The sequence below is a fragment of the Escherichia sp. MOD1-EC4550 genome, from assembly GCF_963876935.1.
Lineage (GTDB): Bacteria > Pseudomonadota > Gammaproteobacteria > Enterobacterales > Enterobacteriaceae > Escherichia > Escherichia coli_F.
Genome location: NZ_CAWNSE010000052.1, coordinates 56,501 through 114,171, shown reverse-complemented (window position 1 = coordinate 114,171; position 57,671 = coordinate 56,501). Strand labels below are relative to the sequence as shown.

General features: G+C 51.4%; 55 protein-coding genes (1 of these 55 cut by a window edge). 26 read left to right on the top strand and 29 right to left on the bottom strand.

Translation table 11 applies throughout. The annotated features are described in order from the left end of the window. Positions 1-305: 305 nt before the first annotated feature. Positions 306-1,214, bottom strand: coding sequence for a LysR family transcriptional regulator (locus AACU19_RS21735; protein ID WP_000885452.1), 909 nt, complete (start codon positions 1,212-1,214; stop codon positions 306-308). Positions 1,215-1,389: 175 nt separating this feature from the next. Here AACU19_RS21735 and abgA point away from each other — a divergent pair, with 175 nt between their 5' ends. The 6 genes from abgA (at position 1,390) to uspE (ending at position 8,283) form a co-directional block, all read left to right on the top strand. Further along, the gene (gene abgA, locus AACU19_RS21730; RefSeq protein WP_105278524.1) at positions 1,390-2,700 is read left to right on the top strand and encodes a p-aminobenzoyl-glutamate hydrolase subunit AbgA; all 1,311 of its coding nucleotides are present in this window, start codon (positions 1,390-1,392) and stop codon (positions 2,698-2,700) included. Continuing rightward, entirely contained in the window at positions 2,700-4,145 is a 1,446-nt protein-coding gene (gene abgB / locus AACU19_RS21725; protein ID WP_001156423.1) for a p-aminobenzoyl-glutamate hydrolase subunit AbgB, read from the top strand. Before abgA ends, abgB begins: the two co-directional genes overlap by 1 nt. A gap of 36 nt (positions 4,146-4,181) precedes the next feature. Beyond that, entirely contained in the window at positions 4,182-5,708 is a 1,527-nt protein-coding gene (gene abgT / locus AACU19_RS21720) for a p-aminobenzoyl-glutamate transporter (protein ID WP_000062976.1), read from the top strand. 10 nt (positions 5,709-5,718) lie between these two features. Further along, entirely contained in the window at positions 5,719-6,234 is a 516-nt protein-coding gene (ogt, locus tag AACU19_RS21715; RefSeq protein WP_000944997.1) for a methylated-DNA--[protein]-cysteine S-methyltransferase, read from the top strand. A 194-nt stretch (positions 6,235-6,428) separates the two neighbouring features. After that, a complete protein-coding gene (fnr, locus tag AACU19_RS21710) occupies positions 6,429-7,181 on the top strand; it encodes a fumarate/nitrate reduction transcriptional regulator Fnr (RefSeq protein WP_000611911.1) in 753 nt (250 codons plus the stop codon). Positions 7,182-7,332: 151 nt separating this feature from the next. Beyond that, positions 7,333-8,283, top strand: coding sequence for a universal stress protein UspE (gene uspE / locus AACU19_RS21705; RefSeq protein WP_001262123.1), 951 nt, complete (start codon positions 7,333-7,335; stop codon positions 8,281-8,283). Positions 8,284-8,333: 50 nt separating this feature from the next. Here uspE and AACU19_RS21700 read toward each other — a convergent pair whose 3' ends face one another. Then, complete coding sequence (locus tag AACU19_RS21700; protein WP_000605090.1) at positions 8,334-8,591, bottom strand: DUF2534 family protein; 258 nt, start codon at positions 8,589-8,591, stop codon at positions 8,334-8,336. Between the two features lie 243 nt (positions 8,592-8,834). Here AACU19_RS21700 and ynaI point away from each other — a divergent pair, with 243 nt between their 5' ends. Beyond that, the gene (gene ynaI, locus AACU19_RS21695) at positions 8,835-9,866 is read left to right on the top strand and encodes a low conductance mechanosensitive channel YnaI (protein ID WP_105278523.1); all 1,032 of its coding nucleotides are present in this window, start codon (positions 8,835-8,837) and stop codon (positions 9,864-9,866) included. Positions 9,867-9,911: 45 nt separating this feature from the next. On the opposite strand, the gene mppA is transcribed toward ynaI, so the two are convergent. Then, the gene (gene mppA, locus AACU19_RS21690; protein ID WP_105278522.1) at positions 9,912-11,525 is read right to left on the bottom strand and encodes a murein tripeptide ABC transporter substrate-binding protein MppA; all 1,614 of its coding nucleotides are present in this window, start codon (positions 11,523-11,525) and stop codon (positions 9,912-9,914) included. 182 nt (positions 11,526-11,707) lie between these two features. Here mppA and mpaA point away from each other — a divergent pair, with 182 nt between their 5' ends. Further along, the gene (mpaA, locus tag AACU19_RS21685) at positions 11,708-12,436 is read left to right on the top strand and encodes a murein tripeptide amidase MpaA (RefSeq protein WP_032184042.1); all 729 of its coding nucleotides are present in this window, start codon (positions 11,708-11,710) and stop codon (positions 12,434-12,436) included. On the opposite strand, the gene ycjG is transcribed toward mpaA, so the two are convergent. Further along, positions 12,411-13,376: an L-Ala-D/L-Glu epimerase gene (gene ycjG, locus AACU19_RS21680; RefSeq protein ID WP_032184041.1), complete on the bottom strand. Its 966-nt coding sequence runs from the start codon at positions 13,374-13,376 to the stop codon at positions 12,411-12,413. The genes mpaA and ycjG overlap by 26 nt on opposite strands. Positions 13,377-13,494: 118 nt before the next feature. Here ycjG and tpx point away from each other — a divergent pair, with 118 nt between their 5' ends. Together tpx and AACU19_RS21670 are read left to right on the top strand one after the other, a co-directional pair. Further along, the gene (tpx, locus tag AACU19_RS21675; protein ID WP_032184040.1) at positions 13,495-13,998 is read left to right on the top strand and encodes a thiol peroxidase; all 504 of its coding nucleotides are present in this window, start codon (positions 13,495-13,497) and stop codon (positions 13,996-13,998) included. A gap of 153 nt (positions 13,999-14,151) precedes the next feature. Next, positions 14,152-16,194 (top strand): hypothetical protein, encoded by a 2,043-nt coding sequence (locus tag AACU19_RS21670; protein WP_105278521.1) that lies wholly within the window; start codon positions 14,152-14,154, stop codon positions 16,192-16,194. A 37-nt stretch (positions 16,195-16,231) separates the two neighbouring features. On the opposite strand, the gene tyrR is transcribed toward AACU19_RS21670, so the two are convergent. The 3 genes from tyrR to AACU19_RS21655 all read right to left on the bottom strand — a co-directional run bounded on the left by tyrR (position 16,232) and on the right by AACU19_RS21655 (position 20,376). Further along, entirely contained in the window at positions 16,232-17,773 is a 1,542-nt protein-coding gene (gene tyrR / locus AACU19_RS21665) for a transcriptional regulator TyrR (protein WP_032302953.1), read from the bottom strand. A 147-nt stretch (positions 17,774-17,920) separates the two neighbouring features. After that, entirely contained in the window at positions 17,921-18,982 is a 1,062-nt protein-coding gene (locus tag AACU19_RS21660; RefSeq protein ID WP_000138728.1) for a YcjF family protein, read from the bottom strand. Next, positions 18,979-20,376, bottom strand: a complete 1,398-nt coding sequence (locus tag AACU19_RS21655) for a YcjX family protein (RefSeq protein ID WP_105278520.1) — start codon at positions 20,374-20,376, stop codon at positions 18,979-18,981. Before AACU19_RS21655 ends, AACU19_RS21660 begins: the two co-directional genes overlap by 4 nt. Positions 20,377-20,530: 154 nt before the next feature. On the opposite strand from AACU19_RS21655, the gene AACU19_RS21650 reads away from it, so the two are divergent. Beyond that, a complete protein-coding gene (locus AACU19_RS21650) occupies positions 20,531-21,529 on the top strand; it encodes a LacI family DNA-binding transcriptional regulator (RefSeq protein WP_105278519.1) in 999 nt (332 codons plus the stop codon). Between the two features lie 110 nt (positions 21,530-21,639). Here the strand turns inward: AACU19_RS21650 and ompG are convergent, their stop codons facing one another. The 16 genes from ompG to pspA all read right to left on the bottom strand — a co-directional run bounded on the left by ompG (position 21,640) and on the right by pspA (position 36,413). Then, positions 21,640-22,545, bottom strand: a complete 906-nt coding sequence (ompG, locus tag AACU19_RS21645; RefSeq protein WP_000735245.1) for a monomeric porin OmpG — start codon at positions 22,543-22,545, stop codon at positions 21,640-21,642. Positions 22,546-22,589: 44 nt separating this feature from the next. Beyond that, the gene (locus AACU19_RS21640; RefSeq protein WP_000057969.1) at positions 22,590-23,672 is read right to left on the bottom strand and encodes an ABC transporter ATP-binding protein; all 1,083 of its coding nucleotides are present in this window, start codon (positions 23,670-23,672) and stop codon (positions 22,590-22,592) included. 13 nt (positions 23,673-23,685) lie between these two features. Next, on the bottom strand, positions 23,686-24,345 hold the full coding sequence (pgmB, locus tag AACU19_RS21635; protein WP_105278518.1) for a beta-phosphoglucomutase: 660 nt from the start codon (positions 24,343-24,345) through the stop codon (positions 23,686-23,688). Further along, positions 24,342-26,609 (bottom strand): glycoside hydrolase family 65 protein, encoded by a 2,268-nt coding sequence (locus AACU19_RS21630; RefSeq protein WP_105278517.1) that lies wholly within the window; start codon positions 26,607-26,609, stop codon positions 24,342-24,344. Before AACU19_RS21630 ends, pgmB begins: the two co-directional genes overlap by 4 nt. After that, the gene (locus AACU19_RS21625) at positions 26,606-27,661 is read right to left on the bottom strand and encodes a Gfo/Idh/MocA family protein (protein WP_105278516.1); all 1,056 of its coding nucleotides are present in this window, start codon (positions 27,659-27,661) and stop codon (positions 26,606-26,608) included. The genes AACU19_RS21630 and AACU19_RS21625 overlap by 4 nt, the downstream gene beginning before the upstream one ends. Positions 27,662-27,670: 9 nt before the next feature. Further along, positions 27,671-28,459 (bottom strand): sugar phosphate isomerase/epimerase family protein, encoded by a 789-nt coding sequence (locus tag AACU19_RS21620; RefSeq protein WP_104917318.1) that lies wholly within the window; start codon positions 28,457-28,459, stop codon positions 27,671-27,673. Between the two features lie 16 nt (positions 28,460-28,475). Beyond that, positions 28,476-29,528, bottom strand: coding sequence for a zinc-dependent alcohol dehydrogenase (locus AACU19_RS21615; RefSeq protein ID WP_105278515.1), 1,053 nt, complete (start codon positions 29,526-29,528; stop codon positions 28,476-28,478). A gap of 30 nt (positions 29,529-29,558) precedes the next feature. Then, positions 29,559-30,401: a carbohydrate ABC transporter permease gene (locus tag AACU19_RS21610; protein ID WP_032302944.1), complete on the bottom strand. Its 843-nt coding sequence runs from the start codon at positions 30,399-30,401 to the stop codon at positions 29,559-29,561. Next, on the bottom strand, positions 30,388-31,269 hold the full coding sequence (locus AACU19_RS21605; protein ID WP_001080790.1) for a carbohydrate ABC transporter permease: 882 nt from the start codon (positions 31,267-31,269) through the stop codon (positions 30,388-30,390). Before AACU19_RS21605 ends, AACU19_RS21610 begins: the two co-directional genes overlap by 14 nt. Positions 31,270-31,289: 20 nt before the next feature. Then, positions 31,290-32,582, bottom strand: coding sequence for an ABC transporter substrate-binding protein (locus AACU19_RS21600; protein ID WP_105278514.1), 1,293 nt, complete (start codon positions 32,580-32,582; stop codon positions 31,290-31,292). 13 nt (positions 32,583-32,595) lie between these two features. Next, positions 32,596-34,275: a glucosylglycerate phosphorylase gene (gene ycjM / locus AACU19_RS21595; RefSeq protein ID WP_105278513.1), complete on the bottom strand. Its 1,680-nt coding sequence runs from the start codon at positions 34,273-34,275 to the stop codon at positions 32,596-32,598. A gap of 213 nt (positions 34,276-34,488) precedes the next feature. Then, complete coding sequence (gene pspE / locus AACU19_RS21590; RefSeq protein WP_000473128.1) at positions 34,489-34,803, bottom strand: thiosulfate sulfurtransferase PspE; 315 nt, start codon at positions 34,801-34,803, stop codon at positions 34,489-34,491. A 74-nt stretch (positions 34,804-34,877) separates the two neighbouring features. Further along, entirely contained in the window at positions 34,878-35,099 is a 222-nt protein-coding gene (gene pspD / locus AACU19_RS21585; RefSeq protein ID WP_001295585.1) for a phage shock protein PspD, read from the bottom strand. A gap of 8 nt (positions 35,100-35,107) precedes the next feature. Beyond that, positions 35,108-35,467: an envelope stress response membrane protein PspC gene (pspC, locus tag AACU19_RS21580; protein ID WP_039020818.1), complete on the bottom strand. Its 360-nt coding sequence runs from the start codon at positions 35,465-35,467 to the stop codon at positions 35,108-35,110. Further along, positions 35,467-35,691, bottom strand: a complete 225-nt coding sequence (gene pspB / locus AACU19_RS21575) for an envelope stress response membrane protein PspB (protein ID WP_001274958.1) — start codon at positions 35,689-35,691, stop codon at positions 35,467-35,469. Before pspB ends, pspC begins: the two co-directional genes overlap by 1 nt. 53 nt (positions 35,692-35,744) lie before the next feature. Next, positions 35,745-36,413: a phage shock protein PspA gene (pspA, locus tag AACU19_RS21570; protein ID WP_000511033.1), complete on the bottom strand. Its 669-nt coding sequence runs from the start codon at positions 36,411-36,413 to the stop codon at positions 35,745-35,747. Positions 36,414-36,579: 166 nt separating this feature from the next. Between pspA and pspF the strand changes: the two genes are divergently transcribed. After that, a complete protein-coding gene (pspF, locus tag AACU19_RS21565) occupies positions 36,580-37,557 on the top strand; it encodes a phage shock protein operon transcriptional activator (RefSeq protein ID WP_001361677.1) in 978 nt (325 codons plus the stop codon). 119 nt (positions 37,558-37,676) lie between these two features. Here pspF and puuE read toward each other — a convergent pair whose 3' ends face one another. The 5 genes from puuE to puuD all read right to left on the bottom strand — a co-directional run bounded on the left by puuE (position 37,677) and on the right by puuD (position 43,247). After that, a complete protein-coding gene (gene puuE / locus AACU19_RS21560) occupies positions 37,677-38,942 on the bottom strand; it encodes a 4-aminobutyrate transaminase (protein ID WP_105278512.1) in 1,266 nt (421 codons plus the stop codon). A 37-nt stretch (positions 38,943-38,979) separates the two neighbouring features. Beyond that, entirely contained in the window at positions 38,980-40,260 is a 1,281-nt protein-coding gene (gene puuB / locus AACU19_RS21555; RefSeq protein WP_000134848.1) for a gamma-glutamylputrescine oxidase, read from the bottom strand. Position 40,261: 1 nt separating this feature from the next. After that, entirely contained in the window at positions 40,262-41,749 is a 1,488-nt protein-coding gene (puuC, locus tag AACU19_RS21550) for an aldehyde dehydrogenase PuuC (protein ID WP_105278511.1), read from the bottom strand. Between the two features lie 149 nt (positions 41,750-41,898). After that, entirely contained in the window at positions 41,899-42,456 is a 558-nt protein-coding gene (puuR, locus tag AACU19_RS21545) for an HTH-type transcriptional regulator PuuR (RefSeq protein WP_001278727.1), read from the bottom strand. 26 nt (positions 42,457-42,482) lie between these two features. Further along, a complete protein-coding gene (gene puuD, locus AACU19_RS21540; RefSeq protein WP_001307158.1) occupies positions 42,483-43,247 on the bottom strand; it encodes a gamma-glutamyl-gamma-aminobutyrate hydrolase in 765 nt (254 codons plus the stop codon). Positions 43,248-43,458: 211 nt separating this feature from the next. On the opposite strand from puuD, the gene puuA reads away from it, so the two are divergent. The 13 genes from puuA (at position 43,459) to rnb (ending at position 57,296) form a co-directional block, all read left to right on the top strand. Beyond that, complete coding sequence (puuA, locus tag AACU19_RS21535; RefSeq protein WP_105278510.1) at positions 43,459-44,877, top strand: glutamate-putrescine ligase; 1,419 nt, start codon at positions 43,459-43,461, stop codon at positions 44,875-44,877. A gap of 148 nt (positions 44,878-45,025) precedes the next feature. Continuing rightward, complete coding sequence (locus AACU19_RS21530) at positions 45,026-45,190, top strand: YmjE family protein (RefSeq protein ID WP_123057641.1); 165 nt, start codon at positions 45,026-45,028, stop codon at positions 45,188-45,190. After that, positions 45,180-46,565 carry a putrescine/proton symporter PuuP gene (gene puuP / locus AACU19_RS21525; protein WP_000996856.1) on the top strand — a complete coding sequence of 462 codons (1,386 nt, stop codon included), beginning with the start codon at positions 45,180-45,182 and terminating at the stop codon, positions 46,563-46,565. The genes AACU19_RS21530 and puuP overlap by 11 nt, the downstream gene beginning before the upstream one ends. A gap of 133 nt (positions 46,566-46,698) precedes the next feature. Next, positions 46,699-46,944 (top strand): YmjA family protein, encoded by a 246-nt coding sequence (locus tag AACU19_RS21520; protein WP_001015099.1) that lies wholly within the window; start codon positions 46,699-46,701, stop codon positions 46,942-46,944. 312 nt (positions 46,945-47,256) lie between these two features. Continuing rightward, positions 47,257-48,900, top strand: a complete 1,644-nt coding sequence (gene sapA / locus AACU19_RS21515) for an ABC transporter substrate-binding protein SapA (protein WP_032184026.1) — start codon at positions 47,257-47,259, stop codon at positions 48,898-48,900. Continuing rightward, entirely contained in the window at positions 48,897-49,862 is a 966-nt protein-coding gene (gene sapB, locus AACU19_RS21510; protein ID WP_000583281.1) for a putrescine export ABC transporter permease SapB, read from the top strand. Before sapA ends, sapB begins: the two co-directional genes overlap by 4 nt. Continuing rightward, a complete protein-coding gene (gene sapC / locus AACU19_RS21505; protein WP_001146166.1) occupies positions 49,849-50,739 on the top strand; it encodes a peptide ABC transporter permease SapC in 891 nt (296 codons plus the stop codon). Before sapB ends, sapC begins: the two co-directional genes overlap by 14 nt. Further along, positions 50,739-51,731, top strand: a complete 993-nt coding sequence (sapD, locus tag AACU19_RS21500; RefSeq protein WP_039020816.1) for a peptide ABC transporter ATP-binding protein SapD — start codon at positions 50,739-50,741, stop codon at positions 51,729-51,731. Before sapC ends, sapD begins: the two co-directional genes overlap by 1 nt. A 1-nt stretch (position 51,732) precedes the next feature. Beyond that, positions 51,733-52,539, top strand: coding sequence for a peptide ABC transporter ATP-binding protein SapF (gene sapF / locus AACU19_RS21495; protein WP_000573406.1), 807 nt, complete (start codon positions 51,733-51,735; stop codon positions 52,537-52,539). A 70-nt stretch (positions 52,540-52,609) separates the two neighbouring features. After that, positions 52,610-52,972, top strand: coding sequence for a DUF559 domain-containing protein (locus AACU19_RS21490; RefSeq protein WP_000357889.1), 363 nt, complete (start codon positions 52,610-52,612; stop codon positions 52,970-52,972). 262 nt (positions 52,973-53,234) lie between these two features. Then, positions 53,235-54,023, top strand: a complete 789-nt coding sequence (gene fabI, locus AACU19_RS21485; RefSeq protein ID WP_000506490.1) for an enoyl-ACP reductase FabI — start codon at positions 53,235-53,237, stop codon at positions 54,021-54,023. A gap of 143 nt (positions 54,024-54,166) precedes the next feature. Further along, positions 54,167-55,294 carry a carboxymuconolactone decarboxylase family protein gene (locus AACU19_RS21480; protein WP_024212193.1) on the top strand — a complete coding sequence of 376 codons (1,128 nt, stop codon included), beginning with the start codon at positions 54,167-54,169 and terminating at the stop codon, positions 55,292-55,294. A gap of 67 nt (positions 55,295-55,361) precedes the next feature. Then, positions 55,362-57,296, top strand: a complete 1,935-nt coding sequence (gene rnb, locus AACU19_RS21475; RefSeq protein WP_039020815.1) for an exoribonuclease II — start codon at positions 55,362-55,364, stop codon at positions 57,294-57,296. A 76-nt stretch (positions 57,297-57,372) separates the two neighbouring features. Here rnb and AACU19_RS21470 read toward each other — a convergent pair whose 3' ends face one another. After that, positions 57,373-57,477 (bottom strand): hypothetical protein, encoded by a 105-nt coding sequence (locus AACU19_RS21470; protein WP_000221855.1) that lies wholly within the window; start codon positions 57,475-57,477, stop codon positions 57,373-57,375. A gap of 53 nt (positions 57,478-57,530) precedes the next feature. On the opposite strand from AACU19_RS21470, the gene pdeR reads away from it, so the two are divergent. Continuing rightward, positions 57,531-57,671, top strand: partial view of a cyclic di-GMP phosphodiesterase gene (gene pdeR, locus AACU19_RS21465; protein ID WP_000859969.1) — the 5' portion only. 1,845 nt of this gene lie beyond the right edge of the window; the window shows 141 of its 1,986 coding nt (coding positions 1-141); it begins with the start codon at positions 57,531-57,533; its stop codon lies beyond the right edge, outside the window.

Below are 57,671 nucleotides of genomic sequence, written 5' to 3'. Positions count from 1 at the left end.
CGCGATATGATAACCAGACCGGGTCGGTCCAACAACGTATTACCCAAAATTCCAGTAATAAGTTCCAAATATTGCCGATATTTTAAGCAAAATGCTTATGCATGATTATTCATTCACGATATTAATAATGTAACTTATATTTTCGTGAAATCTGTCACTGAAGAAAATTGGCAACTAAAGGTTAAAACCGTTATAACACAGTCACCGGCGCAGAGGAGACCATGCCGGATTTAAGACGCGGATGCACTGCTGTGTGTACTGTAGAGTCTGGCGGATGTCGACAGACTCTATTTTTTTATGCAGTTTTAACTTTGCAGATAGCCGCATTCTCGCCGAAATTGCGTGATTAATGACGCGGTCAGTGGTGTCTGGCGACTATCACGCCGCTGAATCAAATAATAGGCCGCTTTCGGTAAAATTTCGATAACCGGCAACATCACCAGCCCCTGTCCGTGCAAGGGATCGCAGCCCATTTCTTCAGGTAGTATGCTGAGAAAATCGCTTTTTGCCACCAGACTGATACAGGCTGAAAACGTCTCGCAGACTACGCCGACCTGTGGCGTTTGCGCCTGATCGTCAAGCAATTCACTCAACTGTTTGTAGTAGCTGCCGTGTGGCGTCGGCATTGTCCAGCTGTAGTCCAGTAACTGTTTGATCGAACGGGCACCAATGGCGGGATGTCCCGGGCGGCAAAAGATCGCGAATTGCTTTTCCAGTAATTTCTCAAAAGTAAATTCGTGGTCGTAGGGTCCCTGATAATAGGTATTGATGGTGAAATCCAGTTCTCCCTGTCGCAATTCATTAATCATCGACACCAGTTGCCCTTCCATAATGCGTACTTTTACCTGCGGATGCTGCTGATGAAAACGAGATATGACAGCTGGCATCAGACTGCGGGAAATACTGGCCCCCATGCCGATATTAATTTGCCCTGCCAGTTGCCCTTGTCGTTGGCGAATATCCTCTTGCGCTGCGCGCAGCTCTTCAAGAATAAGACTGGCGTGCTGATAAAAACTTTCGCCGGCATCAGTTAACGTCACGCCTTTACTACGGCGAAAAAAGAGTTGCGCCGCTAACCCTTCTTCCAGCTCCTGAATAGATTTACTCAGTGCCGGTTGCGACATATTCAACATGCGGCTCGCTCCGCGAATGCTCCCCTGACGAGCCACTTCAACAAAAGCCCGAATTTGATGAATTTTTACCTGAAAAGCCATGACGCCACCGATAACCGTTATTTATCAGACCAAAGAAACTGGCATCTACTTTAATGCAGATGATTGTGTCAGGGTAATTTATGAACGGTTAAAACTGTGAAAAATCAGTTAGTGATAAGTAAAAACTATCGCTACGTGAACCGGGTCACACTTTTTACTGATGACGGGAAAGGTTATGGAGTCTTTGAATCAATTTATTAATTCGCTTGCCCCAAAATTATCGCACTGGCGACGTGATTTTCATCGCTATGCAGAGTCTGGCTGGGTGGAATTCCGCACAGCCACCCTTGTTGCAGAAGAATTGCACCAGCTCGGCTATTCACTGGCGCTGGGCCGCGAAGTCGTTAATGAAAGTAGTCGGATGGGACTACCTGATGAACTCACTCTACAGCGCGAATTCGAGCGCGCTCTTCAACAAGGTGCGTTAGCACAATGGATCGCGGCTTTTGAAGGTGGTTTCACTGGCATCGTCGCCACCCTGGATACCGGTCGCCCCGGTCCGGTGATGGCTTTCCGTGTCGATATGGACGCGCTGGATCTCAGTGAAGAACGGGATGTCAGCCATCGCCCCTACCGCGACGGTTTTGCGTCATGTAACGCCGGAATGATGCATGCCTGTGGTCATGATGGACATACCGCTATTGGGCTTGGGCTGGCGCACACCCTTAAACAGTTCGAGTCCGGACTTCACGGCGTCATCAAACTGATTTTTCAGCCTGCAGAGGAAGGTACGCGTGGCGCGCGGGCGATGGTCGATGCAGGTGTAGTGGATGATGTTGATTATTTTACTGCCGTGCACATTGGCACTGGCGTACCTGCGGGCACCGTGGTGTGCGGCAGTGATAATTTTATGGCAACAACCAAATTTGACGCGCACTTCACTGGTACCGCCGCTCACGCAGGCGCAAAACCACAAGACGGTCACAATGCCTTACTGGCGGCAGCACAAGCAACTCTTGCGCTGCATGGAATCGCCCCGCACAGCGAAGGGGCTTCCAGAGTAAACGTGGGCGTTATGCAGGCAGGAAGCGGTCGTAATGTGGTTCCTGCCTCGGCGTTGCTGAAAGTTGAAACTCGAGGGGTCAGCGACGTCATCAATCAATATGTTTTTGACCGTGCACAACAAGCGATTCAGGGCGCAGCAGCCATGTATGGTGTCGGCGTTGAAACTCGGCTGATGGGTGCAGCTACCGCCAGTTCTCCTTCGCCGAAATGGGTCGCATGGTTACAAAGCCAGGCGGCTCAGGTCGCGGGGGTCAATCAGGCCATTGAACGTGTTGAAGCGCCTGCGGGTTCCGAAGATGCCACATTAATGATGGCCCGCGTGCAGCGACATCAAGGGCAAGCCTCCTACATGGTATTTGGCACACAGCTGGCGGCAGGTCATCACAACGAAAAATTCGATTTTGACGAGCAGGTTCTCGCTATTACCGTCGAAACGCTGGCGCGCACCGCGCTTAATTTTCCCTGGACGCGAGGTATCTGATGCAGGAAATCTATCGTTTTATCGACGATGCGATTGAAGCCGATCGCCAACGTTATACCGATATTGCTGATCAAATCTGGGATCATCCAGAAACACGTTTTGAAGAGTTCTGGTCAGCGGAACATCTGGCTTCGGCGCTGGAATCTGCAGGCTTCACCGTTACCCGCAACGTAGGCAATATCCCAAATGCCTTTATTGCTTCGTTTGGTCAAGGCAAACCGGTTATCGCCCTGCTGGGGGAATATGACGCCCTGGCAGGTTTAAGTCAGCAAGCAGGGTGCGCGCAACCTACATCCGCGACGCCCGGTGAAAATGGTCACGGTTGCGGACACAATTTGCTCGGAACCGCCGCCTTTGCCGCAGCAATAGCCGTCAAGAAATGGCTGGAACAATATGGGCAAGGCGGCACGGTGCGCTTTTATGGTTGTCCTGGCGAAGAAGGCGGCTCGGGTAAAACGTTCATGGTCCGCGAGGGGGTATTTGATGATGTGGATGCGGCACTCACCTGGCACCCGGAAGCCTTTGCCGGTATGTTCAATACCCGCACGCTGGCAAACATTCAGGCATCATGGCGCTTTAAAGGGATCGCAGCACATGCTGCAAATTCCCCTCATTTGGGACGCAGCGCCCTTGATGCCGTAACGTTGATGACCACTGGCACCAACTTCCTCAACGAACATATTATTGAAAAAGCGCGCGTACACTATGCCATCACAGAGAGCGGCGGGATCTCGCCCAACGTGGTCCAGGCGCAGGCAGAAGTGCTTTATCTTATCCGCGCCCCCGAAATGACCGACGTGCAGCATATTTATGATCGGGTAGCCAAAATCGCCGAAGGTGCGGCATTGATGACCGAAACCACGGTTGAATGCCGCTTCGACAAAGCCTGTTCCAGTTATCTCCCTAATCGCACCTTAGAAAAGGCCATGTACCAGGCTCTGTCCCATTTTGGAACCCCTGAATGGAAATCCGAAGAACTGGCTTTTGCGAAACAAATTCAGGCTACGCTCACCCCCAACGATCGGCAAAACAGTCTGAATAATATCGCCGCAACCGGTGGAGAAAACGGCAAGGCTTTTGCACTACGTCATCGTGAAACGGTACTGGCGAATGAAGTCGCTCCATATGCCGCCACCGATAACGTGCTTGCGGCATCAACTGATGTCGGCGACGTCAGTTGGAAACTGCCTGTTGCCCAGTGTTTCAGCCCCTGTTTCGCCGTCGGTACACCGCTACATACGTGGCAACTGGTTAGCCAGGGGCGAACGTCTATTGCTCATAAAGGAATGCTGCTGGCGGCGAAAACTATAGCAGCAACCACACTTAATCTCTTCATTGATTCAGGGCTATTGCAAGAATGCCAACAAGAGCATCAGCAAGTTACGGACACGCAACCGTATCACTGCCCTATCCCGAAAAACGTGACACCGTCACCTTTAAAATAACAACAACAACGCAAACACAACAAACGAGGAATGCCCATGAGTATGTCATCCATACCGTCGTCCTCCCAATCCGGGAAGCTCTATGGCTGGGTCGAAAGAATTGGTAACAAGGTTCCCCATCCTTTTTTGCTCTTTATCTATTTGATTATCGTACTCATGGTGACGACGGCAATTTTGTCGGCCTTTGGCGTCAGTGCGAAAAACCCGACCGATGGTACGCCAGTGGTCGTGAAAAACCTGCTCAGTGTGGAAGGATTACACTGGTTTTTACCCAATGTGATTAAAAACTTTAGCGGTTTTGCCCCACTAGGCGCGATCCTGGCGCTGGTTTTAGGTGCCGGTCTGGCGGAGCGCGTCGGCTTACTGCCAGCGTTGATGGTTAAAATGGCATCGCATGTGAATGCTCGCTACGCCAGTTATATGGTGCTGTTTATTGCTTTTTTCAGCCACATTTCTTCCGATGCGGCGTTAGTGATCATGCCACCGATGGGGGCGCTGATTTTTCTGGCGGTGGGCAGGCATCCAGTTGCAGGTTTACTGGCCGCCATTGCAGGCGTCGGTTGCGGCTTTACGGCTAATTTACTGATTGTCACAACCGACGTGTTGCTGTCGGGGATCAGCACGGAGGCTGCGGCTGCGTTCAATCCGCAAATGCACGTCAGTGTAATTGATAACTGGTATTTTATGGCCAGCTCCGTAGTCGTACTGACGGTTGTTGGCGGCCTGATAACCGACAAAATCATTGAGCCACGGTTAGGTCAATGGCAGGGAAACAGCGATGAGAAACTGCAGACATTGACCGAAAGTCAGCGTTTTGGTTTACGCATAGCAGGTGTCGTATCGCTACTTTTTATTGCTGCGATTGCGCTGATGGTGATCCCGGTAAACGGTATATTGCGCGATCCGATCAACCACACCGTGATGCCATCCCCCTTTATTAAAGGTATCGTGCCACTGATCATTCTCTTTTTCTTTGTGGTTTCGCTGGCTTATGGCATCGCTACCCGCACAATTCGACGTCAGGCGGATTTACCGCATTTAATGATTGAACCGATGAAAGAGATGGCGGGATTTATCGTGATGGTTTTTCCCCTCGCCCAGTTTGTCGCCATGTTTAACTGGAGCAACATGGGGAAATTCATCGCTGTGGGGTTGACCGATATACTCGAAAGTTCAGGGCTTAGCGGCATCCCGGCGTTTGTCGGTCTGGCGTTGCTTTCCTCTTTCTTATGCATGTTTATCGCCAGCGGTTCCGCAATCTGGTCGATTCTGGCCCCCATTTTCGTACCGATGTTTATGCTACTTGGCTTTCACCCGGCATTTGCGCAAATCCTCTTTCGTATTGCCGACTCATCCGTATTGCCTTTAGCGCCGGTATCTCCTTTTGTTCCACTGTTTCTTGGATTCCTGCAACGCTACAAACCAGACGCGAAACTGGGTACTTACTATTCGTTAGTTTTGCCCTATCCACTTATCTTTTTGGTGGTATGGCTGCTGATGTTGCTGGCGTGGTATCTTGTCGGTCTGCCGATAGGTCCGGGGATTTACCCTCGTTTGTCTTAAGAGAGAACGGATGCTGAGATTACTTGAAGAAAAAATTGCCACGCCACTAGGTCCACTGTGGGTGATTTGCGATGAGCAATTTCACTTGCGGGCGGTTGAATGGGAAGAGTACAGCGAACGCATGGTGCAGCTGCTGGACATCCATTACCGCAAAGAAGGCTATGAACGCATTTCTGCCACCAACCCAGGTGGTTTAAGCGACAAGCTTCGTGAATATTTTGCCGGTAATCTTAGCATTATTGATACGCTTCCCACTGCCACGGGGGGGACGCCATTTCAGCGCGAAGTCTGGAAAACATTACGCACAATCCCCTGCGGGCAGGTAATGCATTACGGCCAACTGGCTAAACAATTGGGCCGCCCCGGCGCGGCGCGTGCCGTAGGTGCGGCAAATGGATCGAATCCCATCAGCATTGTTGTGCCTTGTCATCGGGTCATTGGCAGAAACGGTACCATGACCGGATATGCAGGCGGAGTTCAGCGAAAAGAGTGGTTATTACGCCACGAAGGTTATCTTTTGCTGTAAACCTTATACAATTTGTGCCAGCTTGTTCACACTTTTATGTAAAGTTACCCTTAACAACTTAAGGGTTTTCAAATAGATAGACATATATTTACATCTAATATCGGAATTCTCTGCTGTTAAGGTTTGCTTAGACTTACTTGCTCCCTAAAAAGATGTTAAAATTGACAAATATCAATTACGGCTTGAGCAGACCTATGATCCCGGAAAAGCGAATTATACGGCGCATTCAGTCTGGCGGTTGTGCTATCCATTGCCAGGATTGCAGCATCAGCCAGCTTTGCATCCCGTTCACACTCAACGAACATGAGCTTGATCAGCTTGATAATATCATTGAGCGAAAGAAGCCTATTCAGAAAGGCCAGACGCTGTTTAAGGCTGGTGATGAACTTAAATCGCTTTATGCCATCCGCTCCGGTACGATTAAAAGTTATACCATTACTGAGCAAGGCGACGAGCAAATCACTGGTTTCCATTTAGCTGGTGACCTGGTGGGATTTGATGCCATCGGCAGCGGTCATCACCCGAGCTTCGCGCAGGCGCTGGAAACCTCGATGGTATGTGAAATTCCGTTCGAAACGCTGGACGATTTGTCCGGTAAAATGCCGAATCTGCGTCAGCAGATGATGCGTCTGATGAGCGGTGAAATCAAAGGCGATCAGGACATGATCCTGCTGTTGTCGAAGAAAAATGCCGAGGAACGTCTGGCTGCATTCATCTACAACCTGTCCCGTCGTTTTGCCCAACGCGGCTTCTCCCCTCGTGAATTCCGCCTGACGATGACTCGTGGCGATATCGGTAACTATCTGGGCCTGACGGTAGAAACCATCAGCCGTCTGCTGGGTCGCTTCCAGAAAAGCGGCATGCTGGCAGTCAAAGGTAAATACATCACCATCGAAAATAACGATGCGCTGGCCCAGCTTGCTGGTCACACGCGTAACGTTGCCTGATTTTTCCGCATCACTCACTATCCTTCTGTCATATCATTAAATTTTTCTGATTTATTGATCTGGCAGAAGGTTCATCACTGTTTCATTCACCAGATATGGGTTAATCTTTTAATTACAAACTGCGTTGACAGTTGTTGTAAGGAGACCCTGTATGGCTATGTATCAGAACATGCTCGTTGTTATCGATCCTAACCAGGACGACCAACCAGCATTGCGGCGAGCTGTTTATTTACATCAACGGATTGGTGGCAAAATTAAAGCCTTTTTGCCGATCTATGACTTCTCATACGAAATGACCACCCTGCTCTCCCCGGACGAACGTACCGCTATGCGTCAGGGCGTCATCAGTCAGCGAACAGCCTGGATCCACGAGCAGGCAAAATATTATCTCAATGCTGGCGTTCCCATTGAAATTAAAGTGGTCTGGCATAACCGTCCATTCGAAGCCATCATTCAGGAAGTGATCAGCGGCGGACACGATTTGGTGCTAAAAATGGCGCACCAACATGACCGTCTGGAAGCGGTGATTTTTACGCCAACGGACTGGCATCTGTTACGCAAATGCCCAAGCCCGGTGTGGATGGTGAAAGACCAGCCGTGGCCGGAAGGGGGTAAGGCGCTGGTGGCGGTGAATCTCGCCAGTGAAGAGCCGTACCATAATGCGCTCAATGAAAAACTGGTTAAAGAGACGATCGAACTGGCGGAACAAGTCAACCATACCGAAGTTCATCTGGTTGGCGCTTATCCGGTAACGCCAATTAATATCGCAATTGAACTGCCGGAATTTGACCCGAGCGTTTATAACGATGCCATTCGTGGGCAACATTTGCTGGCAATGAAAGCCCTACGGCAGAAATTCGGCATTAATGAAAACATGACGCACGTAGAAAAAGGCCTACCAGAAGAGGTGATTCCTGATTTGGCGGAGCACTTACAGGCGGGGATTGTGGTTCTGGGTACGGTCGGACGCACCGGTATTTCAGCAGCATTCCTCGGCAACACGGCGGAACAGGTGATTGATCATCTTCGCTGCGACCTGCTGGTCATTAAACCTGACCAGTATCAAACACCCGTTGAACTGGATGACGAAGAAGACGATTAATGACTCTTCAATAACTGACAAGGCCCGATTTATCGGGCCTATTTTTTTAATTACTGCTCCTCGCCGCCAAGGAAATAAATGCCCAACGGGATTGCCAGCAATACAGTAAAGACCAGGCTATAAACAAAAATCATCGATGACTGAATCACATACATTGATGTCGTCCACTCAGACAGCGGAATATTGTACTGTTCTATAACGCCGCCGATGGTCGCGCGAGTCACAACCGACGCCGCAATAATGAAAACCGCCAACAAACCAAAGAGAAATTTCTTCCCTTTCGCTGACTTCAGTTTCGCCATGATCATGATGTAATCCTTGTGCAGACAAATTTTTTGTTACCTAACCGTAACAATACCATGACATTTCACCGTTGTCTGCTCTGAAAACCTCACCTCTTAGCTGGATTTACAATCAACGCATTGATTAGTTAGCTAATGTTGCTACTTCCTTCCCTGACTATTGATGATCTGAATGAATTGTCGCGGTAAAATAGCCCCGCCAGGGGTTTCCGGCATGACGACAATTATCTGGAGGAGCCTGATAAAACAATGATCGCTGAACTGTTTACAAATAATGCGCTTAATCTGGTCATTATTTTCGGTAGCTGCGCAGCATTGATTCTGATGAGCTTTTGGTTTCGCCGCGGAAATCGTAAAAGAAAAGGATTTTTATTCCATGCGGTGCAATTTTTAATCTACACCATAATTATCAGTGCTGTTGGTAGCATCATTAATTATGTTATAGAAAACTACAAACTCCAATTTATCACCCCAGGCGTTATCGATTTTATCTGTACGTCCCTGATTGCGGTTATTCTGACGATTAAACTATTTCTGCTGATAAATCAGTTTGAAAAACAGCAGATTAAAAAAGGTCGCGATATCACCAGTGCGCGGATTATGTCGCGTATTATCAAAATCACCATTATTGTGGTACTTGTTTTGCTTTATGGCGAACATTTCGGTATGAGCCTTTCTGGCTTGTTGACCTTTGGTGGTATTGGTGGTCTGGCTGTCGGTATGGCCGGTAAAGATATTTTGAGTAACTTCTTTTCCGGGATTATGCTCTATTTCGACCGTCCTTTTAGTATTGGCGACTGGATCCGTTCACCGGACAGAAATATCGAAGGTACAGTAGCGGAAATTGGCTGGCGAATTACCAAAATTACGACCTTTGATAATCGTCCGTTATACGTCCCGAACTCGCTGTTTTCGTCTATCAGCGTAGAAAACCCGGGGCGAATGACCAACCGACGTATTACCACGACAATCGGTTTACGTTATGAGGATGCGGCAAAAGTGGGAGCCATTGTCGAAGCCGTACGTGAGATGCTGAAAAATCACCCGGCCATCGACCAGCGACAAACCTTACTGGTTTATTTCAACCAGTTTGCTGACTCGTCATTGAATATTATGGTTTATTGCTTTACCAAAACCACGGTATGGGCTGAATGGCTTGCCGCCCAGCAGGATGTTTATTTGAAGATTATCGATATTGTACAGTCACACGGCGCGGATTTTGCCTTTCCCAGCCAGACGCTGTATATGGATAACATTACACCACCAGACCTGGGTCGTTAATTCAGACATCACTGGCGTTACCCACAAGGGTAACGCCAGTTCACATCAATGTTTCACAATATACATAGTCCGGCTATACGCCACATCTTCTGGGTTATTAATGGGATAACCTTTCAGCCACGGCTTGATTAATCGTCCATTGGTATATTGATAAATTGGTGCAATCGGTGCTTGCTCCATGAGGATTTTTTCTGCCGCGTTGTAATCGGCATTACGCGCTTTAACGGTATTTTCCGTCGATGCCTGGGCCAAAACTTTGTCGTAGGCCGGGTTGTTAAAACGTGAAATGTTCCCTGAATGCGTTGACGTTAATAATGTCAGGAAGGTGGAGGGTTCATTATAATCCCCCACCCACGAGGCGCGGATAACATCAAAATTACCTGTATTACGACTATCGATATAGGTTTTCCATTCCTGATTTTGCAGTTTGACATCTACACCAAGGTTCTTTTTCCACATCGATGCCACAGCAATCGCAATTTTTTGATGGTTTTCTGAAGTATTATACAAAAGCGTCAGCTTCAGCGGTTTTTGCGGACCATAACCGGCTGCGCTCAACAAAGTTTTTGCCTGCGCATTCAGTTCTTCCTGACTCATTTGTTCAAACGGCGAAGGCTCCGGCGTGAATCCGGCAGTAACATCTGGCGTAAAATGCCACGCTGGTTTTTCGCCCGTCCCCAACACTTTTTCGGTCATCAGGCGGCGATCTATCGTCATACTTAATGCCAGACGAACGCGCTGATCTGCCGTCGGCCCTTTTTGCGTGTTAAACGCATAATAATAGGTCCCGAGCTGCGGCGGTGTATAAACCTGCCCCGGAATATCCTTCAACAGCTTCTGATACATATTTTTCGGGAAGGATTCGGTGATATCAATATCCCCCGCAAGATAACGCTTAGTGGCTGCGGATTCCTGATTAATTGGCAGGAAGGTCACTTTTTGCAACACCGTTTTGGCGTTATCCCAATAATGAGTATTTGGCACCACGACCAGTTTTTCATTGACTACACGCTCTTTAAGAACATAAGCGCCATTGCCGACCAGATTTCCGGGTTTCGTCCACTCTTTCCCGCTTTCTACGTTAGCTTTTTGCACCGGGAAGAAGGCAAAATTGGCTGTTAAATTCACAAACCATGGCAACGGTTTATCAAGCTGGATTTTCAAAGTACGGGCATCAACCGCGGTGACGCCTAGCTGATCAGGCGTAGCTTTACCATCAATAATCGCCTGTGCGTTGTTGATTCCCGCCAGCGCGGCAAACCAGGCAAACGGCGACAACGTTTTTGGGTCAACCAGACGTTGCCAGCTGTAGACAAAATCCTGTGCCGTTACCGGTGTGCCATCCGCCCATTTTGCGTTATCACGCAGGGTGAAAGTCCAGATACGGTTGTCATTACTTTTCCACTGAGTCGCAACGCCGGGGACAATCTCCCCTTTCTCGTTCTGATTCACCAGTCCTTCAAAAAGATCGCGAATGACCTGAATCTCTGGCAGGCCCACGGCTTTAGCGGGATCCAGCGACGCAGGCTCATCTTTAATGTGGCGCACCAGCTCCTGCTTCTCTGCCAGTACTGTGCCGCTCGGAACTTCTGCAGCATACGAAAGAGAAATGCTGCTGACCAACAGCGCACAACACGTGACTGAAATAGAGTGCTTCATAAGTTTCCCTCTAACCGACATTAAAATTGATGCGTAATTATTTGTTTCGCCTTAAAGAAATGCAAACAACTTCCGGCAAAAAAGTGATACGAGATCGATAACATAGCGTTGAAGAAAAGGATTTGATAATCCGCAAAATTTGCACAACACTGCCTGTAATACTTCCTGAACCAGAGACGATCATGACCGTAACTCGCCCACGCGCCGAACGCGGCGCATTTCCGCCCGGTACAGAACATTACGGACGTTCATTATTGGGCGCGCCTTTGATCTGGTTTCCGGCCCCAGCCGCCAGTCACGAAAGTGGTTTGATTCTGGCTGGCACCCACGGTGATGAAAACTCTTCGGTCGTGACCCTCTCCTGTGCTCTGCGGACATTGACACCTTCTTTGCGCCGCCATCATGTGGTGCTGTGTGTGAATCCTGACGGCTGCCAGTTAGGGTTACGGGCCAATGCTAATGGCGTGGATTTAAATAGAAACTTTCCGGCAGCAAACTGGAAGGAAGGTGAAACGGTTTATCGCTGGAACAGCGCCGCTGAAGAACGTGATGTCGTTTTACTGACAGGTGACAAACCTGGCTCCGAACCTGAAACTCAGGCGCTGTGCCAGCTTATACATCGCATTCAACCTGCCTGGGTGGTCTCATTCCACGATCCACTGGCCTGTATTGAAGACCCCAGACACAGCGAATTAGGTGAATGGCTGGCCCAGGCGTTTGAATTGCCACTGGTCACCAGCGTCGGTTATGAAACGCCTGGCTCTTTCGGCAGTTGGTGTGCGGATCTCAACCTGCATTGCATCACCGCAGAGTTTCCGCCCATCTCCTCCGACGAAGCCAGCGAAAAATATCTCTTTGCGATGGCTAACTTGCTGCGCTGGCATCCTAAAGATGCAATTCGCCCGTTGTGAACTGAAGCGCCGGTTCCACATCTACCGCCAGCCAGGTCGGTCCGTCAAGATCGGCGAAACTGACCTGCGGCACCAGCGGTAAAGCGGCGCTAATGGCACGAGAAGTACACAACATGCAGCCCAGCATCAGACTAAAACCTTGTGCACGTGCTTCGGTCGCCAGCGCCAGCGCTTCCGTCAGGCCACCCGTTTTATCGAGCTTAATGTTAACCATCTCATAGCGCCCTTTCAGCGCCTTCAGATTGCTACGAGTATGACAACTTTCATCTGCACAAATCGGTAACGGATGAATAAAATTCTCCAGTGCCGCATCGTCCTGCGCAGGAAGCGGTTGTTCAAGCATCGCAACGCCTAAATCCGCCAATAGCTGGCAACGCGCCGCCAACCCTTCTGCACGCCAGGATTCATTTGCATCAACGATTAGCGTCGCATCGGGTACAGCCGTGCGAATTGCTACCATCCGCTCACTGATAAGATGGTTATCCAGCTTCACTTTCAGTAATTTCGCGCCTGCCTGCCAGAGTGTTGATGCACTATTGGCCATCTGATCAGGCGTACCGATGACTACCGTCTGGGCAGTGGTGACTGTCTCGGGAAGCGTTATGCCGATCAAATCAGCCAGCGATTGCTGCTGTTTTCGCGCCGCCAGATCCCACAATGCACAATCCAGCGCATTACGTGCTGCGCCGGCAGGGAGAATTTTTTGCAACTCCTCCCGTGTCAGCCCTTTCTCTAATTGCGGCACGACGCTCATAATTTGCGCCATTACCGAGGCATCACTTTCTCCATAACGCGGATACGGCGTGCATTCACCGGTGCCTTTAATACCTTCTTCTTCCAGTTCAACCACCACCACGCGCGCTTCACTACGACTTCCCCGAGCAATCACAAACGGGGTATGTAAGGGCCAGGCTTCCTCAAATACCTTAACGGTTCTCATCTTTACTCCTTGTTGTCGCGGTGGTCTGCGGATTAAGCGCAAATAGCGTTTGCTGTGTTATTGACAGTTAGCATAAACTAGGTGTGACGTTAACTATATGTAAACAGGAAAGATAATCATGTCACAAACCGTTCATTTCCAGGGCAACCCGGTTACAGTCGCCAATTCCATCCCGCTGGCGGGTAGCAAAGCGCAGACTTTTACTCTCGTGGCAAAAGATCTGTCTGACGTCACCCTCGGTCAGTTTGCGGGTAAACGCAAAGTGCTGAACATTTTCCCGAGTATTGATACCGGTGTTTGCGCCGCATCAGTACGTAAGTTTAACCAACTGGCAACCGAGATCGACAACACCGTTGTGCTGTGTATCTCTGCCGATCTGCCGTTCGCCCAGTCTCGTTTCTGCGGCGCAGAAGGTCTGAACAACGTTATCACCCTCTCCACTTTCCGTAACGCTGAATTCCTGCAAGCCTACGGTGTGGCAATTGCTGATGGCCCACTGAAAGGTCTGGCAGCGCGTGCCGTTGTGGTTATCGATGAAAATGACAATGTGATTTTCAGCCAGCTGGTGGATGAAATCACCACCGAGCCGGATTACGAAGCAGCTCTGGCTGTACTGCGCTAAACAACTGTGCCGTTCACTGAATCACCACCGGTGAACGGCAGTTTTTGATCTACCAGTCCCACTATTTTCCAGAGTTCCTGCCACTATTCCCCCTAACTGTTGTGCATTAAGATTGCTCTTTGCCATTATTAGCCCAGCGGAGTGATGACTATTATGGATGATAAACAAATTACGGTCTGGCTTAAACACAATTGCTGTTCAACGGACATTCCTGCCATTGCCGAGGCACTAACGAACCATGCAGAATGGCTTTTAGAGCTAGCGCCAGATCCTATTGAACAAGGTAGTTCATGTTTACCGCCGGCAGCTGCAGCTGGTATTTTTCTTGGCGCAGCGGCGATGGTTCACTGCGGCGAGGCTAGTGGTGCAGAAACCTGGCTCGAAGCAGCCATTACTGATTACCATTTCTTTAATCCAAACGGATATAGTTCATGGAAAGGCAGTACGCCTGTTTTTACAGCATTATCGCGTTACCCGGCATTAAGAATGGTGTTATTTAACGCCGCTTGCGCAATGGAAGACTGGAATAAAGCATCCGCTGTTCTTGAATCGCTTTTCCATGCCAGCGATGTCCCGGAAGATAACCCTGTCGCCCCAAATTTTACCCCTTATGCGCTGAAAGCGTTTATCGCGGATTACCACCCGTTAGGGCCTGCTTATTATGATGAAACCTGGTTGCTGGCAAAACAAGCGTGGTTAATTAATGCGGGCGTTCTGGATGAGCGAACCTGCAATACCTGGAAGCAATATACCCGCCACTTGCGCCATTTGATCCACAATGCACAGTTTTCCGATGCGATCTCTTTTGTACGCAGTAAAAAAGAACCATTAAATCATATCCATACCTACTCAGACTTTTATCTCTATGCGATTGGTTTATTTTCTTCTACTGATCAGCTAAGTGAAGCGCTAACCTGGGTAAAACAATTAATCCGCAACAATGATGGTCATTTCCATGATCTTTTCGTTTCAACTGGCGCAAAGCGCCGCATAAAGCCTGAACTTAGTACCTTGCTGAATAATCTCTTGCACAGCGCAGAGTTTCAGGCGTTGCAGGATAAATATCTCACCGTCGGACATGATGTTGTGCATTCTGGTCCCTTCATGTCAGTTTATGAAAAGGTTCTTGGCGGAAAGTCCCGAAAGCGCTGCGCGATTAGTCGAAAATTAATCTCGCCCGGCGAAGCGGTTTATGAATATCGTCAGCTGGATAGTGTGGAATATATTGCAGCGAAAGCGGCCTTTCAGACATCTGAGCTAAATAATATCGCCCACCGGCATCATAATGATAGTTATCAGTGGCATGAATTTGCCGCCCAATGGCCTCGTCGGGGTTCACTTTCTCACCCAGATATTGCCCGTTATTTGTTTGAGCGCCAGGAAGGAAAATGCTTTGATGCCGCAGAGTTTATACAACTGATTGCGGAACCGTTTGTCTTTCCGATGCGTTTCATATGGGTTGCCGGGTTGTCCTTTGAATTACATCAGTATCCGGATGCCTATTTCGTAAATGACAATATGGCGGGTGAATTTGTTAATCTCTGCTGGATGGCTATGAAATGCGGACATGCTGGCGACATTTTCAAACAACTGGCCCACGAGCCGCATGACGTTGCTGACCCTATTTACGCCATGCTCGCCACGTTTGACCGCGCTGATTGCCGTAGCGCCGCCGCCGCGCACTTTGGACAACCGGAACTACCGGAAATAATGGCACTGGCTTTCAGTTCGAGGTTATCGCTCGACAGCGTCCTTACCATCGCTGAGTTTGGTAAAAATCAGCCGCGATTTTCACATGCGCTAGCAACGGCCCTCCTGCGTTACAACCTGCACATCTACTCAAACTATATGCCTCAGGTTAACTGGTTCCTTCAGGGGCTGGAACACTATGCTTTGGCAAAAGGCGGTCAACTTTTAAATTTCTTTGTGCATATTCCAGAACAAATTCCCGTTCTGGCGACCATGCTGGAACATGGCGTATTAGTGCGTGGGATCGGTGAAGGTGCCTATGATGGTTATGATAATTCAGCAAATTCATTTCATCATGCCGCCGTGATGCACTGCCTCACGCACGCGCCGGAAAAAGTCCGCTACTGGATGGAAACACCCTGGATTCAGAACTATTTAGTGAATGCGCCGCTGCGTCAAACGGCGCGCCATGTGGAAGCCTGGCATAAAAAGTTTGGCATCAAATGAACGTTGCCGCTGCGCCTGAACGGCGCAGCCAGCACAATCACTCTTCGCTTTTCTTCTGGTTTAAGCCATATTCCCGCAACTTATTGGCAATCGCGGTATGCGAAACGCCGAGACGTTTTGCCAGTTTGCGCGTGCTGGGATAATTGCGATAAAGCTGAGTTAATACCGAGCGTTCAAAACGGCTGGTAATTTCGTCCAGCGAACCTTCCATCGCATCTTCGCCCACGGCTACCGTTGCGGCGTCATAATCCGGCAACAAAATATCCTGAGGACGCAGCTCATAGCCGTCCAGTTGTGTCAGTGCGCGATAGATAGCGTTCTTTAACTGCCGCACATTTCCCGGCCACGCATAACGCGTAAGTACAGTATTCAGGTCAGCGGCCAGTTTCGGACGCGGCACGCCCTGCTCGTCGGCAAAGCGGGCGACGAACAGCTCGGTTAACGGCATGATGTCCTGCGGACAGTCACGTAGCGGCGGCAGATTGAGCGTCAACACGTTCAGACGATAATAGAGATCTTCACGGAACACGCCTTTTTGCACCAGTTCGACCAAATTCTTCTGCGTAGCGCAAATAACCCTTACATCGACATGCACTTCATGATCTTCACCAACTCGACGGAAAGTACCATCATTAAGGAAACGCAGTAATTTCGCCTGCATCCTTGGCGACATCTCGCCTATCTCATCTAACAGCACCGAACCACCGTTCGCCTGCTCAAAGAACCCTTTTTTACCTTCCGGAGCATGACCAAACAGTTCACTCTCGACCGCATCTTCCGGTATAGACGCGCAGTTCAGCGCCAGGTAAGGTTTGCTCGCTCTGGGGCTTGCCTGATGGCAGGCGTAGGCAAAGAGATCTTTACCTGTACCGGTGTCACCCGTAATCAGCAACGGCGCGCTTAGCATCGCCAGTTTCTGCGCCTGTTCGACAACATGCTTCATTTTCGGGCTGACGGCGACAATTTGACTGAAGGCACTGACGTCCTGTGCAGCGACATTCTGCAACTGACGGCCCATACGAATCGTCGAGCGCAACATCACCACCGCACCGGTCAGAACGTGTTGATCATTTTCATCCTGAAGATAAACAGGCGTAATCTCCATCAGGAAATTCTGCCCATTAATAACGACATGCTCGTTATGCGAGTCTTGCGGTTCGCTTTCCAGCCAGCGTAAAAAATTAAAACCGTTAATTAATTGCGCGGCGGTATGGTTGCGCAGGCGATCCAATTTTTGCCCAAAAAGCTGACAGCTCGCCGGGTTCGCCATATCCACTTTGCTTTTCATATCAACAGAAAGCACAGGCTCAGGCAACGCCTCCAGTAACGCGCTCAACGCCAGATGCTCACGTTCGGAAGGCATCCACGGAACAGTGCGCACATCGGTAACACCTGCAATACGGCGTATTTCGGCCATCAGACTGCTGAAACTTTCAAATTCCAGTTCGGCAAAATTGAGGTAGATTCGCCCAATGGGGTCAATCTCAATACCGCGTAAATCAATGCCTCTCAGCACCAGTAGATCGAGTAATTCGCGGGTCAGACCAAGTCGGTCTTCACAAAAGACTTCCAGACGCATGGGAACCTTCACCTGAAAAAAGAACAATTAATATGATGATATGACACTATTTGGATAGCAGGAAGGTTTCTGTCAACAATCATTGACACAAAGACGGAAAAACGGGCACTTCGGCGTAAAGATATCCGGTCAGCACCCGATATTGCATTATTTTTCGCTGGGCGTTTTGCCTTTTTGCAGCGTCTCTTTCACCTGACCAATAAGCTGGCGACGGAAATCCCCGAGGCGAGGTTTGTCATCGTCAATCCACGGCAGCGGGCGGCAAAGCTCCATAGCTTTAATCCCCAGTCGTGCCGTCAGAAGTCCAGCACCAATCCCCTGAGCTGCCCGGGTAGACAAACGCGCAGCGAGATCTTGCGACATCCAGTCCATCCCCACTTCGCGCACCAGTTCGCTGGCTCCGGCGAAAGCGATATTCAGCAATACCAGCTTAAACAGGCGCAAACGGCTGTAATATCCCAGTTCAATGCCATACAGCGTGGCGATGCGATTGATCAAACGCAGATTGCGCCAGGCGATAAATGCCATATCCACCAGCGCCAGCGGGCTAACGGCGATCATTAACGTTGATTCCGCCGCTGAGCGACTGATTTCGCGCCGCGCCTGGGCATCTAAAACCGGCTGGACCAGATGAGCATACAGGCTGACCACTTCACGATCGTTCTGCGTTTCATGGATTGAGGCATACCAGCGTTGCAGTGCCGGATGCGACTGGTCGATGCCCGCCTGCTGCGCCAGTTTTTCGCAGAATGCACGGCCTTTACCCGTGCCGTGACTGTGCAACAAATCGCGCGCTTCATCGCGTTCATGAGCACGCTGGCGCAAGCGCCATAAGCGTCGCCACTCTGTCACCACAGACCCTACGCCAGCACCGATAATCAATGCCCCAGCGGCACATCCACCCAGCGCTACCCAATCCTGAGTTTGCCAGGCATTCATCGTCCACTGCACGCCCTGCCCGACAACGCTTGCACCAAACAGAGCCAACCCGCCCATCACCATTTTGCGCCACAGGCTGCGTTTCGGACGTAACGCTGCGTCCATCACCGCTTCAACTTGCCCCTCTTCCTCCTGCGCTTCGTCGAGCGTGGCCGGGGCAAAATTTTGCGCCTGATTTTCGTCAAAGGTCTGCTGCGCCCTGAATTTTGGATTCTGATCGACCTCCAGTGGACCGTCGAAATCAATACGTGGTTTTAACGGTTCGGTCATCGCAATTTATCTCCTATTAAAAATTCCAGCGCAGCATCAAGACGAATATGCGGCAGCGGTTTGTCGACATCCATCACCTGCGGACGAAACGCCTCAAACTGGAAGCCTTGCTTATCCCAGAACGCCTGACCAGGCAAACGTGCGGGAACTTCGCCAGGATAAACAGTGAGCGGTGCGCCATCGCTGAGTCGATTACCGCGCAGCGCCGGGATTTTCTCACCGTTAACATCAATAATGCCGCTGGTGGTCGCCTGAACTGACGCCAGCCCCAGGCAGTCCATGCTGATCCCTTCGAACGCCGCATTTTGCCAGGCATCCTGAATTAGTTGTTGCAGTAATGAAACCATATTGGCGTGCTGATCGATGGTCACATGGTCTGCTTTAGTGGCAGCAAACAATAGCTTATCGATAACCGGCGAAAACAAGCGCCGGAACAAGGTACGCTGCCCGTAGTGGAAGCTTTGCATCAGCTGCGTCAGCGCCAGACGCATATCATTGAATGCTTGTGGTCCACTGTTGAGAGGTTGCAGGCAATCCACCAGCACAATCTGCCGATCAAAGCGCAGAAAATGATTTTTATAGAACCCCTTCACCACTTTCTCGCAGTAATAATTAAACCGTTCGCGCAGCATTCCGGCATTGGTGTGCTTGTCGGCCTGTGCAAGTTTTGATTCGCCCCAGGCATCGACATCTGGCCACGGGAAGAATTGCAGCGCGGGCGCACCTGCCATATCGCCCGGCAAGACAAAACGTCCAGGCTGAATAAAGTGCAGCCCCTGCTGTTTGCAGTGGTGGAGATAATCGGTCCATGCGGCAGCAATGACTGCAAGACGGTTTTCGTCGGCAGGTGCTAACGGATCCAGCCCTTCACACATCATTCGCCATTTTGCCGACCATTCGCCGCGCTGACCATTGAGTAAGCCCGTCATCTGGCGCGACCAGCTTAAATAGTCCTGCGCCAACATCGGCAAGTCGAGTAACCATTCGCCGGGATAATCCACTATCTCCAGATACAACGTGGAAGTGTCTTTGAAGTGACGCAACAGCGAATCGTTCGATTTATAGCGTAGCGCCAGGCGAATCTCACTGACGCCGCGTGTTGGGGTCGGCCAGGCGGGAGGATCGCCATATAACTGCGCCAGCCCTTCATCGTAGGTGAAGCGCGGAATGCCAAAGTCACGCTGGGGAATGCGTTTTACGCCCAGCAGGCGCTCTTCACGCACCGCACTTAATAGCGGCAAGCGTGCTCCGGCATGAATATTGAGCAACTGATTGACCATCGCAGTGATAAACGCGGTTTTGCCGCTGCGGCTAAGTCCGGTTACAGCGAGGCGCAGATGTCTGTCGACACCCCGATTCACCAGCGCATTAAGTTCATTTTTAAGTCGCTTCATTGCTGTCCTGTGCTGCTCTGAAGACCAGAAAAAAATCATTCGTAAGGATATGAATGTGGGGGCCATGCCATTGATTATCAACTGCCCGTGTTGTCATCTTGAGGCGAACTCCATAAGATGTGCAGCATTCACGTTCGGACGGAGTTCCTGACCTATGTCCCCTACTATTTATGATATTGCCAGGGTTGCCGGCGTATCAAAATCCACCGTATCACGCGTGCTGAATAAGCAAACCAATATCTCCCCGGAAGCGCGCGAAAAAGTGTTACGGGCCATTGAAGAATTACAGTATCAGCCAAATAAACTGGCCCGCGCGCTGACCTCTTCGGGCTTTGATGCCATTATGGTGATTTCTACCCGCTCGACCAAAACTACGGCGGGTAACCCGTTTTTCTCCGAAGTTTTGCATGCCATTACCGCCAAAGCGGAAGATGAGGGTTTCGACGTGATATTGCAGACGTCGCACAACCCGGCTGAAGACTTACAAAAATGTGAAAGCAAAATTAAGCAGAAAATGATTAAAGGCATTATTATGCTAAGTTCGCCAGCAGATGAGTCTTTTTTTGCCCAACTCGATAAATACGATATTCCGGTGGTAGTAATTGGCAAAGTTGAAGGTGAATATGCCCATGTTTATTCTGTCGATACCGATAATTTTGGCGACAGTATTGCGCTGACCGATGCATTAATTGAAAGTGGACATAAAAATATTGCCTGCCTGCATGCTCCGCTTGATGTCCATGTTTCGGTTGACCGCGTTAATGGTTATAAGCAAAGTCTGTCTGAGCATAATATTGCAGTGCGCGATGAATGGATTGTTGATGGCGGTTACACCCATGAAACAGCATTAAAAGCAGCACGGCAATTATTAAGTCAGTCACCGTTGCCTGAGGCGGTGTTTGCCACAGACAGCCTGAAATTAATGAGCATTTATCGTGCGGCGGCAGAGAAAAATCTTGCCATTCCGCAGCAGTTAGCGGTAGTGGGTTATAGCAATGAAACGCTGTCATTTATTTTAACGCCTGCACCGGGTGGTATCGATATCCCGACGCAGGAGTTAGGTCAACAAAGCTGTGAGTTATTATTCCGCTTAATTGCCGGAAAACCGTCACCGCAAAATATTACCGTTGCCACGCATATGTCGTTGAAATAAATGCCAGCTACGTTGCCTGAATGCCGGATGCGATGCTGGCGCATCTTATCCGGCCTACATTTATAAACCGGATAAAGTACTCGCGCTGCATCCGGCAATTTAGCACATTATCAGAACGCGTAATTCACACCGACACCTGCATAATGGAATTTATCGCTGTCGCCTTCATCGTGATCCTGCCACTCAAACGCGTATTCCAGCGAAACGGAAAGACCATTCTGGAAATCATAACCGTAAAACAAACCAAGACGGTTAAAATCATGGCCTTCACGTTCGATATCATCCTGCCAGTCCCAGTTACTCCAGCGATCCAACCCAATGCGCGTATACGGTGTCACCGAGTGATTGCCGAGCGTCAGCGGTAAATAGGCGCGAATTTCTTGCGTGGAGAATTCACCGTTATTGCGGCTGTCGTCCATATTAAAGCCGCGCTCGAGATAATAGTTCACCCGCAAGGCAACCGTTTCGTTGAAGGTATATTGCAGACCCGTTTCCGTTTCGACACGGGTATCAGCATAACCGGTTGTATTCAGATCGTTGGCAAATTTATACATCGACAGCCAACCGTTGAAACGTAAATCGTCAGTCAGTTTCACGTCCCAGTCTGGCGCGATTTTCCAGCGCTGCATATTTGCCGTGTCTTTACCCGGTTCATCAACGTAGTGATAACCATAGTTACGGAAACCACCGGTCAGGCCGAAACTGAAATCATCGCTTTCGAGAAACTGATAATGCACTTCCAGTTCCGGGCGATCAAACCAGGTTCCACGTTTACCCGCGCTATAATCTACTGGCCCTTCCTGATAATAAGCCAGCGATATTCTCCACGGCCCGTTGGCAGCATTAAAATAGACGGAAGGCTCCGCCAGCCCGTCCATATCTTCGCCATAACCCTCGACGTTTTCTATTTCGTACATCGCGCCGATATTAAAGTGCCAGTCGTTTTTTTCCTCAGCCTGTGCGCAGGCCATTCCCGCACACATCACCAGTGCGGTACAGGGTAATAACTTTTTCATTATTGTTCCTTGTATTATCCTCGGGGAATGCCTTCCCCCTGTATTTAGCGAATTGCTATTTCCGTTTCTGCATCAAAGAAATGACATTTGGTCATATCGAAATGAATAGTGACGTTTTCTCCTGCATGATAATCATTTAACGCACCGGCACGGACCACCAGCTCGTGCCCCCCAACCGTGGTGTAGAGCATAAATTCCGCACCGGTTAATTCCGCCACGCTAATTTTGGCGGAAATGTTATTTTCCTCTTGCGCATCCGGATGAATATCCTCCGGGCGTATTCCCATCACAATGGGTTTATGCAAACTTTCCTGCGTTTTCAGAACCGCTAATTTATCTTCGGGAATGGTTAATTTAAGCGTTTCCGTAACGAATTTATCGCCATCGATCGTGCCGCGAATAAAATTCATTGCAGGTGACCCAATAAATCCGGCAACAAACATATTCGCCGGTTGGTTATAGACCGTTTTCGGCGCACCGACCTGCTGAACAATCCCATCCTTCATAATGACAATCCGCGTCGCCATGGTCATCGCTTCGGTCTGATCGTGGGTCACGTAGATCATGGTGGTGTTCAGTTTCTGGTGCAGCTTGCTGATTTCCGCGCGCATTTGTACGCGCAGCTTGGCATCCAGGTTAGAGAGCGGTTCATCCATCAAAAACACGCCCGCTTCGCGCACAATCGCCCGTCCGAGCGCCACACGCTGGCGTTGCCCGCCGGAAAGCGCGCCCGGCTTGCGTTTCAGGTACTCACGCAGGCCAAGGATTTGCGCCGCCCAATTAACCCGCTCATCTATCACCTCTTTGGCGATTTTTTGCATCTTCAGGCCAAACGCCATGTTGTCGTAGACCGTCATATGCGGATACAGCGCGTAGTTCTGGAACACCATCGCGATATTGCGTGCTTTGGCCGGAACATCATTCATTCGTTTACCGTCGATCAACAGATCGCCGCCGCTAATCTCCTCAAGCCCGGCAATCATACGCAGCGTCGTCGATTTACCACAGCCCGACGGGCCGACAAATACAATGAACTCTTTATCGGCAATTTCCAGGTTGAAGTCCTTCACCACATGCACCTGGTTATCGTAGATCTTTTGAATATGTTGTAACGAAAGCTGTGCCATGTTGATTCCTTTGCTATACGTTTTGCCAGAAGGCCGATAACCGCGGCCAGGTCAGGGACTCCGTTGAGGGCAACAGTAATTGCGCCCCAGTTAAGCCCGCGCCGATCCCCACCGAGCGCATACCGCTGGCGTTAATGGCGTCAATGCCCGCCTGCGCATCTTCAATGCCGATACATGCCTGCGGCGGCACGTCCAGCCCGGCACAGGCGGCGAGAAAGATTTCCGGATCCGGTTTCGAGTGTTTAAGTTGGGAAGCGTCCGCGCAGAAGGTGAAAAACTCACGCAGCTCCAGTGCATCTAAAATCGTTGGCGCATTCAGAGAGACGGAGGCCAGCCCTACCGGGATGCCTTGCGCCCAGAGATCTGCCAGCAAAGGCCGAATTCCCGGCAGAACAGCGTTAACCGTCAGTTCGCGCAGTGAGTGGACGTAGAGCAGATTTTTGCGATACGCCAGTTGCGCCCGCTCTTGCACGTTAAAGTCGCCCTCTTTGCCCCCGTGTTGCAGAATGCGTCGCAGGGACTCATCGCGGCTGATCCCTTTTAACGTCTCGTTAAATTGCGCATCGATGCTGATGCCGATTTCGGCGGCAATCTGCTGCCAGGCCTGGAAGTGCAGATGTGCGGTGTCGGTGATCACGCCATCCAGATCGAAAATTACCCCTTGTAGTTTCATTCATCCTCCTGATGCGTGGTAGCGGTCCCATTGAAGGGCAAAATAAAATCACCCAAACAGAAAACAGACTCTTCAGTCACGGAAATAAGCTGACCGTTCAACCGCATTGAAACGGGCGCAGAAGTTCGAATCGCAATACGCTGCGCGTCGAGAGTGACCTGTAATTCGCAGCCCTGCCAGAACAGAGGGAAAGACAACTGTTGCCACTGCTCAGGTAACGCTGGGTTCAGATGTAATTCGCCGTCGCGCACGCTGACTCCGGCAAAACCCTGAATCGCCCCCAGCCAGATAGCGCCAGTTGCGGCGGCATGGATACCGTCATCGCAGCTATGCGGATCAGCACCAAGATCGATTTCACTCCCCTCGCGCCAGAACGGGTAACTCTGCGCAAGCAAGCCACAACGCGCGGCAACAATGCCGTGGATCGCTTTACTCAATGACGAGTCATGAATGGTTCGCGGTTCATAAAATTGCAGATTGGCGAGACAAGAGGCCGCTGAAAATTGCTCCGGTAGCATGTAATTGAGCATCACCACATCGGCCTGCTTGAGGATCTGCATCTCGTTCACTTCTGCGCGTGAATAATCCAGCAGAATGGTTTGTTTGCCTGCCGCCGCTTTGTATTTCGCCAGATCTATCGCCGGTTTCGCCATAAACGAATCATCCTGCGGCAAAACGCCGTCGGGCTGAATTTCTGGCACCCACAGCTCTTTGAGGAACATGTCGGCACGATGAATAAACGCGTCGTCGCTACAGCCAAACTGGCGAGCAATATTCAGCGCCTGTTGGACGTTGTAGCAGGCCATATAACTGGTGTATGCGTTATTATTAACGTGTTCGGTATATTCGTCTGGCCCAATAACATCATGAATTTCCAGACGATCGTTAACCCTTACCGCGCGGCTAATCCAGAACTTTGCGGTCTCCAGCAGTAGCGCCATGCCTTCGTGAGCAATGAAGATTTCATCCCCCGTTACCTGCCAGTATTGAATAACCGCCCAGGCGATATCGGCAACCAGATGATGTTCTGCCTGCGCTGAGGCCACTTTTTGCCGCAGCCCAGTACGAATGTTAATGGCGGCAAATTCCGGCGTTTCTTCTTCGCCGCTACGTGCGCTCTCCCACGGAAACAGCGCGCCCTGCCAGCCATTGCGTCGCGCTTTCTCCTGCGCGCCAGGCAAGTTGTGCCAGCGATAGCGCAGTAAACTTCGGGCAATCGTCGGTTCGCTAAACAGATGGAACGGCAGCAGGAACACTTCCGTATCCCAGAAAACGTGGCCTTTGTAGCCTTCGCCGGTTAAGGCTTTCGCCGCAATGCTGCTACGCTCGTCATGGGCGGGCGTCATAATACGCAAATGATAAAGCGCATAGTCTAACGCCCGCTGATCGTGCGCATCGCTACTGTTTACCGTGATACGACGTTTCTGCCACCATTGCTGCCAGTTTTCTGTGGATGCTGCAAGAAGTTGGTCATAACTCTGTTGCGTGCACCTTTCGAGCTGGCGAAGCGACGCACTGCCCCACTCGTCTAAAGCGGCTTGTCGGTCGTCCCGCCAGTCAATCCACACCCGCTTTTGCAGGGTCAGTGTTTCACCTGTGCGAAGTTGCGCGCTGGTATGTTGCAGCAAACGGCGCTCTTTTGCGGTATAGCACTGCTGAACGTCACCACTCGCCTGACAGTGACAGCTGATGGCCACATCACTGCGCCCATCCTGGGTGGTGTAGATCCCCTGCATCAGGTGCTGGCCAAACACGCGCACCTGGGTTTCATCAAGATGCTGGCGACCATGGTTAGTTTGCGTGGCGTCAATGCCTGTTGAGATCAGCACTGATGCCTCGACGTCCAGCGGGGTAATACTGATTTCCAGCGCGATCAGCGGCAGTTGATCTGTCGAAACAAAACGACGGCTTTCAATGGTGAACCCTGCGCCGTCGCTCGTGCGCCAGATAACACTGCGGCGTAATTCTCCACTGGCAAAGTCAAGCTCACGCTGCCACGCTTCGCGGGATAATGAAAAAATCTCGCCGTTTAGGGTAATTTCCATTCCCACCACGTCTGGCAGATTCACCAGTTCGTTGATTTCACCTTTCCCGGCTCGATGATAAAGCCCTGCCAGATACATGCCGCGCGTCTGCCGCGTGTAATCTTCTTCATGGCTGGCACGAAGCCCAAGATAGCCGTTCCCCTGCGCCATTAATGAGGCATATTTATTCAGGGTATGCTGGCTGAATTGGGGTTCCGTTAATGTTACTGGCCTGGTCATAATTCCACACGCGTCCCTGTTTCTGCGGATTGATACAGCGCCGCCACCAGTTGCTGGATGATGTACCCTTGCTCGGCGTCGGCAATCATCACTGGCATGCCCTGTACGTGATTGATAAAGGCTTCCATGCTGCGCAAATGACGGTTGTCGTCGGCCAGTTCCCGTTGCATCAGCGTCATTAATTCACCGTTGTTATCGGTATAGATATGCGCCGGAAACAGCGTGGCTCCGGCTTTATCACCGCAAAAGCTGACGTTCATAATCGACTGTTCGCGGATGTTGAGTGCAAATGATGTCTCGAGCCAAAGAATGCCGCCGTTATGAAATTCAATGGTGCCAAACAGCGAATCTTCGACGCTGTAGGCTGCCGGGTCCCACTCGCCAAATTGACCACAGCTCTTTTGCGGGCCGATCTTTTGAAAGCTATGCGCATTCACGCTTTTCACCGCCGGAAAGCCCAGCACATACATCGCGGCATCCAGCATATGAATGCCAATGTCGATCAGCGGGCCGCCGCCCTGCAGTTCTTTATTGGTAAAGACACCCCAACCGGGAACGCCGCAGCGACGCAGGGCGCGAGCGGTCGTCACGTAAATCTCACCCAAAACGCCGTTGGTCACCTGCTCACGCAGTTGTTGCGTATCAAGGGCAAAACGATGGTGAAAGTCGTAGGCCAGCACCTTGCCCTGTTTGCGCGCGGTATCGCACATTTCCCGCGCCTGTTCTGGCGTCATGGCGGGCGGTTTCTCGCACATCACATGGCAGCCTGCCTCCAGCGCCATCAGGGTATGCTCGTAATAAAAACGGTTAGGTGAACAGACGCTTACCACGTCAGGTTTTACCGCCAGCAGCATGGCCTGCGGATCGTCCCACACGGATGCGTTCCCGTATTTCTCTGCCAACGCCTGCGCCTGGGAAAGGCGGCTGTCACAGACAGCCACCAGTTCCAGATCGTTGCGGGTGCAGTAGTACGAAGCATGAACCTTATCCGCCACCTGGCCCGCGCCTATTATCGCGACCCGCAGCGGAGAGCTTGTCATTGCACTTTTCACAAAGACCTCTTAGCAGGTGCGCAACCAGGCCAAAGAATCACGGTACGCCTGAGCAGGATCTTCTGCCCGAATGCGCCCTTCATACACCACATAGCCCTGATAGTTATCGGCGCGCAACTGTTCAAACAGCGCGTGGAAATCGAGGGTGCCGCTGCCCGGCTGATAGCGATGGTTATCGGCAATATGCACATGACCAAGCAGGTCACGGTTGTCATGCAGCGCCTGCGCCAGGTTATCCTCTTCGATGTTCATGTGATAGAAATCGCCGATAATCTGCACATGTTTAAGGTTGTTTTCGACGATGTAACGACGAGCATCGGCGAGCGTGTTGATCATGTGGTCCTGATAGCGGTTTAGCGGTTCGAGATACACCACCGTTCCGGTACGCGCGGCTACCTTTTCCAGGAAACGCAGGGAATCGCTCACCATTTGACGATCGCCGTCCAGGCTGCGCGGCGAGGTCATCGGCGGTAAGCGAAAGGTAAACATGCCCCACGCAGCCGGAACGACAATCCCTTTACCGCCCACTTCTGCCAGCGCCTCAAGAATGCGCTCGATCTGCTTTAAACCATTAAGACGACGCTCTTCAATAAAGTCGCCAATCCAGCCGTCATAGCCGCCGCAGGCGGTGGTCACCGGTAAACCGGTTTCTTTGATCGCTGCTTTGACTTCTTCGATATTGTTAACCAGCAGTTTGCCGTCAATCTCAAAGCCATCAAAACCCATCTCTTTGATATAACGAAATTTCTCCAGAATATTTTCCGGAAAGAAGGCCTGATTCTGTGTACCGATTTTCATTTTTCCGTCCTTAGAATTAAAAAGTTACGCCCATTTTGATGCTCTGTTCCGGATGCTGGTCGACATACTGCATGTAGCTTTCCGGGCTTTTAGCAAAGGTCACCACTGGGTCGATTAAATCTTCACAATTGAGATAACCGTTCATCAGCAGTTCCCAGCAGGTTTCTTCAATACGCTTGCGGCTCCAGCGCGGATAATCCGGGTTCGGTTCACTGCACGCACGAGAGAAGACAATTTTGGCGTTGTTGAAATGCGCTTCACGTCCGAGGTTGAAACCTTCGGCAAATGGTTTGGCAAATGCGACATACGAGATGGTGCCGCCATAAGCCAGGCCGCGCAGTGCCGATTGCAGCGCGTCGGCGTAGCCGCTGGTTTCGATAATCACATCGGCACCCTGCTTGCCGGTCAGCGTTTTAATCTCTTTGCCTACATCCGTGCCAATGGGGTTAAGGCAGAAATCCGCACCGTGGCGACGGGCAATATCACAGCGATGAGCGATAGGATCGACACCAATCACCACCGACGCGCCAGCGCGTTTTGCCAGTTGAATGGCAATTTGACCAATCGCACCAAGCCCGACTACCACCACAAAATCGCCCACGCGCACGTTGGCATCGCGCACGCCGCTCATGGCAAACTGCGCCGGGTCGTAACAGACGGCGTTTTTCCACGAGCTACCTTGCGGCATTTTGCGCAGTTTGTAGTTATTCACCGCGTTAATGATGACCGTTTCGGAAAGCGGGCCGTAGCCGCATACGCTGTCGCCCACCGCGTAGTCGGTAACCTCGCTGCCGCACTCGATAATGTCGCCAACCACCATGTTGCCAAGCTGGAACTTGCCAAACTCAATGCCGCGCGGCGCATCTGCCGGACGGGGGGTGAACATCTGCCATTCGCCATTAAAGTCTTCATTAATAAACGGGCTGGCGGCGCGGAAATCGACCACTTCCGTCCCGTGTTTCGGCGCGCCGAACCGCACGCGGATCTTCACTTCATTGGCTGAAATCGCCCTGTCTTCATACTCCACCAACGCGGCAACGCGCGGTGCTGTGGCTACTAACTTTTTCATGTAAAACTCCTTGTCAAGAAACTGGCCGCTTTAGCCCTTCACTCCACCGGCGGTCAAACCACTCTTAATAAAACGTTCCGAAAGTGCATACATAATCACCACCGGCAATGCGGTCACCAGCGAGGCCGCCATCATTCGGCCCCAGATGTAATCAGGGGTACTGAACAGCGCGTTCAGGCCTACCGGTAAAGTGAAATTGCTGGCGCTGGAGAGGAAAATCGAGGCAAACAGATAGTCGTTCCACGCCACCATAAAGCAGTAGACGAACACGGATATCAGCCCGGACATCGCCAGCGGTACCGTGATGCGGAAGATGATTTGCAGCCGGTTGAGGCCATCCATCATCGCCGCTTCTTCGATTTCATCGGGGATGGTGTCGAAGTAGCTTTTCAGCATAAACACGGCGGTAGGCAGGGTTTGCGTCACCATGGTGATGATCAGCGCCATCTCGGTGTCGTAAATGCCAAGCGCAGTGATGATTTTGAACAGCGGCACCACCAGCAAAATGCCGGAGAACATGTACACCGTGTAGAAGCTGGCGTTGATGGTCATTCGCCCTTTAAAGCGCAGGCGGGAAAGCGCGTAAGCCCCGAGAATGCCGAGAAATACTGCTATCACGGATGAAACTACCGACACCACCAGGCTGTTACGGAAATAATCGACAAACGGGAAAATCACCGGATTAAAAATGTCGACGTAATGCTCCAACGTCCACTGCTGTGGCAGCAGCGTAGGATGCAGCGAGATCGCCTCTTTCGCGCTTTTGAACGAGGTCATCAACATCACAAAAAACGGAAACAGCGTGATGATGAGAAACAGCGCCAGCCCGCAGTAAAAACCGATGCGACTGAGTGTGCGTTTATTTGTTGCCATTGAGGTTCACCCGTTTTCTGGTCAGCAGAATGACAGCGAAAATAATGATGAAGAGCACCACCGAGATCGCCGCCGCTTTCCCTAAATCATTAAAGGCAAAGGCGGTTTTGTAGAGATAGACGCCGAGAATATCGACCTTGGTCGTCAGCAAATAAACGTCAGCGAACATGTAGAACATCCAGATGGTACGCAGAGTCACCACCGTCGCCAGGACCGGCATAATCGCGGGCAGCGTGACGATGCGAAACCGTTGCCAGGCATTCGCGCCGTCCATCTCTGCCGCTTCGTACAGCGATTTATCAATAGTCTGCAAAATCGCCAGAAACGAGATAAAGGCATAAGGGAAGTAGCGCCAGATGGCGAACAGCACCACCAGCACAAAACTACTGCCCGGGTTATCGAACCACAGCGGCGCCTGCTCATAGAGATGCAGAAGATCGACGCCGAGGTAGTTCACAATGCCGTAGCCGTTGTTGAACATGTATTTCCAGGCGAACACCAGCGAAATGGACGGCGTTACGTAGGAGAGGATCACCAACGAACGCGCGGTTTTGCGCAGGCGAAACTCGCGGTTGAAAAACATCGCCACCGCCAGGCCGAGCACGGTGCTACCTGCCACCACCAGCGCGGTATACCAGACCGTCATCCACAGCGAGTGCCAGAAGCCGGGATCGGAGAGAATACGCACATAGTTGCTCACCCCAACAAACGTTGACTCGATGTTGGGATTAAGCGGCAGACGTAAAAAACTGATTTCGATATTCGACACCATTGGCCACGCCACCAGACCGCCCAGCAGTAATAAGCTGGGCGCGAGAAGCAGCAGCGCAAAGGGCATATCGGAACGACCTGAAAAAAGCCTGTTCATTGCGGATTCCTGTCCTGGGATTAGTGCTGTTCGATCAGTTCATCCAGCTTTTTCTGGCTCGCTTGCAGCGTGGTTGAGAGATCGGCTTTCCCCACGGTGACGTTATGCACCATTGAACTCACCACACCAGACCCCGTGACATCGCCCATGCGGGTAAAGTTTTTGTCCCCTACCGCACCAAAGACCTGAATGTTTGGCAGTTCGCTAATCAACTGATTCGGCAAGTCTCCCAGCGCCTTAATCACGTCGTTATCTTTCCAGGTGGCAGTCGTCACAACCGCTTTGTTCACCGGCAGCGCCGCGCCTGGCGACATCATCACCCAGTCGGCAATGTTGTCCGCCTGCTCCATAAAGGTGACAAATTTTTCCGCCGCTTCCGTCTCTTCGCTTTTTTGCCCGGCGGTAATGGTCAGCGATGTCAACATGCCGTAGACCGCCGAGTTTTTCTCGGTTGGCACCACGAAACCGACATTTTTCGGGTCGCCTTCTTTAATCACAGCCGGAAGGATGTAGGTGGAGTAAATCGCCATCGGCGCGGTGCCGTTCATAAAGGCGTCTTTCACTTCCATAATGTCGTTAGAACCCGGCATGGTGTTGGCAGCAAGGTCGCGGTAATAGGTCAGCGCCTGCATCATCTCCGGCGTATCAAGGGTGATTTTGCCTTCGGCGTTAAAAACGTTGGCCTGATTGGATAACGCAAACTGGGAGAACGATTGTTCCGTCAGTACGCTTTCTGCCGTCGGCAGTGCAATACCGTATTTTTTATTCGCCGGATCGTTCAGTTTCTGTGCGACATCCAGCAACTGTTGCCAGTTTTTCGGCTCATCCAGCCCGGCTTTTGCCAGGACATCTTTGCGATACCAGATACCGCCAATCCATGCGCTGACAGGAACACCGGTCCAGGCGCTACCATCTTCGGTGCGCACAATCCGCAGAACGCCGTCATAAAACGCGCCTTCACCGACATTACTGATGACCGTAGCAACCGCTTTGCGATCGATAAGCTGTTCTTTGTCCATCACTTTCGCGTAGTCATGGCTGGTTTCGATCACTTCCGGCAGCGAGCCGCTACGGGAAAGGGTGATGACTTTGGTGTTATAGGCATCTTCTTCCACCGGCACTTGTTTAACAGTGATGCCTGGGTTTTCTTTTTCAAAACGCGCAATTAACTGACTAATTACCGCCTGGCGTTCCTGTTCCACCGAAGAATGCATAAACTCGATGGAAACATTCGTTTTATTTTCTTCTTTACAACCTGAAATCAGGACGCAGGAAACCAGTGCTGATAACAGCACGATTTTTGATTTAATCATGAGATGTTCCTTTTTATTTAATCCACATAACCTGCCAGGGGCGCAGCGTTATATCATTACCCACTATATCAACTTCACTAATCAGATCCCGACCGTGCAGGTCAGTAATATTTATATGCTGAATATTTTCACTGACATTAAACAATCCTGTCAGACAATTACCATCCGCGTTGCTTCTTTGAATACGCATTACGGATGAATTAACCGTATCGATGGTAAAATCATTATCTGGATGAAACTCGTTATGACTGCGACGAATTTTAATTAGTCGCGACAATTCATGATATACCGCGTGCCTTAACGTCGCTTTATTGTTCAGTTCGGTCGTGATCTCTTCGCTGGTGTATTTTTTACGGTTAATCGCACGGTTATATCCCAGTTTTTCGACACCTGCGTAATCATTACGCGAGCCCAGAATACTTTGAATATATATCGCTGGCACACCGGGGAAAATTAACAAAATCGCATGGGCAAGGATAAACCTGGCGCAACGTTCTTCATCGCTACTCTCGCGGCGGCTTAACGCATCCATATAAGTGACATTCATTTCATACGGACTGCGCGTACCATCGGGATTATTTTTCCAGTTTACTAATGCCCCTTCCTGCTGTAACGCCTCGACTAGCGCTAATATCTCGCTTTCAGGCAACAAGCCTCGCAGTGGGTTAAGCCCAATACCATCATGAGACGCGAGGAAGTTAAACCAGGTGGTTTTACTGGAAGGCAACGTCAGACTTTGCGCCCACTGGCACAGCGCCTCGACGTTCTGTTTTTGCACCGCATGTAACACCAGCGGCGGCAGTGAGAACTGGTACACCATATGCGCTTCGTCATCACCGTTTCCAAAGTAAGCAATGTTGTCTTTGTGCGGAACATTGGTCTCGGTAATGATCACTGTACCTGGTGCTACGTCATCAATAATCGACCGTAACAGCTTGATAATCAGATGTGTTTTTTCCAGATGGATGCAGCTTGTTCCCGGCTCTTTCCACATAAAGCCAACGGCATCCAGACGGACATACTCTGCGCCTTTTTCCAGGTAACACAACAGCACATCTACCATCGCCAGTAATACATCTGGGCTGCGATAATTGAGGTCAATTTGATCGTCGCTAAAGGTCGTCCATAAATGGCGCGTTGAATTATCGTGCATTTTAAACGGCGTTAATAAGGGTAACGCGCGTGGGCGCGTGACGGCGCTAAGATCGGTTTGCGGGTCAACGGCAATAAAAAAATCTTCAAAACCTGGCTGCTGTTGTAAATAGTTTTTAAACCATTCACTTTTTGCCGACATATGGTTGCAGACAAAATCAAACATTAAATGACTGCATTCACCGAGTTGCTGAATATCCTGCCACTCCCCTGCTTCACTGGCGACCTGATGATAATCAATTACCGAAAATCCATCATCAGATGACCATGGGTAAAATGGCAACAAATGGACATGTGAAAAAATGCTTTGCAGCCAGTGATGGTAAAACTGATTAAATGTGGGTAGTGGTTTTAAATCATTACTGTGAAATTGATCGGCATAGGTAATTAACACGACATCACTTTCATCCCAGTGTTTTTTACGTCGCTGTGTAATTAATCTTTTCGCACTCTCAAGACGCGTTACAAGTTTCTGTAAATGAGTCGCGGTAAATGTTCCACCGTAGATTTCGTCCAGGTAATCCGTAATTTTCTGTTTCATGTTGCCTTTCTGTGGTAGCGGTCCCATGAAACGAGAGACTACTCCGCAGAAAATAAACTGTCAATTGAGCACAAGGGTTTTAGTCACGCAGGAAATCATTTTTTACCAGGGAAAAAGCGTATTTGTGAGCTGACGCAAATAATCTATGGGGATGTAAATAAGGTGTGACAGAAAAAGTAAACGGCGCATAAGCGCCGCTTAGGGTGGATTCTTTTAACCTTTGACCTTCGGCATTGCGATGTCTTTCAGGCCGCCAGCGTTCTCAACGTGGGTATATCCCATCTCGCTAAGGATCTCTTTTGCCTGCCCTGACTGGCGTCCGGCATTGCAATACACTTTCACGGTGTCGTTTTTATCCGGAACGGCTGTGGCAATGCGCTCTTTCACTTCCTTCAGGGGAATATTGATGGCTCCCTGAACGTGCTCTTGCTGATACTGCTCTGGAACACGAACATCGATCCAGTGTTCAGCGGCGAAAACGGGCAGTGAAAACACCAGTGTCAGAGCAAGTAAGCCTTTTTTAAACATGTAAGCGTCCTTCTATGGATGAAAATTGCCATCCATAATACGCCTTAGCTTTAACAATTTTTGCGAAACTCCCCTCACCTTTTATAACGCTGCGCCAGCTTATTGGCAGCCCGACTTAATAGCGGTTCCAGCGCCACAGCCAGCAACATTTTCAGCGGTCGGCGAGCAACTGATTTTATCGCCCAACCAGCCACACCCGCCGGGCCATAGCGCAGTGCGGTAAGAAGTACCAGCTTGCCTGCTAATTTGAAACCAGGCTTCACCTTTTGCCCGGCCTGTTGCCAGCGAGTATTCATAACTTTCCTCACAGTTGACGGAAACGGCTACGTAACGTGAAAGTATCGGAAGTGACATAACGTTCCATCTCGCGTAAACGCGTTTCACTGGCCGCCAGTTCACGGTCGACATCATCCAGCAATTCGCTGCTGGAAGGTAGCTGCTCACCAAAGGCCATGTTGTCCGGCATTGGATCAAGCGCAAATGACAAAATGATGTAAGCAACCAGGGTAAACAGCGCCAGGCCGAAGAAAATCGACAGCACCACCAGGATACGTACCAGTTTTACCGGTACATCAAAATAGTTGGCAATCCCGGCGCAGACGCCGCGTACCATGCCCCGCTGTGGAATACGCCATAATTTTTTATTGAGATTAATGCCCGCCATTAGCGATCCCTCCAGTTCGGATGTTCTGCATCAAGAATGGATTCCAGCGCCTGAATACGTTCGCGCATCCGTTTTGCTTCATCAGCCAGTTGCGCTAATCGCTGCTGCTCACTTTGCGACAATTCACCGCGACCGGAACGATTGCTGTAATGCAGCCATAACCAGATCGGTAAAACAAACAGCACAAAAATGGTTAACGGAATAGCCAGAAATAGCGCGCTCATAAGGACTCCTTAGACGATGAGCGGCGGCGCGTTCAGACGCCGCCAGGATGTTATTATTGATTGTCTTGCTTCATTTTGGCTTTTAATTGTGCCAGTTGCTCGCTGATTGCATCATCGGCTTTCAGTTCGGCAAACTGATCGTCCAGCGATTTTTGTTTACCGAAGCTGTGGCTTTCTGCTTCCGCTTCCATCTGGTCAATTCGACGTTCGAAAGATTCGAAACGAGCCATTGCTTCATCCAGTTTGCCACTGTCCAGCTGACGACGCACATCGCGCGACGAGTTTGCCGCCTGATGGCGTAACATCAATGCCTGCTGGCGAGCGCGTGTTTCACTCAATTTGTTTTCCAGCTCGCCGATCTCTTTCTTCATACGCACCAGCGTATCGTCCACCAGCGTCACTTCATGTTCCAGGCTCTTAATCAGATCGGTCAGTTTCTGTTTTTCAATTAACGCCGCACGCGCCAGATCTTCTCTCTCTTTCAGCAGCGCCAGTTCGGCTTTTTCCTGCCATTCAACTTCACGCGCCGACGCTTGTTCAATACGGCGAGTCAGCTGTTTCTTTTCTGCCAGCGCACGCGCCGAAGTAGAACGTACTTCAACCAGTGTATCTTCCATCTCCTGGATCATCAGACGCACCAGTTTCTGTGGATCTTCCGCTTTCTCTAATAGAGCGTTGATGTTGGCATTTACGATGTCGGCAAAGCGAGAAAAAATACCCATAATGTTGTCCTCTTGATTTCTGCGTTCAGGATTGTCCTGCTGAACTATTAATACAATTTGCGTGCCAATTTTTTATCTTTTTGATTTATAAATATCTGATTGAAGAATCAACAGCAACATGCCAGGATGAGTTAGCGAATTACACTAACAAGTGGCGAATTTCATCATGGCAGAATACAAAGATAATTTACTCGGTGAGGCGAACAGCTTTCTCGAAGTGCTGGAACAGGTTTCGCATCTCGCACCGCTGGACAAACCGGTGCTCATCATCGGCGAGCGCGGCACAGGTAAAGAGCTGATTGCCAGCCGTCTGCATTATCTCTCCTCCCGTTGGCAGGGGCCGTTTATTTCCCTTAACTGCGCGGCGTTAAATGAAAATCTGCTGGATTCCGAACTGTTTGGTCACGAAGCGGGCGCGTTTACCGGTGCGCAAAAACGTCATCCAGGGAGATTTGAACGTGCCGACGGCGGTACGCTATTTCTTGATGAACTCGCTACGGCACCGATGATGGTACAGGAGAAATTATTGCGCGTGATTGAGTACGGTGAACTGGAGCGCGTTGGCGGCAGCCAGCCATTGCAGGTGAATGTGCGGTTGGTATGCGCGACGAATGCCGATCTCCCGGCGATGGTCAATGAAGGTACTTTTCGCGCTGACCTGCTCGACCGGCTGGCTTTCGATGTAGTGCAACTGCCGCCCCTGCGCGAGCGCGAAAGCGACATTATGCTGATGGCAGAACACTTTGCCATTCAGATGTGTCGGGAAATCAAGCTGCCTCTGTTCCCGGGTTTTACCGAGCACGCCAGAGAAACATTGCTGAATTATCGCTGGCCGGGAAATATTCGTGAATTGAAAAACGTGGTGGAACGTTCGGTGTATCGCCACGGCACCAGCGATTATCCGCTTGATGACATTATTATTGATCCCTTTAAACGGCGTCCGCCTGAAGACGCTATCGCCGTTTCAGAAACCACCTCGCTTCCAACGCTGCCGCTGGATTTACGTGAGTTTCAGATGCAGCAGGAAAAAGAGTTGCTGCAACTCAGTTTGCAACAAGGGAAATATAACCAGAAGCGCGCGGCTGAATTACTGGGGTTAACCTATCATCAGTTCCGCGCGTTGTTGAAAAAGCACCAGATTTAGCGAAGTTGGGCAATACAACTTGCCGGATGCGGCGTGAACGCCTTATCCGGCATACATAATCAATACGTCGTTTGCAGGCCTGATAAGCGCAGCGCATCAGACATTATTGCGTTGGGCTATTAATCGCTCAGCGCATCCTGCAATATTTTCATTGCCGCATCGAATTGCGCATCCGGGATGGTCAGCGGATACAGGAAGCGAATCACGTTGCCGTATGCGCCACAGGTCAGCAGGAGCAGCCCCTGCGCCAGCGCGCGTTGCTGGATTTTCTGTGCAATCGCCGCTGACGGCTCGCCCGTTTGCGGATCGTTAAACTCTGCCGCAATCATCGCCCCCAGACCGCGTACCGCCGCGATGGCCGGAACGCTTTCTTTGGCATCAATCAACGTATTTGTCAGACGCTGGCCCAGTTGATTAGCGCGTTCGCAAAGGGATTCTTTGTCGATAATGTTGAGCACCGCGTGCGCGGCAGCCACCGCCAGCGGGTTCCCGGCGTAGGTACCACCAAGCCCGCCCGGCGCGGGCGCGTCCATGATATTCGCGTTACCGACCACGCCCGAAAGCGGCATCCCGCCCGCAAGACTTTTCGCCATCGTCATTAAGTCCGGCTTATCGGCGTAGTGATCCATGGCAAACAGTTTACCGGTACGCGCAAAGCCGCTTTGCACTTCATCGGCAATCATCACAATACCGTGCTCGTCGCACAGGCGGCGAATGGCGGCAACCAGCTCTTTTGGCGCAACGTTGAAACCGCCTTCGCCCTGCACCGGTTCGAAAATAATCGCCGCCACCTGCTTCGCTTCAATGTCCGATTTAAACAAGCGTTCGATGGCATCGAGGGAGTCCTGCGTTGAAACGCCATGTAAATCTGACGGATAAGGTACGTGATACACCGAACCGGGGAACGGGCCGAAGCCGATTTTGTACGGCGCGACCTTTCCGGTCAGCGCCATGGTCATATATGTACGACCGTGGAAGCCACCGCTAAACGCAATCACGCCAGGGCGTCCGGTATGGGCGCGGGCGATTTTCACCGCGTTCTCCACCGCTTCCGCACCGGTGGTGAAGAACGCAGTTTTAGCCTGCCCGCTTACCGGGGCAAGGGCGTTGATTTTCTCCGCCAGGGTGACGTAGCTTTCGTACGGCACAATCTGATACGCCGTGTGGGTAAACTGTTGCAATTGCTGCTCCACCGCCGCGACCAGATCAGGGTGGCGATGCCCGGTATTCAGCACCGCAATGCCTGCGGCGAAATCGATATATTCGTTGCCCTCTACATCCTTCAGCGTGGCGTTTTCTGCCGACTGGGCGAAGAAGTTACACATCACGCCAACCCCGCGTGGGGTAGCAGAAAGACGACGCTGATGGAATTCATTGTTGCTCATGTTTCACACCTTTTGACTCTTCACTGTTAATCGGAAATTAAACGCCCAGACGATCGCGCAGGCTGTAATAAGCCGCGCCCATCGCGGTAAATGGCACGCGCAGCGTGCGCCCGCCGGGGAACGGGTAATGCGGCAGATTGGCGAAGGCGTCGAAGCGTTCGGCGTCACCGCGCAGCAGTTCAGCAATCAAACGCCCGGCAAGATGGGTACAGGTGACGCCGTGGCCGCTGTAACCCTGCATGTAATAGATGTTGGTATCAAGGCGACCGAACTGCGGCATGCGCGACAAGGTCAGCAGGAAGTTGCCCGTCCAGCGGTAATCAATTTTCACGCCCTTCAGCTGCGGGAAGGTTTTCAGCAGTTTCGGCACAACAAGACGCTCAACGTCATCCGGGTCGCGCGCGCCGTAGACCACGCCGCCGCCGTACAGCAGGCGGTTATCGGCAGTCAGGCGGTAGTAATCAAGAAGATAGTTACAGTCTTCCACACAGTAGTTTTTCGGGATCAGCGAACGGGCTAAATCTTCCGACAGCCGCTCGGTGGTGATCACCTGCGTGCCGCACGGCATGCTGCGTTTCGCCAGTTCCGGCTCAACTTTATCGCCCAGATACGCATTCCCGGCGACAATCACATACTTCGCCGTCACCTGACCATTGGCAGTCCGCACCACGGCTGGCGTGGTGTGCTGGATCTGCGTCACGGCGGAAAGCTCATACACGCGCCCGCCGTTCAGGCGGATGGCATCGGCTTCACCAATGGCGAGGTTTAGCGGATGAATATGCCCACCGCTGTGATCCAGCAGCGCACCAGTGTAGCGATCGCTGGCGACCTCGCGGCGAATAGCGTTGGCGTCCAGCAGCTCCAGCTGTTTATTGCCGTAGCGTTCCCAGTTCTCTTTCTGCTCTTCGAGTGTGGCGAGTTGTTTATCATTCATCGCCACAAACAGGCCGCCGGGGCGATAGTCGCAGTCAATCTGATAACGTTTGATACGTTCGCGGATGATCTCGCCACCCTCGAACATCATGCTGCCGAGCATACGGGCGGTATCCATGCCGTAGCTTTTTTCGATAACGTCGATGTCGCGGCTGTAGGAGTTCACAAGCTGCCCGCCGTTGCGTCCGCTTGCGCCGAAGCCGATGCGTGAGGCTTCAAGAACCACCACGTCAAAGCCCGCTTCCGCCAGATGCAGCGCGGAGGAAAGCCCGGTATAGCCGCCGCCGACCACGCAAACGTCGCAGGAAATCGACTCATTCAGCGTGTCGAATGGCGCGTATTTATTCGCACTGGCGGCGTAATAACTGCTGGTATGTTCGGTCATTTCAGGCCTCCAGGCTTATCCAGATGGTTTTCAGTTCGGTGAATTTTTCAAGGGCGTGCAGGGATTTGTCGCGACCGTTGCCGCTCTGCTTATAGCCGCCAAACGGCACGGTCATATCACCGTCGTTGTAGTTATTGACGAAGACGGAACCGGCTTTCAGGCGGCGACTCATGCGGTGCGCGCGGGAGAGGTCGCGTGTCCATACCGCCGCGCCAAGTCCGTACTGGCTGTCGTTGGCAAGCTGTAGCGCCTGTTCTTCTGATGTGAAACGCGTGACCACCAGCACCGGACCGAAAATCTCTTCGCGGCTTAAGGACGCATTCGGGTCTACATCCACAAAGATGGTCGGGCCGATGGCGGCAGCCAGCTCGGCGTTACGACCATCCAGCAGCAGTTGCCCTGTGCTTTCGCCTTCCCGAATAAAGCTATGCACCGAGTCAGCGTGGGCGCAGTCGATTAAGGTGCCCATGGTGGTCGCGGGATCAAGCGGATGCCCCGGCTGCCAGTTTTGCGCCTGCTGTTTTAACAGGGCTAAGAACTCATCGGCGATGCTCTCTTCCAGCAACAAACGCGTTCCGGCGATGCACACCTGGCCCTGGTTATAAAAGATGCCCGCGGCGGTGGCACTCGCTGCCTGTTGCAGATCCGGGCAGTCGGCGAAAACGATGTTGGCGCTTTTGCCGCCTGCTTCCAGCCAGACGCGTTTCATGTTGCTGTCGCCCGCGTCCTTCAGCAGCTGTTTCCCGGTGCGGGTTGAGCCAGTAAAGGCAATGGCATCGATATCGTTATGGCGCGAAAGCGCCTGCCCGGCTTCATGACCAAAACCCGTCACCACGTTCAACACACCATCCGGCAGCCCTGCTTCTTTCGCCAGCCCGGCGAGACGAATCGCACTGAGCGGTGATTTTTCAGACGGTTTTAGAATCACGCTGTTTCCCGCCGCCAGCGCCGGGCCGAGTTTCCAGCAGGTCAGCAGCAACGGGAAGTTCCACGGTACAATGGCAGCAATCACGCCCACCGGTTCACGCACGATCATCGCCAGGGCATTGCTACTGGTGGTCGCCACTTCGCCATACACTTTGTCGATTGCTTCGGCGTACCAGCGAATGGCGCGCGCCGCGCCGGGAATATCATCACGCAGGCTGTGACGAATCGGTTTGCCGGTATCGAGGGTTTCCAGCAGTGCCAGCTCTTCGGCGTTGGCTTCCATTAAATCGGCGAGTTTATTCAGTACCGCTTTACGTTTTGCCGGAGAAGAGTGTGACCAGTCGCCGCGTTCAAATACGCCGCGTGCTGCGCTCACCGCACGGTCGATATCGACGCTCTTGCCGCGGGCAATTTTCGCCAGCGGTGCCTGGGTGACCGGATCAACGGTTTCAAAAGTTTCATTTTCCGCCGCAGCAGTATATTCACCGTTAATAAATAAGCGGGTTTCAATGGCGAGACTTAACGCTTTATCCTGCCAGTAAGCCAGATGATGAAAATTCATTATGACTCCTGTTTCACGTGTATCAGATATATGCAGTTTGTGAACGTCAGGGCGCAGAGATCCCCGGGCCGTATGCCCGTTTATTTCTGGCGACATTCTTTATGGATTGCCGGGCGCATTGCGCTTACCCGGCTTACAGAACAAAAAGATTAAAACGTGGTGGGCGTATGGGCGCTGATAATTCGGCAAATGCCTGCCGACGTATTACTGAAACTGTGCGGGATGCCGGTATTAATGGCATAACTTTGCCCCGCGACGAGGTGGTAATCCTGACCATTAATCGTCAGAACAATTTCACCTTCCAGTACAGTGCCTATTTCCTCACCCTGATGCTTAATTCTTTCCCCAGTGGTTGTGCCCGGCTGGTAAGTTTCAAAGATCATCGCCAGCGTGCGATTCGGGTTACCGTTATGAACCAGCTTCATTGACACACCCTGACTGCCCATCTCAATTAAGTCGTCCTGATTAATGACGACCTGTGGCTCATCAGGTTTTTCCGGCTCGGAAAAGAATTCCGAGAGTGACAGACCATACACCTTCAGCAGCTTTTGCAGCGTACTGATGGCAGGGCTGACTTTATCTTGTTCTATCGTACTGATAGCACTGTGAGTCAGCCCGGAGAGTTCGGCGGCACGACGTTGTGAAAGCCCCTGCTGCTGGCGGATTTCCGACAAGCGTTTTCCTGGCGCCAGTCCCTCATCACTCATATTTGCATTTCCTTAAACTGTAGTGGTCAGAGTCGCTGTTTTTCAGCGATATGGTGCTGACAAGCGGTGATAAAGCCCTCGAACAATATACGCGAAAGCGCGTACTCGCTACTGTTCCATTCCGGGTGCCACTGTACGCCCAGCGCAAAAGGATGATTGATGACGCTAACCGCCTCAACTAAGCCATCCGGCGAGCGAGCTTCAACACGCAACCGTGGGCTAACGACCTTCGCCCCTTGTCCATGCAGAGAGTTTACCCAAAAGTTGCTACATTCAGGTAACAACGCAGACAGCAATCCCCCCTCTTCAACCTGAACTTCATGCGACGGTGCATATTGCTGTTCCACCGGCAGTTCGGGATCTTCCCGATGTTCCAGCAATTCAGGCTGTTCGCACAGCTTGCGATGCAACGAACCACCGGTTGCCACCACCAGTTCCTGTAAACCCCGGCAGATGGCGAAAATGGGGATGCGCCTTTCGAGTGCGGCATTAATTAACGCCATGCTCAGAAGATCACGCCCGGGATCGGCGTCAGGCTCATCGCCGTTTTCACCATATAGGTGCGGCTGCACATTGCTGGGACTACCAGGAAGATAAATACCATCGAGTTTCGGCAAAAGTTGTTCAAGTAATGACGGTTCCGCCAGCGCATGTGGCAGCGCAATTGGCAAGCCGCCTGCGTGGATGATGGCATTCAGGTACTTTTCTTGCAGAGTCTGGGTCGCATGCCCCTTAAGCCTGTTCCTGCACATTACGACACCGATAACCGGATTGTTCATTATATTTTCCATGCTCAATCTCACAAAGTGGACTAAATTATCGCCATTACTGCGCTTTAAATGACCTTTATGTTCAATATTTTTTCAATCTAGCAGTGGGTTTTCATTTTTGCAAACTCAATTTAACATTTGACAAACATTTAGTTTGCATACAGATTCGAAGAGTGGTCATTATATTTTACGCTTTGATAACGAGCGGAAAACAAACCAAAGGCGAAGAATCATGGAAACCAATATCGTTGAAGTAGAAAACTTTGTTCAGCAGTCAGAAGAGAGGCGGGGTAGCGCCTTTACGCAGGAAGTGAAACGCTACCTGGAGCGCTACCCAAATACGCAATATGTTGATGTTTTACTTACCGATCTGAATGGTTGTTTTCGTGGGAAACGTATTCCTGTTTCAAGCCTGAAGAAGCTCGAGAAAGGGTGTTATTTCCCGGCCTCGGTGTTTGCAATGGATATTCTGGGCAACGTAGTAGAAGAAGCGGGCCTGGGTCAGGAAATGGGCGAGCCGGATCGTACCTGTGTTCCTGTTCTCGGTTCCTTAACCCCTTCTGCTGCAGATCCTGAGTTTATCGGTCAGATGCTCCTGACCATGGTCGATGAAGATGGCGCTCCCTTTGACGTTGAGCCGCGGAACGTTCTCAACCGCCTGTGGCAGCAGCTACGCCAGCGCGGCTTGTTCCCGGTCGTAGCGGTAGAGCTGGAGTTCTATTTACTGGATCGCCAGCGCGACGCTGAAGGGTATCTGCAACCGCCCTGCGCGCCCGGCACCGATGACCGCAATACACAAAGTCAGGTTTACTCCGTTGATAACCTCAACCACTTCGCCGACGTGCTCAATGATATTGATGAGCTGGCGCAGTTACAGCTGATTCCGGCAGATGGCGCGGTCGCCGAGGCCTCGCCAGGTCAGTTTGAAATCAATCTTTACCATACCGATAACGTGCTGGAAGCTTGCGATGATGCGCTGGCACTAAAACGCCTGGTGCGTCTGATGGCAGAAAAGCATAAGATGCACGCCACTTTTATGGCGAAGCCGTATGAAGAGCACGCGGGCAGCGGGATGCATATCCATATCAGTATGCAAAATAATCGTGGCGAGAACGTGCTTTCTGACGCGGAAGGCGAAGATTCGCCGCTGCTGAAAAAGATGCTCGCCGGGATGATTGACCTGATGCCGTCATCAATGGCGTTGCTGGCACCAAACGTGAACTCGTATCGCCGCTTCCAGCCGGGGATGTATGTACCGACGCAGGCGTCGTGGGGCCATAACAACCGCACCGTCGCCCTGCGTATTCCCTGCGGCGATCGCCATAATCACCGCGTGGAATATCGCGTGGCGGGTGCCGATGCCAACCCGTATTTGGTGATGGCAGCGATTTTTGCCGGTATTTTGCACGGTCTTGATAACGCGCTGCCATTACAGGAAGAAGTCGAAGGCAACGGGCTGGAACAGGAAGGCTTACCCTTCCCGATTCGCCAGAGCGATGCCCTGGGTGAGTTTATCGAGAATGATCACCTTCGCCGCTATTTAGGCGAACGCTTCTGCCATGTCTATCACGCCTGTAAAAATGATGAGCTGTTGCAGTTTGAGCGCCTCATCACAGAAACAGAAATTGAGTGGATGTTGAAAAACGCGTAATACCCCTTGCGGGGTTGTTTCAGCGGCCTGAGCGGAGCCAGGCCTGACATTTGCTGGTAATCCAGACATTTCCCGGATGTCGCGTTATGGAGCGCAGGCGGCAACGGGCTTCCGTTAACGATTAAGACTGTGACGAGGAAATGAGATGATGCCGATGATTAAATCCCCGCATGGCGAGGGAGGCTGCGTATGCGCCCCTCCTGCGACTGACTGGACTCCGCCCCCTTTGCTTCCCTCGCTAAACAGGTTTGATTTCAGGTCGATACGACCGCAAACCTTATTACGCAGGGGAGGCAGCAATTATGGCTATTAATTCACCACTGAATATTGCTGCGCAACCCGGCAAAACCCGTCTGCGAAAATCACTGAAATTGTGGCAGGTGGTGATGATGGGTCTGGCCTATCTCACGCCGATGACTGTGTTCGATACCTTTGGCATTGTTTCCGGCATTAGCGACGGTCACGTTCCGGCGTCCTATTTGCTGGCACTGGCGGGTGTGCTGTTTACCGCGATCAGCTACGGCAAACTGGTTCGCCAGTTTCCGGAGGCCGGTTCGGCCTATACCTACGCGCAAAAGTCGATTAACCCGCACGTCGGATTTATGGTCGGCTGGTCATCGCTGCTGGATTATCTCTTTTTGCCGATGATCAACGTTTTGTTGGCGAAAATCTATCTCTCCGCCCTCTTCCCGGAAGTGCCGCCGTGGGTGTGGGTGGTAACCTTCGTCGCCATTTTAACCGCCGCGAATCTGAAGAGCGTCAACCTGGTCGCTAACTTCAATACCTTGTTTGTACTGGTGCAAATCTCCATCATGGTGGTGTTTATCTTCCTGGTGGTTCAGGGACTACATAAAGGAGAAGGCGTTGGCACCGTCTGGTCACTTCAGCCGTTTATCAGCGAGAACGCGCACCTGATCCCGATTATTACCGGGGCGACGATTGTCTGTTTCTCGTTCCTCGGTTTTGATGCGGTGACCACGCTTTCAGAAGAGACGCCGGACGCCGCACGCGTGATCCCGAAAGCCATCTTCCTGACGGCGGTGTACGGCGGCGTTATCTTTATCGCCGCGTCGTTCTTTATGCAGCTGTTCTTCCCGGATATCAGCCGCTTTAAAGATCCGGACGCCGCACTGCCGGAAATCGCACTGTACGTTGGCGGCAAGTTGTTCCAGTCGATTTTCCTCTGCACGACGTTTGTGAACACGTTAGCGTCTGGCCTGGCGTCACATGCCAGCGTGTCGCGTCTGCTGTATGTGATGGGGCGCGACAATGTGTTTCCGGAACGCGTGTTTGGCTATGTGCACCCGAAATGGCGGACTCCGGCACTGAATGTCATTATGGTCGGGATTGTCGCGTTGTCAGCGCTGTTCTTTGATTTAGTCACCGCGACAGCATTGATTAACTTCGGTGCTCTGGTGGCGTTTACCTTCGTTAACCTGTCGGTGTTTAATCATTTCTGGCGGCGTAAAGGAATGAATAAAAGCTGGAAGGATCACTTCCACTATTTGCTGATGCCGCTGGTTGGCGCGCTGACGGTGGGTGTGCTGTGGGTTAACCTCGAGTCAACGTCACTGACACTCGGTCTGGTATGGGCTTCATTAGGCGGCGCATATTTGTGGTATCTGATCCGCCGCTATCGCAAAGTGCCGTTGTATGATGGTGACAGAACGCCGGTGAGCGAAACGTAATAGTCGGATGCGCGGCGCATTATCCTGCCTGAGGGTAATGCGCCGCGCCATTAACTATAAAAAGATGTATGACCCGGATCACGAGTGCTATCATCCGCCCTTATGCTTAGCGCATTAACCCCAGGGGCAAATAATGAACCACGATATCCCGCTAAAATATTTTGATATTGCCGATGAGTACGCGACCGAATGCGCAGAGCCTGTCGCAGACGCTGAACGCACACCGCTGGCCCACTACTTCCAGTTACTGCTCACCCGTTTGATGAACAATGAAGAGATCAGCGAAGAAGCCCAACATGAAATGGCTGCTGAAGCGGGGATTAATCCCGTACGCATTGATGAGATCGCAGAGTTTTTGAATCAATGGGGTAATGAGTAATTATTTCATTGCAGACGCTCGGTCAGTATCGTTGCCCGGATAAAGCGTTCACGCCGCATCCGGCTAAAAATGACACGCACTGCAGCGTGCTTTAATGGGTTTCTCACGATCGTACCGCTCTGCTCCTCGCTAAGTTGTTCTGTGAGTTATAGTTATAGAGAAATCACGGGTACGAATGTTGAACAGATGGCGACGTCACCTGTTCAACGACCAACCACACGGCCCTCATTACGACCCCTGAACACAAACGGTAATGGCAAATGTCATTAAATATTAGTAAGATAGCCTCTTTACATAAAATCTCTTAATATTATGCGCCAGGTATTATCGTCTCTTTTGGTGATTGCTGGACTTGTGAGTGGTCAGGCAATCGCCGCGCCTGAATCCCCCCCGCATGCTGATATCCGCGACAGCGGTTTTGTCTATTGCGTCAGCGGGCAAGTCAACACCTTTAACCCATCCAAAGCGAGCAGTGGGTTAATTGTCGATACCCTTGCCGCCCAGTTTTATGATCGACTCCTGGATGTCGATCCCTATACCTATCGCCTGATGCCGGAACTTGCCGAAAGCTGGGAAGTGCTCGACAACGGCGCGACCTATCGCTTCCACCTGCGTCGCGATGTTCCGTTTCAAAAAACCGACTGGTTTACTCCCACTCGTAAAATGAATGCCGACGATGTGGTGTTTACCTTCCAGCGAATTTTTGACCGTAACAACCCGTGGCATAACGTCAACGGCAGCAACTTTCCCTACTTCGACAGCCTGCAATTTGCCGATAACGTTAAAAGCGTTCGCAAACTGGATAATCATACCGTTGAGTTCCGACTCGCCCAGCCAGATGCTTCTTTTTTGTGGCACCTGGCGACCCATTATGCATCGGTCATGTCGGCAGAATATGCCCAGAAGTTAGAGAAAGAAGATCGCCAGGAACAACTCGACCGTCAGCCGGTCGGCACTGGACCGTATCAGTTATCGGAATACCGCGCCGGGCAATTTATTCGCCTACAACGTCATGATGACTTCTGGCGCGGCAAACCGTTAATGCCGCAGGTGGTGGTGGATTTAGGCTCCGGCGGCACCGGACGTCTTTCGAAACTTCTGACAGGTGAATGCGACGTTCTGGCCTGGCCTGCTGCCAGTCAGCTATCCATTTTGCGTGACGACCCACGCTTGCGTTTAACGCTGCGCCCGGGGATGAATGTCGCCTATCTGGCATTTAACACTGCTAAACCGCCGCTAAATAATCCCGCTGTCCGCCATGCGCTGGCACTGGCGATCAATAACCAGCGTCTGATGCAATCCATCTATTATGGTACGGCTGAAACGGCAGCCTCTATTTTACCGCGCGCCTCGTGGGCCTATGACAACGAGGCTAAAATTACTGAATACAATCCGGCGAAATCGCGCGAACAGTTGAAGGCGTTGGGGCTGGAAAACTTAACGCTGAAACTTTGGGTGCCCACACGTTCGCAGGCGTGGAACCCCAGTCCACTGAAAACCGCCGAACTGATTCAGGCGGATATGGCGCAGGTTGGCGTAAAAGTGGTGATTGTGCCGGTAGAAGGTCGTTTTCAGGAGGCGCGGTTGATGGATATGAGCCATGATCTGACGTTATCCGGTTGGGCGACAGACAGTAACGATCCGGACAGTTTCTTTCGTCCGCTACTGAGCTGCGCAGCAATACATTCCCAGACCAACCTCGCCCACTGGTGCGATCCGAAATTCGACAGCGTGTTGCGTAAGGCGCTCTCCTCGCAACAGCTGGCGGCGCGTATTGAAGCCTATGACGAAGCGCAAAGTATTCTGGCGCAGGAATTGCCCATTTTGCCGCTGGCGTCGTCATTGCGCTTGCAAGCCTACCGTTACGATATCAAAGGTCTGGTACTTAGTCCGTTTGGTAACGCCTCCTTTGCTGGTGTGTATCGCGAGAAACAGGATGAGGTGAAAAAACCATGATTATCTTCACCTTACGCCGCATTTTGTTATTGATTGTCACCTTGTTCCTGCTGACGTTCGTTGGCTTTAGCTTGAGCTATTTCACCCCACATGCGCCGTTACAAGGCGCGTCACTGTGGAATGCCTGGGTGTTCTGGTTTAACGGCCTGATCCACTGGGATTTTGGTGTTTCCAGCATTAACGGTCAACCGATTGCCGAACAGTTAAAAGAGGTCTTCCCGGCGACGATGGAACTGTGCATCCTCGCCTTCGGTTTTGCGCTGATTGTTGGCATCCCCGTAGGAATGATTGCCGGGATTACGCGCCATAAGTGGCAGGATAACTTGATCAACGCCATCGCCTTACTGGGCTTTTCAATCCCGGTGTTCTGGCTGGCGCTTCTGTTGACGCTGTTTTGTTCACTCACGCTAGGTTGGTTGCCCGTTTCAGGGCGTTTCGATCTGCTCTACGAAGTGAAACCGATTACCGGTTTTGCGTTGATTGATGCCTGGCTTTCGGACTCACCATGGCGGGATGAAATGGTCATGAGCGCAATCCGCCATATGATATTGCCCGTTATCACCCTGTCGGTTGCGCCAACAACTGAAGTGATCCGACTAATGCGTATCAGCACTATCGAAGTGTATGACCAGAATTATGTAAAAGCGGCGGCGACCCGCGGTTTGTCACGCTTTACTATTTTGCGTCGCCACGTTCTGCATAACGCGTTACCTCCGGTTATTCCTCGCCTGGGCTTACAGTTTTCCACCATGCTGACGCTGGCAATGATCACCGAAATGGTCTTTAGCTGGCCGGGTTTAGGGCGCTGGTTAATTAACGCCATCCGTCAGCAGGATTACGCAGCCATTTCCGCCGGAGTGATGGTGTGTGGCTCACTGGTCATTATTGTTAACGTGATTTCTGATATTTTGGGTGCCATGGCTAACCCTCTGAAACATAAGGAATGGTATGCCTTACGATAGCGTATACAGCGAAAAGCGCCCGCCGGGCACGCTGCGTACCGCCTGGCGCAAGTTTTATAGTGATGCCTCTGCGATGGTCGGTCTGTACGGCTGCGCGGGACTGGCTGTACTGTGTATTTTTGGCGGCTGGTTTGCGCCTTACGGAATCGATCAGCAATTTCTCGGCTATCAATTATTGCCGCCTTCATGGTCACGCTATGGCGAAGTTTCTTTCTTCCTGGGGACTGACGACCTCGGACGCGATGTTTTAAGTCGTTTACTGAGTGGAGCTGCACCAACCGTGGGGGGGGCATTTGTGGTGACGCTTGCCGCGACGATCTGTGGCCTGGTACTTGGCACCTTTGCCGGGTCGACGCACGGTCTACGCTCAGCAGTACTAAACCATATTCTGGATACCTTACTGGCGATCCCTTCTCTGTTGCTGGCAATTATCGTTGTAGCGTTTGCCGGACCGAGTTTGTCGCACGCCATGTTTGCCGTCTGGCTGGCGCTGCTGCCTCGTATGGTACGTTCGATTTACAGCATGGTGCATGATGAACTGGAAAAAGAGTATGTTATCGCCGCCCGTCTGGATGGCGCATCAACGCTGAATATTCTCTGGTTTGCGGTGATGCCTAACATCACCGCCGGGCTGGTCACCGAAATCACCCGCGCACTGTCGATGGCAATTCTTGACATCGCCGCGCTGGGCTTTCTCGATCTCGGCGCACAACTCCCCTCACCTGAATGGGGAGCGATGCTCGGTGATGCGCTGGAACTGATTTATGTCGCCCCGTGGACTGTCATGCTGCCAGGTGCGGCAATTATGATTAGCGTGCTGTTGGTTAACCTCCTTGGCGACGGTGTCCGTCGTGCAATTATTGCGGGGGTGGAATAATGCCATTACTCGATATTCGTAACCTGACCATTGAATTTAAAACCGGTGATGAGTGGGTTAAAGCCGTCGACCGCGTAAGTATGACCTTAACCGAAGGTGAAATCCGCGGTCTTGTTGGCGAATCCGGTTCCGGCAAAAGTTTGATTGCAAAAGCAATTTGTGGGGTGAATAAAGATAACTGGCGTGTTACTGCTGACCGTATGCGTTTTGATGATATCGATTTGCTGCGTCTCTCCGCACGCGAACGGCGCAAGCTGGTTGGTCACAACGTGTCGATGATTTTCCAGGAACCGCAGTCGTGTCTTGACCCTTCAGAACGTGTGGGTCGCCAGTTGATGCAAAACATCCCAGCCTGGACCTATAAAGGCCGTTGGTGGCAGCGTTTTGGCTGGCGCAAACGCCGTGCCATTGAACTACTGCACCGTGTGGGGATTAAAGATCACAAAGATGCGATGCGCAGTTTTCCCTATGAGTTGACCGAAGGTGAATGTCAGAAAGTGATGATAGCCATTGCACTGGCGAATCAACCGCGTCTGCTGATTGCTGACGAACCGACAAACTCAATGGAGCCAACAACCCAGGCGCAAATCTTTCGCCTGCTGACGCGTCTCAACCAAAACAGCAATACCACTATTTTGCTTATCAGCCATGACTTACAAATGCTTAGCCAATGGGCGGATAAAATTAACGTGCTTTACTGCGGTCAAACGGTGGAAACCGCGCCAAGTAAGGAGTTGGTGACAATGCCACATCATCCTTATACCCAGGCGCTGATCCGCGCGATACCAGACTTCGGCAGCGCGATGCCGCATAAAAGTCGCCTCAATACGCTGCCCGGCGCTATCCCACTGCTGGAACAGTTACCGATTGGGTGTCGGCTGGGGCCGCGTTGCCCGTATGCACAACGAGAATGCATTGTGACGCCACGTTTGATGGGGGCGAAAAATCATCTCTATGCCTGTCATTTCCCACTGAACATGGAGAAAGAATGAGATGATCGAAACGCTACTTGAAGTGCGTAATTTAAGTAAAACGTTCCGCTACCGGACCGGCTGGTTTCGTCGTCAGACCGTAGAAGCGGTAAAACCTTTGAGCTTTACGCTACGTGAAGGCCAGACACTGGCGATTATTGGTGAGAATGGGTCGGGTAAATCCACACTGGCGAAAATGCTGGCGGGAATGATAGAACCGACCAGCGGCGAGTTATTGATTGACGATCATCCGCTGCATTTTGGCGATTATTCCTTCCGTAGTCAGCGTATTCGCATGATTTTTCAGGATCCTTCGACCTCGTTGAATCCCCGTCAACGTATCTCGCAGATTCTTGATTTTCCACTGCGTCTGAACACCGATCTGGAACCTGAACAGCGTCGCAAACAGATTATTGAAACGATGCGGATGGTTGGGCTGCTACCGGATCACGTCAGTTACTATCCGCATATGTTGGCGCCCGGACAAAAACAACGTCTGGGTCTGGCACGCGCGCTGATATTGCGTCCAAAAGTGATTATTGCCGATGAAGCCCTCGCCTCACTGGATATGTCGATGCGTTCGCAGTTGATTAATCTGATGCTGGAATTACAGGAAAAACAGGGCATTTCGTATATTTATGTTACCCAGCATATCGGAATGATGAAGCACATTAGCGACCAGGTGCTGGTGATGCATCAGGGAGAGGTTGTCGAGCGAGGTAGTACTGCGGATGTGCTCGCCTCTCCGCTGCACGACCTCACTAAACGACTGATTGCCGGTCATTTTGGCGAGGCATTGACGGCGGATGCGTGGCGTAAGGACCGTTAATTTTCTGAATCAAGCTTGCAGAATATTCACCTCATTCTGACAGGGAAATTCATCCTGTCAGAATGAAGGGATGGATAAAATAAAAGCAAATGCCCGCGATTTAAGACGCAACCTCACCCCGCAGGAGCGAAAGTTCTGGCGATATCTTCGCAGCCGACGTTTTGCTGATTTCAAATTTCGCCGTCAACATCCGGTGGGGAATTACATTCTCGATTTTGCCTGTTGCTCTGCACGTTTAGCGGTAGAGCTTGATGGTGGGCAACATGATTCAGCTATCGCGTATGATACCAGGCGCACGCGCTGGCTTGAGTCCCAGGGCTGGACCGTGCTGCGTTTCTGGAATAACGAGATCGATCATAATGAAGAGGCGGTTCTGGGGGAGATTCTGCAGGAACTGAGCCGCCGGTCACCCTCACCCCAACCCTCTCCCTGAAAGGGCGAGGGGGCTGTATGTGCCTGTTTGTTGCTGGGGTGACAACGCGCACAATCGGTCCCCTCGCCCCTCTGGGGAGAGGGTTAGGGTGAGGGGAAAAGCGCCCACCCTGCCCGCGCCCTGCTCCGGTCAGACCTGCCAACTATAGCCACTCACACCCAGGTTGATTATAATAACCGTTTATCTGTTCGTACTGTTTATTCAAACGACGAATCGCCTGATTTTCAGGCAACAACAAGCATCAACAATAAGGATTAAAGCTATGGGTTTTCTTTCCGGTAAGCGCATTCTGGTAACCGGTGTTGCCAGCAAACTGTCCATCGCCTACGGTATCGCTCAGGCGATGCACCGCGAAGGAGCTGAACTGGCATTCACCTACCAGAACGACAAACTGAAAGGCCGCGTAGAAGAATTTGCCGCTCAATTGGGTTCTGACATCGTTCTGCAGTGCGATGTTGCCGAAGATGCCAGCATCGACACCATGTTCGCTGAACTGGGGAAAGTTTGGCCGAAATTTGACGGTTTCGTACACTCTATTGGTTTTGCACCTGGCGATCAGCTGGATGGTGACTATGTTAACGCCGTCACCCGTGAAGGCTTCAAAATTGCCCACGACATCAGCTCCTACAGCTTCGTTGCAATGGCAAAAGCTTGCCGCTCCATGCTGAATCCGGGTTCTGCCCTGCTGACCCTTTCCTACCTTGGCGCTGAGCGCGCTATCCCGAACTACAACGTTATGGGTCTGGCAAAAGCGTCTCTGGAAGCGAACGTGCGCTATATGGCGAACGCGATGGGTCCGGAAGGTGTGCGTGTTAACGCCATCTCTGCTGGTCCGATCCGTACTCTGGCGGCTTCCGGTATCAAAGATTTCCGCAAAATGCTGGCTCATTGCGAAGCCGTTACCCCGATTCGCCGTACCGTTACTATTGAAGATGTGGGTAACTCTGCGGCATTCCTGTGCTCCGATCTCTCTGCCGGTATCTCCGGTGAAGTGGTCCACGTTGACGGCGGTTTCAGCATCGCTGCAATGAACGAACTCGAACTGAAATAATCGTTCTGTTGGTCAAGATGGGCGGCGTTCTGCCGCCCGTTATCTCTGTTATACCTTTCTGATATTTGTTATCGCCGATCCGTCTTTCTCCCCTTCCCGCCTTGCGTCAGGATAACGATTTCCTTTACGACCAAGGAGCGCCCATGGAACAACGCCACATCACCGGCAAAAGCCACTGGTATCATGAAACGCAATCCAGTACTGCGGAGAATGACGTTCTGCCTCTGGTCCCGGAAGCCGCAAAGGTTCGCGATCCCTTTCTGCTCGACGTGATCCTTGATGAAGAAACGCTGGCCCCCTTCCTTTCATGGATGGTCCCGGCGCGCATTCTTGCAGCGGAGTTGTTCCCTGACCAGCTTACTGTGACCCGTTCACAGACCTTCACCGCTTATGAACGTTTGTCGACGGCCCTGACGGTTGCTCAGGTTTGCGGCGTCCAGCGGTTGTGCAACTACTATTCGGCGCGACTTACACCGCTCCCCGGACCTGATTCCTCCAGGGAAAGCAATCATCGGTTGGCACAAATCACGCAATATGCCCGCCAACTGGCCAGCTCGCCTTCTATTATCGACAACCGATCGCGCCAACATCTGAATGACGTCGGTCTTACTGCCTGGGACTGTGTGATAATCAACCAAATAATTGGTTTTATTGGCTTTCAGGCGCGGACAATTGCGACATTTCAGGCTTATCTCGGGCATTCGGTACGCTGGTTACCCGGTCTGGAGATACAAAACTACGCCGACGCGTCACTGTTTGCTGATGAATCAATACGCTGGCGAAGCAGCTATGAGGTGGAAAAACTACCTGAAGAGCACACAAAAAGTTCTAATGCAGAACTTTGCCAACTGACCGAAACACTCTCTCTCCACCCTATTTCACTTTCCCTTCTCGAAAAGTTGTTAAACAGCACACGGGTCAATACACAGCCGGATAATAAGCTTGCGGCGTTGTTATGCGCGCGTATTAATGGCAGTCCTGCTTGTTTTGCTGCCTGTATGAATTCATCAAATGAATATAAAAAAATCAGCCCCCTTCTGCGCAAGGGCGAAAATGAAATTAACCAATGGGCTGACCGTGATTCTGTTGAGCGCGCTACCGTTCAGGCGATACAATGGCTGACCCGAGCACCCGATCGCTTTAGCGCCGCCCAGTTCAGCCCATTACTCGAACACGAAAAATCATCAACGCAGATTATTAATCTGCTGGTATGGAGCGGGCTGTGTGGCTGGATAAATCGCTTAAAAATCGCGTTGGGTGAGACATATTAACCTTGCTGCGTCAGACAGATTCGCGTAAAACTGTCAGCCGCTCTAATGGCCACCAAAATAGACAATTATGTTTCAGGACAACCCGCTGCTAGCGCAGCTTAAACAGCAACTGCATTCCCAGACGCCACGCGCTGAAGGGGTGGTAAAAGCCACAGAAAAAGGCTTTGGCTTCCTGGAAGTCGACGCGCAAAAAAGTTATTTCATTCCGCCGCCGCAGATGAAAAAAGTCATGCATGGCGACCGAATTATCGCAGTGATCCACAGTGAAAAAGATCGTGAATCCGCAGAGCCAGAAGAACTGGTTGAACCGTTTCTGACTCGTTTCGTGGGTAAAGTTCAGGGCAAAAATGACCGTCTGGCCATCGTTCCTGATCATCCACTCTTAAAAGACGCCATTCCTTGCCGCGCAGCCCGTGGCCTGAACCACGAGTTTAAAGAAGGCGACTGGGCGGTTGCCGAAATGCGCCGTCATCCGCTGAAAGGCGATCGTTCTTTCTATGCTGAACTAACACAATACATCACTTTTGGTGACGACCACTTTGTACCGTGGTGGGTTACCCTGGCGCGCCATAACCTGGAAAAAGAAGCACCAGACGGCGTCGCTACCGAAATGCTCGATGAAGGTCTGGTTCGTGAAGATCTGACAGCGCTGGATTTTGTCACCATCGACAGTGCCAGCACAGAAGATATGGATGATGCCCTTTTCGCTAAGGCGTTGCCGGATGACAAACTTCAGCTGATTGTGGCGATTGCCGATCCAACCGCGTGGATTGCTGAAGGCAGCAAGCTGGACAAAGCCGCGAAAATTCGCGCATTCACCAACTATCTGCCTGGCTTCAACATCCCTATGCTGCCTCGCGAGCTTTCTGACGATCTCTGCTCACTGCGCGCCAATGAAGTCCGCCCGGTACTGGCATGCCGCATGACGCTCTCCGCTGATGGCACCATTGAAGATAATATCGAATTCTTTGCCGCCACCATCGAATCCAAAGCGAAGCTGGTGTATGACCAGGTCTCTGACTGGCTGGAAAATACCGGTGACTGGCAGCCTGAAAGTGAAGCAATTGCCGAACAAGTCCGTTTGTTAGCGCAAATTTGCCAACGCCGTGGCGAGTGGCGTAATAACCACGCACTGGTATTTAAAGATCGCCCGGATTACCGCTTTATTCTCGGTGAAAAAGGTGAAGTGCTGGATATCGTCGCCGAGCCTCGTCGCATTGCCAATCGTATCGTCGAAGAAGCGATGATTGCCGCTAACATTTGTGCGGCCCGCGTACTGCGCGATAAGCTCGGTTTTGGCATCTATAACGTGCATATGGGCTTTGATCCGGCGAATGCCGACGCGCTGGCGGCGTTGCTGAAAACCCACGGTCTGCATGTCGATGCCGAAGAAGTGCTCACGCTGGACGGTTTCTGCAAACTGCGTCGTGAACTGGATGCGCAACCAACTGGTTTCCTCGACAGCCGCATTCGTCGCTTCCAGTCATTTGCTGAAATTAGCACTGAACCCGGTCCTCACTTTGGCCTCGGTCTGGAAGCATACGCCACCTGGACTTCGCCAATCCGTAAATATGGCGACATGATCAACCACCGTCTGCTGAAAGCGGTTATCAAAGGCGAAACTGCGACGCGCCCGCAGGATGAAATCACTGTCCAAATGGCCGAGCGTCGCCGTCTCAACCGAATGGCAGAACGTGATGTTGGCGACTGGTTATACGCGCGCTTCCTGAAAGACAAAGCCGGGACTGACACCCGTTTCGCGGCGGAAATTGTCGATATCAGCCGTGGCGGCATGCGTGTGCGTTTGGTTGATAACGGCGCTATCGCCTTTATTCCAGCACCTTTCTTACACGCTGTGCGCGATGAACTGGTTTGCAGCCAGGAAAACGGCACTGTACAAATTAAAGGTGAAACGGCTTACAAAGTGACCGACGTTATTGACGTCACCATTGCCGAAGTCCGCATGGAAACCCGCAGCATTATTGCACGCCCGGTCGCGTAATCTCCTTTCACGGCCCATTCCTCATGAATGGGCCGTTTATTTCCCCGCTCCACCTTCGCCATATCCCGGCAGATTTTTAACTGACTTTCGTTTGAAAACTGGCGTTTTTCCAAAACTGGATTACAAATAAATAGATAAAAAAAACAATGCGTTTAGCCGCCGTTAATTTCATGTAAGTCATGTTGTTCCTTTTATTTAACCGCGGACTCCGCTGTTAACCGGAGGATATGCATCATGAAAACCGTTAGGGAGTCCACAACGTTGTACAACTTTCTCGGATCGCACAATCCATACTGGCGGTTGACGGAAAGCAGCGATGTTTTGCGCTTTTCTACCACCGAAACCACAGAACCTGAACGTACGTTGCAGTTATCT

Coding starts and splice junctions, on each gene's coding strand:
- AACU19_RS21735 (WP_000885452.1), bottom strand. CDS start 1,214: ATGGCTTTTCAGGTAAAAATTCATCAAATTCGGGCTTTTGTTGAAGTG.
- abgA (WP_105278524.1), top strand. CDS start 1,390: ATGGAGTCTTTGAATCAATTTATTAATTCGCTTGCCCCAAAATTATCG.
- abgB (WP_001156423.1), top strand. CDS start 2,700: ATGCAGGAAATCTATCGTTTTATCGACGATGCGATTGAAGCCGATCGC.
- abgT (WP_000062976.1), top strand. CDS start 4,182: ATGAGTATGTCATCCATACCGTCGTCCTCCCAATCCGGGAAGCTCTAT.
- ogt (WP_000944997.1), top strand. CDS start 5,719: ATGCTGAGATTACTTGAAGAAAAAATTGCCACGCCACTAGGTCCACTG.
- fnr (WP_000611911.1), top strand. CDS start 6,429: ATGATCCCGGAAAAGCGAATTATACGGCGCATTCAGTCTGGCGGTTGT.
- uspE (WP_001262123.1), top strand. CDS start 7,333: ATGGCTATGTATCAGAACATGCTCGTTGTTATCGATCCTAACCAGGAC.
- AACU19_RS21700 (WP_000605090.1), bottom strand. CDS start 8,591: ATGATCATGGCGAAACTGAAGTCAGCGAAAGGGAAGAAATTTCTCTTT.
- ynaI (WP_105278523.1), top strand. CDS start 8,835: ATGATCGCTGAACTGTTTACAAATAATGCGCTTAATCTGGTCATTATT.
- mppA (WP_105278522.1), bottom strand. CDS start 11,525: ATGAAGCACTCTATTTCAGTCACGTGTTGTGCGCTGTTGGTCAGCAGC.
- mpaA (WP_032184042.1), top strand. CDS start 11,708: ATGACCGTAACTCGCCCACGCGCCGAACGCGGCGCATTTCCGCCCGGT.
- ycjG (WP_032184041.1), bottom strand. CDS start 13,376: ATGAGAACCGTTAAGGTATTTGAGGAAGCCTGGCCCTTACATACCCCG.
- tpx (WP_032184040.1), top strand. CDS start 13,495: ATGTCACAAACCGTTCATTTCCAGGGCAACCCGGTTACAGTCGCCAAT.
- AACU19_RS21670 (WP_105278521.1), top strand. CDS start 14,152: ATGGATGATAAACAAATTACGGTCTGGCTTAAACACAATTGCTGTTCA.
- tyrR (WP_032302953.1), bottom strand. CDS start 17,773: ATGCGTCTGGAAGTCTTTTGTGAAGACCGACTTGGTCTGACCCGCGAA.
- AACU19_RS21660 (WP_000138728.1), bottom strand. CDS start 18,982: ATGACCGAACCGTTAAAACCACGTATTGATTTCGACGGTCCACTGGAG.
- AACU19_RS21655 (WP_105278520.1), bottom strand. CDS start 20,376: ATGAAGCGACTTAAAAATGAACTTAATGCGCTGGTGAATCGGGGTGTC.
- AACU19_RS21650 (WP_105278519.1), top strand. CDS start 20,531: ATGTCCCCTACTATTTATGATATTGCCAGGGTTGCCGGCGTATCAAAA.
- ompG (WP_000735245.1), bottom strand. CDS start 22,545: ATGAAAAAGTTATTACCCTGTACCGCACTGGTGATGTGTGCGGGAATG.
- AACU19_RS21640 (WP_000057969.1), bottom strand. CDS start 23,672: ATGGCACAGCTTTCGTTACAACATATTCAAAAGATCTACGATAACCAG.
- pgmB (WP_105278518.1), bottom strand. CDS start 24,345: ATGAAACTACAAGGGGTAATTTTCGATCTGGATGGCGTGATCACCGAC.
- AACU19_RS21630 (WP_105278517.1), bottom strand. CDS start 26,609: ATGACCAGGCCAGTAACATTAACGGAACCCCAATTCAGCCAGCATACC.
- AACU19_RS21620 (WP_104917318.1), bottom strand. CDS start 28,459: ATGAAAATCGGTACACAGAATCAGGCCTTCTTTCCGGAAAATATTCTG.
- AACU19_RS21615 (WP_105278515.1), bottom strand. CDS start 29,528: ATGAAAAAGTTAGTAGCCACAGCACCGCGCGTTGCCGCGTTGGTGGAG.
- AACU19_RS21610 (WP_032302944.1), bottom strand. CDS start 30,401: ATGGCAACAAATAAACGCACACTCAGTCGCATCGGTTTTTACTGCGGG.
- AACU19_RS21605 (WP_001080790.1), bottom strand. CDS start 31,269: ATGAACAGGCTTTTTTCAGGTCGTTCCGATATGCCCTTTGCGCTGCTG.
- AACU19_RS21600 (WP_105278514.1), bottom strand. CDS start 32,582: ATGATTAAATCAAAAATCGTGCTGTTATCAGCACTGGTTTCCTGCGTC.
- ycjM (WP_105278513.1), bottom strand. CDS start 34,275: ATGAAACAGAAAATTACGGATTACCTGGACGAAATCTACGGTGGAACA.
- pspE (WP_000473128.1), bottom strand. CDS start 34,803: ATGTTTAAAAAAGGCTTACTTGCTCTGACACTGGTGTTTTCACTGCCC.
- pspD (WP_001295585.1), bottom strand. CDS start 35,099: ATGAATACTCGCTGGCAACAGGCCGGGCAAAAGGTGAAGCCTGGTTTC.
- pspC (WP_039020818.1), bottom strand. CDS start 35,467: ATGGCGGGCATTAATCTCAATAAAAAATTATGGCGTATTCCACAGCGG.
- pspB (WP_001274958.1), bottom strand. CDS start 35,691: ATGAGCGCGCTATTTCTGGCTATTCCGTTAACCATTTTTGTGCTGTTT.
- pspA (WP_000511033.1), bottom strand. CDS start 36,413: ATGGGTATTTTTTCTCGCTTTGCCGACATCGTAAATGCCAACATCAAC.
- pspF (WP_001361677.1), top strand. CDS start 36,580: ATGGCAGAATACAAAGATAATTTACTCGGTGAGGCGAACAGCTTTCTC.
- puuE (WP_105278512.1), bottom strand. CDS start 38,942: ATGAGCAACAATGAATTCCATCAGCGTCGTCTTTCTGCTACCCCACGC.
- puuB (WP_000134848.1), bottom strand. CDS start 40,260: ATGACCGAACATACCAGCAGTTATTACGCCGCCAGTGCGAATAAATAC.
- puuC (WP_105278511.1), bottom strand. CDS start 41,749: ATGAATTTTCATCATCTGGCTTACTGGCAGGATAAAGCGTTAAGTCTC.
- puuR (WP_001278727.1), bottom strand. CDS start 42,456: ATGAGTGATGAGGGACTGGCGCCAGGAAAACGCTTGTCGGAAATCCGC.
- puuD (WP_001307158.1), bottom strand. CDS start 43,247: ATGGAAAATATAATGAACAATCCGGTTATCGGTGTCGTAATGTGCAGG.
- puuA (WP_105278510.1), top strand. CDS start 43,459: ATGGAAACCAATATCGTTGAAGTAGAAAACTTTGTTCAGCAGTCAGAA.
- AACU19_RS21530 (WP_123057641.1), top strand. CDS start 45,026: ATGCCGATGATTAAATCCCCGCATGGCGAGGGAGGCTGCGTATGCGCC.
- puuP (WP_000996856.1), top strand. CDS start 45,180: ATGGCTATTAATTCACCACTGAATATTGCTGCGCAACCCGGCAAAACC.
- AACU19_RS21520 (WP_001015099.1), top strand. CDS start 46,699: ATGAACCACGATATCCCGCTAAAATATTTTGATATTGCCGATGAGTAC.
- sapA (WP_032184026.1), top strand. CDS start 47,257: ATGCGCCAGGTATTATCGTCTCTTTTGGTGATTGCTGGACTTGTGAGT.
- sapB (WP_000583281.1), top strand. CDS start 48,897: ATGATTATCTTCACCTTACGCCGCATTTTGTTATTGATTGTCACCTTG.
- sapC (WP_001146166.1), top strand. CDS start 49,849: ATGCCTTACGATAGCGTATACAGCGAAAAGCGCCCGCCGGGCACGCTG.
- sapD (WP_039020816.1), top strand. CDS start 50,739: ATGCCATTACTCGATATTCGTAACCTGACCATTGAATTTAAAACCGGT.
- sapF (WP_000573406.1), top strand. CDS start 51,733: ATGATCGAAACGCTACTTGAAGTGCGTAATTTAAGTAAAACGTTCCGC.
- AACU19_RS21490 (WP_000357889.1), top strand. CDS start 52,610: ATGGATAAAATAAAAGCAAATGCCCGCGATTTAAGACGCAACCTCACC.
- fabI (WP_000506490.1), top strand. CDS start 53,235: ATGGGTTTTCTTTCCGGTAAGCGCATTCTGGTAACCGGTGTTGCCAGC.
- AACU19_RS21480 (WP_024212193.1), top strand. CDS start 54,167: ATGGAACAACGCCACATCACCGGCAAAAGCCACTGGTATCATGAAACG.
- rnb (WP_039020815.1), top strand. CDS start 55,362: ATGTTTCAGGACAACCCGCTGCTAGCGCAGCTTAAACAGCAACTGCAT.
- AACU19_RS21470 (WP_000221855.1), bottom strand. CDS start 57,477: ATGACTTACATGAAATTAACGGCGGCTAAACGCATTGTTTTTTTTATC.